Origin of the sequence: Curtobacterium flaccumfaciens (assembly GCF_018598405.1) — a bacterium.
GTDB classification, from domain to species: Bacteria; Actinomycetota; Actinomycetes; order Actinomycetales; family Microbacteriaceae; genus Curtobacterium; species Curtobacterium aurantiacum.
Genome location: NZ_JAHEWS010000025.1, coordinates 1 through 54,472, shown reverse-complemented (window position 1 = coordinate 54,472; position 54,472 = coordinate 1). Strand labels below are relative to the sequence as shown.

Genomic DNA, 54,472 nt, shown 5'->3' with positions numbered 1-54,472 from the left:
TTTCGCGGTGGCGCTGCTGGCCCTGGTGCTGCCGCTGTGGGCGGCGACCGGGATCACGTTCGTCGTGTTCGCGATCGTGACCGCGATCCTGTTCGTCGTCGGGCTGCGCGGGATCCGACGCGGTGTGCCGCCGGTGCCGAAAGACACGATCCAGGCGGCGAAGCAGCGGGTGTCGCACGCCGGGGACGCCTCGACGGACAGCGCGGCGCGCGACTGACGGGGCCGGCCGCTCCCGCTACATCGCGAGGGTCATGCCGACCACGGCGACCGTCATGGCGAAGACCTCGCCGCTGCGGACGGCCCGCCGGTCCTCGCGGCCCCACTCGTACCGGAGCAGCCAACCGCTGAACGCGCAGTAGCCGATCACGCCGGCGCCGAGCACCGCGGACAGCGCGATGCCGTGCCCGCCGTGGGCACCCGCGACCCCGGTGGCGTGTCCCATGAGCAGCATCCCCGCCATCACGACGGCGGAGAGCGCGCGGTGCACGTCCATCGGCTCGCCACGGCGACCGTCGGCACGGCGGCGACGCATCACGGGCAGCGGCGCGAGCAGCAGCAGCAGGGTCGCGGCGAACAGGGTCCACACCGCGCCGGCGTCGACGACGGGCATGAGCATCGCGACGAGCATCACGCCCGCCGGCACGATCACGCCCGGGCGCGGTCGGTAGCGGTCACCGACGATGCAGCACACCGACGCGAACTGCGGCACGACGAGCATGGCGTCGGCGACGGTCTCGTGCACGTGGGGCGTCCTCGGTGCGGCGGAGTGGTGCGGGGTAGGGTCAGTCCTCGGCGCGGGCAGCGGCCTTGGCGGCGCGCTCCTGCTTCACGCGGGCGTTCTCGGCGTGCACGGCGGCCTGCGTCGCACGCTCACGGACGAGCCACTCGGGCTTCTGCTCGAGCAGCGTCTTGATGTCCGCCGTCGTCAGTGCGTCGTCGATCCCCGCACGGCTCAGGCCGGAGATGGAGATCCCGAGCTTCTGCGCCACGACGGGTCGCGGGTGCGGGCCGTCGCGTCGGAGGTCCTCGAGCCAGGTCGGGGGTTCGGTCCGGAGCTCGTCGAAGGCGGTCCGCGTGAGGGGAGCGCTCTGGAAGGACTCCGGAGCGGCCGTCAGCAAGATGCCGAGCTTCTTCGCAGCCGTCTCGGGCTTCATGGTCTGTTCCTGCGCCATGAGGACAAGGGTACGGCCCCTATGCTCGTCTGCATGACCGCGGCTCTCACCATCGCCTTCGTGCCGGGGGTCTCCCCCGCAAAGTGGGCCCGTGTCTGGCGGGAACGCTTCCCCTCCATCGAGCTCCGGCTGCGGCCGATCGGTGCCGACGACGTCGACGACACGCTGGCGGGCGAGGCCGACATGGTCTTCGCTCGCATGCCAGTGTCCGAGCAGCACAACGCCATCCCGCTCTGGACAGAGACGGCCGTCGTCGCGATGCCCAAGGACTCCCCCCTCGCCGAACTCGCCGAGGTGGACCTCGCCGACGCCGAGGTCCACGTGATCGACGCCGGCCCGGTGCCCGCCGACATCGACGGATCGCTCGACCTGGTCGAGGCGAACGTCGGCGTCGTGGTTCTCCCCCAGTCACTGTTCCGCGCCGCCAGCCGCAAGGACCTGGTCGGTCGTCCGCTCATGGACGCCGAGGGCACGCGCATCGCGCTGGTCTGGCGGGACGAGGACGCCACCGAGACCACCGAGGAGTTCATCGGCGTGGTGCGCGGGCGGACCGCCAACAGTTCGCGGAGTCAGCCGGACCAGCCGGGAGGCACGGATCGCGACGACTCCGACGGGTCGCGTCCGGCTCGTGGTGGCACCAAGGCCGGATCAACCGGGTCCGGCGGGTCGGGTGCGTCGGGGTCCAAGGGCGGCGGCGGCGCTGGCGGCGGCGCCGGCGGCAAGGCCAAGGCGAAGTCACCCGGCAGCGGCAAGTCCGGCGCCGGCAAGAAGTCCAACACCGGCAAGGGGCCCACGCCCGGACGCGGCAAGATGCGCGGCAAGCCGAGCCGGGGTTCCAAGGGCAACCGATGACGGACACGCGGCTGGTCGTCATGCCGGCCACGCGCCTCCCGGCCTGGCTCGACCGCACGATGGCCGAGTACGTCGAGTCGCGGATGCAGGCGGGCGAGACCCGCGAGCAGGCCGAGGCGAACAAGCAGCAGTCGCTGGACCGGTGGTTCCCGGGCAGCTCGCCCGCTGACGGGCACCTCGTGTGGGACGTCACCGACCAGGACGACAGCGTGGTCGGGTACCTCTGGATCGGACCGTTCACCCCGGGCAGCGCCGAGTGGTGGGTGTTCAACGTCGAGATCGATGAGGCACACCGTCGCCGTGGCCATGCGCGTCGTGCCCTCGAACTCGGGCACCGTGCCGCCGCGGAACACGGTGCGACGAGCATCGGGCTGAACGTGTTCGGCTACAACGCGGGGGCGCAGGAGCTCTACGCGGCGCTCGGGTACCAGGTGACGTCGGCGCAGATGCGGAAGCCGCTGGTCTAGCGCAGGACGGCTGCGGCGGCGCGGGTGACGCGTTCGCCGCGTGTTTCCTCGGCTGCCGCACGGGCCCGGGCGACCACGACGGCGTCGGCGCGCTCGGCCGATCCGTGGTCGAACGGCGGTTGCGGGTCGTACTCGATCTGCAACTGGATCGCCTCGGCCGCGGGTTGTCCGGCGAGCTCGGCCGCGAGCCACAGCGCCATGTCGATGCCCGCGCTCACCCCGGCGGCGGTGACGACAGCGCCGTCCCGGGTGATTCGGGTGTCCACCGGCTGCGCGCCGAAGGCCTCGAGCATCGGCTTCGAGGCCCAGTGCGTCGTGGCCCGCTTGCCGGCGAGCAACCCGGCGGCACCGAGCACGAACGCGCCCGTGCACACCGAGGTGACCCACGTCGCCCCTTCGGCCTGGCGACGGACGAAGGCCACGACGTCCGGGTCGAGCATCGCGTCGAAGGCGCCGTCACCGCCGGGCACGACGAGCACGTCCGCGCGGGCGGCGCCGTCGGCCCCCGCCCGGGCGATCGTCTGGGTCGGGACGAGTGACAGGCCGCAGTCGCTCGGGACCGGGTCGAGGGTGGCCGCGACGTACTCGACGCGTGCGCCGGGCACGCGGCTGAGGACCTGCGCCGGACCGGTCAGGTCGAGCTGGGTCAGGTGCGGGAACAGCAGGAACACGATCCGGATGTCGTCGGCCATGTCGTGACCATAGTCCCGGCGTTCTCGTTCTCGTGCCTGCTCGTGTTCCTGGGCTGGGCTGGGCTTGGCTCGCCTGTCAGCTCCAGACGCCGGAGGTCCCGCGCCGGTGGCTGCCGATCAGGTGGGTGTCGACGATGCCGAGCGCTTCCATCAGGGCGTACATCGTCGTCGGCCCGACGAAGGCGAAGCCGCGCTTCCGCAGCGCCTTCGACAGGGCGAGGGACTCGTCGGACTTCGTCGGGACCTCGGCGTACGAGTGGGGCTCGGGCGTCGTCGTCGGCCGGAACGACCACACGAAGTCGGCGAGCCCGCCGTCCTGCCGCAGGGCGATCGTGGCGTTCGCGTTGGTGATCGTCGCGAGGATCTTCGCGCGGTTCCGGACGATCCCGGCATCCGCCATCAAGCGGGCGACGTCGTCCTCACCGAACGCCGCGACGGTGTCGGCGTCGAAGTCCGCGAAGGCTGCACGGAACGCCGGTCGTTTCGCGAGGATCGTGCGCCAGGACAGCCCGGACTGGAACGCCTCGAGCGAGAGCCGTTCGAACACCCCGCGTTCGTCGCGGACGGGCATGCCCCATTCGTTGTCGTAGTACTCGCGCAGGAGCTCGTCCGACGAGGCCCAGACCGGCCGCGCGAGGCCGTCGTCGCCGGTGACGAGGTCGGGCACGGGCGGGGCGTCGACGGGCTCGGTGCTCATGCGACCATCCTGGCGGGCGCCGCCGACAGCGCGTGGCTCACTCGGCGGGCGGGCCGTCCTGCGTCGCCTGCTCGTCCATCCACACGTACTCCCAGCGGTGTCCGTCCGGGTCGGTGAAGCTCCGCTGGTACATGAAGCCGAGGTCCATCTCCGGGCGGTCCTCGGTGCCGCCGGCAGCGACCGCGGCGTCGACGATGCGGTGGACGTCCTCCTTCGACGGTGCGCTGAGGGAGTTGATGACCTCGATCGTGTCGGCGTCGGCGATCGTCTTGTCGGTGAACTCGGCGAACTTCGCAGTCGTCAGGATCATCACGCAGATGGCGTCACTCACCACCACGCACGCCGCGGTGTCGTCGCTGAACGCCGGGTTGATCGAGTACCCGAGTGCCTCGTAGAACGCCTTCGAGCGCTCGAGGTCCGTGACGGGCAGGTTGATGAAGACCATCGTGTCCATGGCGGTTCCTTTCGTCACGCTCAACCTGGACCCACCTGGACCAGCGCGCAACCGTTTCGTGGGGGAACCAACCGGTACACAATATGCCGGTTGGATGCGGGCGTACGTGGACGAGTCAGAACCCGGTGGAGGACGGGACCACACTGCGTACGTCCTCGCTGCGGTGATCATGCGGATCAACGGCGAGGACGAAGCCCGCGAGGCGGTTCGACGGGCGACCCCTCGGCGGATGCGGAAGCTGCACTGGTACGAGGCACTACCGAGCCAGCGCATCTCGTGGCTCGATCTCCTGCGGCATGCGGTGGCCGTCATCGTGGTCCGGTACGACGGCGCCGTGGCACGGACCGAACGCCGGCGAAGACGGTGCATCGAACGCCTCGTGCACGAACTCGAGCTGCGAAAGGTCGGACACGTGGTCCTCGAGACGCGCGGAACCGCCCGTGACAAGGATGACCGGGCGATGTTCGATGCACTCCGGGATCGCGGAGTCGGGCATGGATTGCGGTTCGAGCACCTCAACCCGTCCGAGAAGCCGCTCCTCGCGTTGGCCGACATCGCCTGCGGGGCTCATGTTGCCGGCCTCGCCGGGGACCACCGACCGGCGAGCCCGATCCTGGTCTCCTGACGGACGCCCCCGGAAAGCGCAAATCCTCGGGCCCGCGCTGGCTGCAGGACATCCGAGGATCACTTTCAACCGAGCAGCACCCGATCGACATATCAATGCTACTTGCCATGCTCAGCCCCGGTCAAGGCATCCGCCGCCGAGGCCGGAAACGACGAAGTCGCTGTCGTGCGACAGCGACTTCGTCGTTCTGCGTCAGGCCGGGGACGCCCGACCGAGCGGCCTCAGGCCAGCTCGCGCCCCTCGCCCGCGGCACGCTGGTGCGCCTCGGCTTCGGCCTGGCCGATGATGTCCTCGGCGGGGACCGGGTTCAGGCGGTCCCAGAGGAAGAACAGCAGCCCGCCGACGAGCAGCGAGATGCCGACCCACAGGTTGATGTGGATGCCGCCGGTCTTCTCGGGGTCGGTGTTCCAGTGCACGATGCCGACGATCGTCGTGATGACGCCGTAGAGCACGAACAGGCCGCCGAGGATGCGGCGCAGGTCGAGCCGGCGGGTCGAGCAGACGAGGGCGGCCTTCTGCTCCTCGGTCATCGCGCCGGGGGTGGTGGTGTCACTCATGGGTGGTGATCTCCTTCGCGGATCAGAGGAACGGGAGGTACAGGACGACGCACAGCACGAGCGCGACGGTGCCGAGCAGGGCGGGCGAGCGGTACCAGGCGGTGTCGGTCGCGACGGAGTCACCGTGCAGGTCGATCTTGCCGATGCCGTAGACCAGCCCGCGCAGCTCCTTCTCGTCCTTCGGCTTGGTCAGCATCGAGACGACGAAACCGACGACCAGCACGGTGACGAACGAGATGATCGCGCCGTACAGGGTCTCCGCGGTCGCGGTGGCGAACAGGTCCGGGTTGACCAGGTACGCGATCCAGGTGATCGTCGGGGTGACGATGCCGAGGACGTACCCCCAGAGCGCGCCCTGTGTCGTCATGCGCTTCCACAGCAGGCCGAGGATGAACACGGCGAACAGCGGTGCGTTGAAGAACGAGAACAGCGTCTGCATGTACGTCATGATGTTCGACGCCTGGGCCGCGATGAACGCGGTCGCGATGCCGACCACGACGCCGACGACGGTCACCCATCGACCGGTCTTCAGGTAGTGCAGATCGGGCATGTTCGGGCGGATGTAGCGCTGCCAGATGTCGTACGTGAAGACGGTGTTGAACGACGAGACGTTCGCCGCCATGCCGGCCATGAAGGACGCCAGCAGACCGGTCACCGCGATGCCGAGCACGCCGGTCGGCAGGTACATCTGGATGAGCTTCGGGATCGCGTCGTTGTAGGTCAGCGTGCCGTCGGCGAACTGGTTGCCGACGACGGCCGCGGCGATCAGGCCGGGGATCACGACGATGGCGGGGATGAAGAGCTTCGGGATCGCTGCGATGAGCGGGGTGCGGCGGGCCGCGGACATGTTCTTCGCCGAGAACGCGCGCTGCACCTCGGTGAAGTTCGTGGTCCAGTAGCCGAAGCCGAGCACGAAGCCCAGGCCGAGCACGATCGCGAGCCAGTTGGCGCCGATCGGGTTCGTGACGTCGCCGAAGCCGGTGCCGGCCCACGCCTGCAGGTGCTGCACGCCTTGGGTCTCGGTGATGGCCTTCGACAGACCGTCCCAGCCGCCGACGCGGTGCAGGCCGACGATCGTGAGCGGGATGAGCCCGGCGATGATCACGAAGAACTGCATGACCTCGTTGTAGATCGCGCTGGAGAGGCCGCCGAGCGTGATGTAGACGAGCACGAAGCCGGCGGAGACGATGATCGCCAACCACTCAGGCCAGCCGAGCATGGCTTCGATCACGATGGCCATCGCGTAGAGGTTGATGCCCGCGATGAGCACGTTCGACACCGCGAACGCGATCGCGTTCACCAGGTGCGGGGCCTTGCCGAAGCGGCGCAGCATGAACTCCGGCACGGACCGGACCTTCGAGCCGTAGTAGAAGGGCATCATCACGAGGCCGAGGAACACCATCGCGGGCACGGCGCCGACGAGGTAGTAGTGCAGGGTCGCCATGCCGATCTGGGCACCGTTGGCCGCCATGCCGAGGATCTCGGTGGCACCGAGGTTCGCGGACACGAACGCCAGACCCGTGATCCACGCGGGCATCGACCGCCCGGACAGGAAGAAGTCCATGCTCGTCCGGACCTGTTTGCGGGCGGTGAACCCGATCCCGATGACGACCGCGAAGTACACGATGATCATCAGGTAGTCGACCCAGCCCAGGTCGAGCCGTATCCCTGTGTTCGCTGCAGCGAGAACCATTCAACATCTCCACGTCAGTGTGTTGCAGTCGACAACTCTGCCGACCCGGACGGAGACGTTACACCGGATTGTGACCGTTCACATAGCCAGGGCATGCATCATCCCGCCCGCGCTGTGCTCCTCGTCCTCGCTAGGCTCTCGCCATGACCGACGCGTCGCGCATCCTCGTCCTCAACGGCCCGAACCTCGACATCCTCGGGCGTCGCGACCCGGAGCAGTACGGCACCGTGACGCTCGCCGAGATCGAGGCGATCGTGCACACCGAGGCGGCCGTGCACGGGCTCGAGGCCGACTTCCGCCAGACGAACCGCGAGGGCGAGCTGGTCGAGTGGCTGCACGAGGCCCTCGACGACTTCGCCGCCGTCGTCATCAACCCCGCCGCGTACGCGCACACGTCGGTCGCGCTGCACGACGCCGTCGAGGCTCTGTCGGTCCCCGTCGTCGAGGTGCACCTGTCGAACACGTGGAAGCGCGAGCCGTTCCGCCACGTCGACCACGTCGCCACCGCCGCGACGGCGGTCATCGCCGGCGCGGGCGCCGACGGCTACCGCCTGGCGGTCGCGCACGTCGCCTCCCTGCTCGGCTGAGCCACAGACGGACGGGAGGCCCGTGGCGGCGTCGCCACGGGCCTCCCGTCCGTCTGCTGGTCACGTTGGGTCGCGCCCGTTCCTTCCCATTGCACGCGCGATGCAAGGTCGTTCCGGGCGTACCTGATGAGAAGTTCTGACCAGGTACGCCCGGAGACACCAGGTACGCCGGGACGAGCCAGGCGCGAGCGCGCCGGTCAGAAGTCGGCGGGGCGCCGCACGTCGTCGAGTCCGGCGGTGGCGAAGCCACCACGGATGAGCGGCACGGCCCGGCGCACGGCCTGGTCGATGCGGAGTTCGAGGTCGATGCTGGCGATGTCGTAGCCGCCCTCGCGCTTGGTGAAGTCCCGCTCGTTGCCGAAGACCCCGAGCGGCAGCGTCGTCGACTGGAAGAAGCCGAACAGGGGGCGCATCTGGTGTTCGACGAGCAGTGCGTGCCGGTCGCTGCCGCCGGTCGCGGTCAGGAGCACCGGGGTGTCGACGAGGTCGTACTGTCCGACCCAGTCGAAGAACAGCTTGAACGCGCCGGAGTAGGCGGCTCGGAAGGCCGGGCTGCCGACCACGAGCACGTCGGCGGCCTCGACCGTCTCGAGTGCCCGTCGGGTGCGGTCGGACATCGCCTCGCGACTCGTCGCCGCACCGAGGTCGGCGAGCAGCGGGCCGATCTCGATCGTCTCGGTCCGCGCACCGTCGATCTCCTCGGACAGGCGGGCCACCGTCGCCGCGACCAGGGTCGAGGTCCGCGAGGGGTCCGATGGGCTGCCGCTGACGCCGACGACCAGTTCTCCGCTCATGCGGTCGATGCTCACACGGTGCCGGGCAGGGCGGCACGTTCGTGACGACATGTGTCGGATGCCAGTCGTCCGGCGTAGCGTCCGCGCCATGCAGACGTTCCTGCCGTACGCGGACTTCCGGGCATCGGCCGAGGTCCTGGACGACCGGCGGCTCGGCAAGCAGCGGGTGGAGACCCTGCAGGTGATGCGGGCGCTCACGCTCCCCGACTACGGGTGGCAGCACCACCCGGTGACGGCGATGTGGCGCGGCTACCGGCCGGCACTGATGGCGTACCAGGAGGCGACCTGCCGGGTGTGGGCCGAGCGCGGGTACGCCGACACCTGCCTGGAGAAGACCCTGCTCGACCTGGGCCGTGTCCCGGAGGACCTGGCGGCGTACGAGCGCGGCGACGTGCCGATCCCGCCGTGGAACGACGACGAGGCCCTGCACGTGTCGCACCGGTCGAAGCTCGTGCAGAAGGCGCCGGAGCACTACCGGGAGCTGTTCCCCGACGTGCAGGACGACCTCGACTACGTCTGGCCGGGCACACCGGAACCGGCGACGCACACGGCCTGAACGTCAGGCCACGGGCACCCAGCGGCCACCCTCGCGGCGGGTGACGACGTCGGATCGGATCTCGACCACGTCCCGCAGGCCGTCGACGGTGGCGTCACGGACGGCCGCGGCGGCGCGGTCGTCCTCTGCCTCGAAGCGCACGACGGCACAGGGCACCCCGCGGAGCAGCCGGACGTCCTCGGCCTCGACGACGGCGTGCGCCCGCACCAGGCGTGCGGCAGCGGGCAGGACGGCGTCCGGTGCCGTGCCGGGAGCGAGGGCACCGATGGCCAGGGTCACGCGGTACGAGGGCATGCGACGACGCTACCGGTGGACCGGAACCCGCCGTGGGCTGCAGGGGAACCGACGCCGCTCAGGGGTGCGGACGTCGACCCACGGCGGGATCGCGGTGTACGGCGGGACACGACGACAGGGGGAACGTCGCGCCCCGCGCCGGACGCCGATCAGGGAATCGGCACCCGGTCTGGGTCCACCGCGCGGCTCGGTTCAGGGGAACCGCACGGTGGTGGACCTCAAGGGTGTTCGGTGTCCTCTCGGTACCGGTCCGTCTCGGTCGGTGCTGGCATCGACCGGTGGGCGGCTGCTGGCTGGACCATCGGGAGCAGGGCACTCCCGGCGGTCGCGAGCGCACCGACCACGGCGATGAGCCCGAGGGGGGCCGTGCCGAGGTCGTGCTGCGCTGCCAGGGCGAGCGCGACGAGGGTCGCCGGCGCCGGCAGGAGCTGCACCGCTCGGAAGCGGTCGTCCCGTCGTGTCCGGGTCATCATCGCGTTGGCCATGGCAACACTCTGGCGCAGATCGGTTGTCCACAGAAGAGGGGACACGTACCCAGAGATGGAGTAGAACGTCTAGTACACCTCAGCCGAGGGCCCGGACCGTCGCGACGGCCTGGGCCACGGCAGCGACGACGAGCGGGACGTCGTCGGCCGTGAGTGATGCGTCGAACGTCAGGCGGAGGGCGGTCCGGGCCACGTCCTCGGGGATGCCGAGCGCCGTGAGCACGTGCGACGCCTCGGTGCTGCCCGCCGCGCACGCACTGCCCGACGACGACACGACGTCGCGCTGCTCGAGCTCGAGCAGGACGGTCTCGCCGTTGACGCCCGGGAAGCAGAACGAGGCGTGCCCGGGCAGCCGGTGCTCCCGCGACCCGGTGACGAACGCGCCGGGGACGGCTGCGAGCACCCCGTCGAGCACGGCGTCACGCACGGTGGTCGCCGCGTCGGACGCTGCTGCTGCCGAGGCCGACCCGAGTGCCGTCGCGACCGCCACGGCACCGGCCACGTCCTCCGTGCCCGACCGCCGCCCGCGCTCCTGCCCGCCACCGTGCAGCAGCGGCTCGAGCGGGACGCCGGAGCGCACGGCGAGCACACCGGTGCCCTTCGGGGCGCCGAGCTTGTGCCCGGACAGCGACAGCGCGTCGACGCCGAGGACGTCGAGCCCGATCGGCAGCCACGGCGCGGACTGCACGGCGTCGGTGTGGAACCGCGCCCCGACCTCGTGCGCCGCCTCGGCGAGCGCCGGCACGTCCTGCACGGTGCCGATCTCGTTGTCGGCGTGCGCGATCGAGACGAGCGTGGTGTCCGGGCGGAGCGCTGCGCGCAGCACCGCCGGGTCGACGCGGCCGTCCGGCCCGACGGGCAGCACGGTGACGTCGAAGTCGTGGAAACGGGCGAGGTACGCGCAGCTCTCCAGCACCGCCTCGTGCTCGATGGCGCTCGTGACGACGTGCCGACCGCGGGGCGCGGCGAGGGCGATCCCCTTGATCGCGGTGTTCGCGCCCTCGGTGCCGCCGGTGGTGAAGACGACCTCGGCAGGCCGGCACCCGAGCACCCCGGCGACGGCGGCCCGTGCGGCGGTGAGTCCCCGCGCGGCCTCGTCCCCGACCCCGTGCGTCGACGAGGGGTTGCCGAACACCCCGGTCAGGTAGGGCCACATCGCCTCGAGCACCTCGCGGCGGACCGGGGTCGTGGCGGCGCGGTCCAGGTAGAACACGTCAGTCCCGCACGGGCACCGCGACGTGCTCCGTCGGCACCGCGACGTCGATGTCGAGCCCGAGGTCGAGCGCCCGCGCCGAGTGGGTCAGTGCGCCGACCGAGATGACGTCGACGCCGGTCGCCGCGATCGCCGCGACGGTGTCGAGTGACACGCCGCCCGAGGCCTCGACGAGCGCACGCCCGGCGACGATGCCGACCCCGGTCACGAGTTCGTCCGGCGTGAAGTTGTCGAGCATGATCGTGTCGACCCCGGCCGCGACGACGGGTTCGATCTGGTCGATCCGGTCCACCTCGACCTCCACGTGCACGGTGTGCCCGAGCCGCTGGCGGGCCTGGGCGATCGCGTCGCCGATGCCGATGCCGCCGGCCAGGAGCACCGCCAGGTGGTTGTCCTTGGCGAGCACGGCGTCGGACAGCGAGGTGCGGTGGTTGTGTCCGCCACCGCACCGGACGGCGTACCGCTCGAGTGCTCGGAGGCCCGGCGTCGTCTTCCGGGTGTCGACGATCCGCGCGGACGTGCCCGCGGTGGCCGCGACGTGGGCCGCGGTGGCCGTGGCGATGCCCGACATCCGCTGGACCAGGTTCAGGGCGACCCGTTCGGCCCGCAGCACGGCGCGCGCCGATCCGGTCACGGTCGCGAGGACGTCGCCCGCCACGAACCGGGTGCCGTCGGCGACGTGCACCACGGCCTGGATCGACGGGTCGACGGCGTGCATCACCGCGACGAAGACCCCACCGCCGCTCAGGACGCCGGGTTCGCGCGCGCCGAGGGTCGCGGTCGCGGTCGCCTCCACGGGGATCAGGGTCTCGCTGGTGACGTCGCCCCAGGGCGCGTCCTCCTCGAGCGCGGTCTCGATCACGCGACGGAGCGCGTGCGGCGGGATGGTGCCGGGGTCGGTGGTCATGCGGGTACCTCCTGCGGGACGACGGCGGAGCCGTCGGCGCGTTCGTCCGTGTGCTCGTCGGGATGTGCGTCGGTGTGGTCGGCGACCCAGCCGTACGAGGCCGGGGCGGTGGGGTCGGTGTCGGGGTGGTCGGTGCGGGCGTGCGCCCCACGCGACTCGGTGCGGGTCTCGGCGGCGAGCGCGACGAGTCGCGCCAGGTCGAGGAGCGCCAGGTCCTCGTGCTCACGCACGCCGCCGCCGGTCGGCGCGGTCAGCGCGTCGAGCTCGCGGCGCGCGCTGGCCAGCCCGACGGCGTCACGGAGCAGCCCGACGCGGTCCGTCATGACGGACTGGACCGCCTGTCGGACGGCACCGACGTCGTCGAGGCGGGTCGCGCCTCCAGGCAGGGTCGGACTGGGCCCACGCCTGCCGGTTCCGGCGCGCTGCGGAGCCTGCGGAGCGGCGTGACGGCCGAGCAGGTGGGGGGAGGCGCAGATCGCGTCAGCCGCTCGGGGCACGCTGGTGACGTGGAGACCGGCGTCCCCGCGCAGGCGGAGCAGGCCGGGTCGCGGTGCAGCGACCGCGTCCGCTGCGCGGACCGCGAAGACGAGTCCCTCGAGCAGGGAGTTCGAGGCGAGCCGGTTGGCGCCGTGGACCCCGGTGCAGGCGGCTTCACCGACGGCGAGGAGTCCGGGCAGGCTGGTCCGGCCCTCGGCGTCGGTGGCGATGCCGCCCATCGAGTAGTGCGCGGCCGGTGCGACGGGGACGCCCTCGCGAGTCCAGTCGAACCCGGCGGCGCGGGTGGCGCGGGTGAGTCCGGGGAACCGCGTGACCAGGAACCCGGCGTCGAGGCCGGTGGCGTCGAGGAGGACGGGTGCGCCGCCCTGGTCGCGCACCGCGGCGGCGATGCCACGGGCGACGACGTCGCGTGGGGCGAGCTCGGCGTCCGGGTGCACGTCGGTCATGAAGCGGTTCCCGGCGGCGTCGCGGAGGACGGCGCCCTCACCGCGGACGGCTTCGGACACCAGGCCGCCGCCGGGGACGGCCAGCCGGGTCGGGTGGAACTGGACGAACTCCAGGTCGGCGAGGACGGCACCGGCGCGCCAGGCGGCGGCGACCCCGTCGCCGGTCGCGACCAGGGGGTTCGTCGTCTCGCGGTACAGGTGTCCCGCTCCCCCGGACGCGATGACGACGGCGTCGGCGTCGAGCCGGCGGGGTTCCCCGAGCAGGTCGAGGACGTCGACGCCGACGACCGCCCCGTCGCGGACGACGAGGTCGGTCAGGCTCGTGCGCTCCAGGATCGTGACGTGTCGACGGTGCAGTGCCGCGATGAGGGTGCGTTCGATGGCGGCCCCGGTCGCGTCACCGTCGGCGTGCACGACGCGCCACCGGCCGTGCGCGGCTTCACGGCCGCGGGCGAGGTCGTCGCCGTACCGGTCGAGTGTCGCCGGGTCCGACGACCGGTCGAAGGGCACCCCGAGGGCGAGCAGGTCGCGGACGCGGGCCGGGCCGTCGGTGCACAGGACCTCGACGGCGCGGGCGTCGGCGCTGCCCGCCGCGGCGACGTGGGTGTCGGCCTGGTGCAGCGCCGCGGAGTCGTCGGCGCCGAGCGCCACCGCGATGCCGCCCTGGGCGTACGCGGTGGCGCTGTCGGCGAGCGCTCCCTTCGTCACCAGGGTGACGTCGTGCAGGGCACTGGCGCGGATCGCTGCGGTCAGCCCGGCGATGCCGGAGCCGACGATGACGACGTGCACGGTGGTCTCCCTCGTTCGTCGGGCTCGCGTGTCAGCCGCGGGGCTTGGCGGCGAGCATCCGCTCGAGCGCCACCTTGGCGTCCGCCTGCACGTCGGCGGGGACGACGATCTCGTTGAGGACCTCGCCGCGGACGAGCGCCTCGAGCACCCAGGCGAGGTAGCCCGGGTGGATCCGGTACATCGTCGAGCAGGGGCAGACGACCGGGTCGAGGCAGAAGATCGTGTGCTGCGGGTACTCGGCGGCGAGCCGGTTCACCATGTTGATCTCGGTGCCGATCGCGAACGTCGTCGGTTCGGTGGCCGCGGCGACGGTCTTCCGGATCAGGTCGGTGCTGCCGGCGTGGTCGGCGGCGTCGACGACGGCCATCGGGCACTCCGGGTGCACGATGACCTGCACGCCCGGGTGCTCGCGGCGGGCCTGGTCGATCTGGTCCACGGTGAAGCGGCGGTGCACCGAGCAGAAGCCGTGCCAGAGGATGACCTTGGCCTCGAGCAGCTCCGCGGCTGTGTTGCCCCCACCGGGCTTCCGGGGGTTCCACAGCGGCATCAGGTCGGTGCTGATGCCCATCGCCTTCGCGGTGTTGCGGCCGAGGTGCTGGTCGGGGAAGAACAGGACGCGCTGCCCGCGCTCGAACGCCCACTCGAGCACGGTCGCGGCGTTCGACGAGGTGCAGACGATGCCGCCGTTGCGACCGCAGAAGGCCTTGAGGTCGGCGGCGGAGTTCATGTAGGTGACCGGGATCACGGGGACGCGGCCGTCGGCGTCGGGCTCGGTGCCGTACACCGCGGTCAGCTCGGCCCACGCGGCCTCGACGCTGTCGATGTCTGCCATGTCCGCCATCGAGCAGCCGGCCGCCAGGTTCGGCAGGATCACGCGCTGGTCGTCGCGGGCCAGGATGTCGGCGGTCTCGGCCATGAAGTGCACGCCGCAGAACACGATCGCCTCGGCGTCGGGCTTCGTCAGGGCGGCGTTCGCGAGCTGGAACGAGTCACCGAGGAAGTCCGCGTGCCGGACGACCTCGTCGCGCTGGTAGAAGTGCCCGAGGACGACGACCCGGTCCCCGAGGGTGGCCTTCGCCCGCTCGATGCGCTCGTGGAGCTCGTCGGTCGCGGCCGTCTTGTACTCGTCGGGCAGGACACCCTGGCGCGGGGCACTCGTCGGGATGACGTCGGACATCGACGACCCCGGGCCGTACCCGGGGCGGGAGTCGAAGTCCCACGTCGGCACGGCGAGGTCGGGCGTGCAGGTGCTGCCACCGGCCTGGCCGTTGGAGATGAGTTCGATCGTCGTGGCGATGGACACGGGGTTTCCTATCGGTTCCGCTGCTGGTGCTGATCGGCTCCGGTCTGCAGCGGGCCGTTGTCCGCGTAGGCCAGGTCGGGGTTCGAGCGGTACAGCCGGGCCGGACGGTGCCGACCCCCGCTCGTGGTCTCGTCGGTCGGCAGGACCGCGTCGGTCTTCTCGACCTGCCGACGGAAGTTCGCGGGGTCGAGCGCTCGGCCGAGCACCGCCTCGTACACGCCCCGGAGTTCGGCGAGGGTGAAGCGGTCGCCGAGGAACGCCTGCGCGATCCGCGAGTACGACATCTTGTTGCGCAGCCGCCACAGGGCGTACTCGACGATGCGGTCGTGGTCGAAGGCGAGCGGCGGGTGCTCGTCGGCCAGGAACCACCGGACGTTCCAGTCGTCGGGCACGACGTTCGCCTCGTCCGGGTGCACGAGCGCCCAGTACACGATCGACACGACCCGGTTCGGGGAGCGTCCGACGTCGCCGAAGGCGTAGAGCTGCTCGAGGTACCGCGGCTGGACGTTCGTCGTCTCGCGGAGGCGGGCGGCTGCCGAGTCCTCGAGCCCCTCGTCGTCGCCGACCCAGCCGCCGGGGAGCGCCCAGGACCCCTCGAACGGCTCGGCGACGCGGCGGACGAGCGGCATCCACAGCGCCGGAGCCCCGGTGTCGGGGTGCGGGCGCAGGGCGACGATCACGGTGGAGACCGCGACGCGGATGCCTGCTTCGTCCATGGTGGAGATAGTGTCAATCTGACTCGAAGTGTTCGGGTTGGGATGACACTATCACTGCCGCAGCGGTCGGCTCGTCACGAGCCGGAAACAGATCGTCACGGGACCGAAAACTCCCGGGGCCACGCCGCGGATAGCGTGAGGACATGACGACGGTGACGAGGGTGCACGCCGTGGTGTCGGGGACGGTCCAGGGGGTCGGTTTCCGGTACTGGACCGCGCGGAAGGCCGACGGGCTCGACCTCGTCGGGTACGCCAGGAACCTGTTCGACGGCACGGTCGAGGTCGAGGCCGAGGGCCCGTCGGTCGCGGTCGACTCGCTCGTCGAGTGTCTCCGCACCGGTCCGCCCTCGGCGACCGTGACCGACGTCACGCTCCGGACGGTCGCGCCGCACGGCGACGCCGACGGGTTCGCCATCCTGCACTGAGCGAGCCCGACGGGAGGACGGATCGCGCGGCACCGATCGTTCACCTGCGGATGTCGGAGCGAAGCGGAATAATCGCATCCACTCAGGGGGTTGCCCTGTCTGCGCGTCCTGCGCCACACCCGTTCCACCCGTCGTGACCCACCAGGAGCACCCGCATGACCCAGGCCGTCGATTCCGCCCCGCGCACCGGGAGCGTCTCGCAGCCGTCCGCTGCCGAGACCCGACTCGTGATCGGGCTGCTGCTCGTCTCCGCGTTCGTCGTCATCCTCAACGAGACGATCATGGGTGTGGCGCTGCCCCGCCTCATGGACGACCTCCGGATCAGCGCCGCGACCGGTCAGTGGCTGACCACCGGCTTCCTGCTCACCATGGCGGTCGTCATCCCGATCACCGGGTTCCTGCTGCAGCGCTTCAACACCCGCCCGGTCTTCGTCTGGGCCATGGGGCTCTTCTCGCTCGGCACGCTGATCGCCCTGCTCGCGCCGGGCTTCACGGTCCTGCTCGTCGGCCGCATCGTGCAGGCCAGCGGCACCGCGATCATGATGCCGCTGCTCATGACGACGGTCCTGACCCTCGTCGACCCGGCCCACCGCGGCCGCATCATGGGCAACATCTCGATCGTCATCTCGGTCGCACCGGCGATCGGGCCGACCATCTCCGGGCTCATCCTCAACGCGTTCTCGTGGCGCTGGCTGTTCGGCTTCGTCCTGCCCATCGCGATCGCCGCGCTCATCCTCGGCATGGTCAAGGTGCAGAACGTCTCGACGCCGCGCAAGGCCCCGATCGACGTGCTCTCGGTGGTGCTGTCCGCCTTCGCCTTCGGCGGGATCGTCTACGGCCTCTCCAGCATCGGTGAAGCCGCCACGACCGGTCTCGCCGTCCCGGTGGGCGCGCTCGTCGTCGGCGCGGTCGCCCTCGCGGTGTTCATCGTCCGGCAGACCCGTCTGCAGCGCACCGACAGTGCCCTGCTCGACCTCCGCACCTTCCGCACGCGCGGCTTCACGGTGCCGATCGTCGCGATGGGCCTGAGCTTCATGGCGATGTTCGGCACGCTCATCCTGCTGCCGATCTACCTCGAGCGCGTCCTCGGGCTCGAGGTGCTGCAGGTCGGCCTGCTGCTGCTCCCCGGTGGGCTGCTGATGGGGCTCCTCTCCCCCATCGTCGGGCGCATCTACGACCGTCGTGGTCCGCGCGTGCTGCTCATCCCCGGTTCGATCATCGTCAGTGCCGTGCTCTGGGCACTCTCCACCGTGGACGTCGACACCAGCGTGTGGTTCGTCCTCGGCGCACACGTGGTGCTGAGCATCGGCCTGGCCCTGACCTTCACGCCGCTGTTCACCGCGGCGCTCGGCGGACTGCCCCCGAAGCTGTACTCGCACGGCAGCGCGGTGCTCGGCACGGCGCAGCAGCTCGCCGGGGCCGCCGGCACGGCACTCTTCGTCACACTGCTGACGATCGGTGCGGCGACCGCCGTCGAGGGCTCCGGAGCCGACGGCCTGGCCGTGGCCACCGCCTCGGGTGTCGGCACCGCCTTCCTGGTCGGCGCGGTCATCTCGCTGTTCGGCATCCTGGCCTCGGTGTTCGTCCGTCGGCCGGAACTGCCCGAGGGCGCGCCGACGCCCCCGCCCGTGCACTGACCGACGAGCCTCGCGCACTGACCGACGAGCAGGGCCGGACGCCGAACCCGTGACGGGACCGGCGCCCGGCCCACGCCCGTCTCCGGACCGCGTGGCAGGGTGGGCGCCATGCGGTCGACGACGAGCGAGCTCAACTGGTCCGGCACGGTCACCTACACGGCCGAACGGGTCGTCCGGCCGTCGTCGATCGACGAGGCCGCCGAGGTCATCGCCGGCACCGGACGGGTGCACGGACTCGGTACCCGGCACTCGTTCAACGACGTCGCCGACACCGCGGGCGTCCTCCTCGACCTGACCGGGATCCCGACCGACCTCGTCGTCGACGCCGAGCAGCGCACCGTGACGCTCGGCGCCGGCACCCGGTACGGCGACGTCGCGGCCGACATCGACCGCGCCGGGTTCGCCCTGCACAACACGGGTTCCCTGCCGCACATCTCGGTGGGCGGGGCCATCGCGACGGGCACCCACGGTTCCGGCACGACACTCGGTTCACTGTCCACCGCCGTGCGCTCGCTCGAGGTGCTCGGGCCGGACGGTACCGCGCGCACGATCGACCGGACCGACCCGGCGTTCGACGGCGCCGTGCTGCACCTCGGACTGCTCGGCATCGTGACCCGGGTGACCCTCGACGTCGAACCGGCCTACCGGATGCGTCAGGACGTCTACGGTGCGATCCCGTGGGACACCTTCACGGCGAACGTCGCCGAGGTGCACGCCGCCGGGTACTCGGTGTGCGCGTACACGGTGTTCGGCGACGCGATCAGTGAGGTCCTGGTGAAGTCGCGCGTGCCCGACGGAGCCGACGACGTGCCCGTCCCGGACGCACTCGTCGGCGCACCCCGGCTGCCCGGCACACCCGGTGACGACCGCCGCACCGCCCGCGACGGGTCGGTCGGCCCGTGGTGGGACCGACTGCCGCACTTCCCGTTCGGATCCGTCCCGAGCCACGGGTCCGAGGTGCAGAGCGAACACTTCGTCCCCCTCCGGCACGCGGCGGCCGCCCTGGACGCGCTCCGGGGGCTGGCGGACCGGATACAGCCGCACCTGCACGTCTGCGAACTCCGGACGATGGCCGCCGACGGGTTCTGGCTCAGCCCGACCCAGGGCGAGGACGTCCTCTGCATCGCCTTCACGTGGAAGAAGCACCCGGCCGAGGTCGCCGCGCTCCTGCCCGACCTCGAGGCCCGGCTCGCGGCATTCGACGGCCGTCCGCACTGGGGCAAGATGAGCTCACTCGACCACGCGGCCATCGCCGGGCTGTACCCGCGGCTAGCGGACTTCCGCGACCTCGTCGCCCGAGCCGACCCGGAGCGGACGTTCGCATCCGCGTTCGGCGAACGCGTGCTCGGGACCTGACCCGGGCCTCCAGGCAGTGCCCCGCTAGTCGGTCGTGAGCGCGAGCGGCGTGATCGTCCGCGTCTCACCGTCCCAGTGCCGGACGCCACCGACGTCGAGCGTCTCCGGCAGGGGCACGGCGCGCAGCGCAGCAACGGCGCTCGGCAGGTCCTCGTCACGCACGCGGCGGGCCAGCGTGACGTGCGGCGACCAGTGCCCGGGCAGCGACGTCTCGACGCCGCCGGGCGCGATCGCGTGCACCTCGCCGTGGAAGGTCGTGAGCGCCGCGTCGACGACCACCGCGCGCACGAGCACCGACCGACCGGCACCCGCGGGGAAGAGCAGGAGCCCGCCCAGCCGGATCGACGTCGGGACCGGCGTGCGGAACCCCGCCGGCACGGGCAGCGTCTCCCCGACGGCCAGGGTGACGTGCGGGGCGTTCGACGGGGACGGGTGCCGCCCGAGGCTCGGCAGGTCGGCGTCGATCAGGGCCTGCCACGCCGACCGCACGGCGGCGTCCGACTCCGGGCCGAGGACGAGTTCGATGCTGCGCACGGTGCGAGTCAACCAAGTCCTGCCGGGACGCGTCCCGCGACGGACGCGACACGGGTCGAGTGCCGCGTAACACAGCGGAACGGAACTCGCTCCGGGGGTGGGGCGCACGTCACACTCGTCTCCACACCGCGGACCACCGCGGCTCCCCCACACGCACGGCCCACGAGGAGCACCAGCATGTCCGCAGCCCCCGCACTGCCTGAGAAGCCGAAGGGCAAGCGCCCGATCGGCTGGATCGTCGCCGCCGCGATCGTCGTCGTGGCGATCGTCGTCGCCGTCATCGTCGGAGCCGTCCGCTCCGGGAGCAACGACGCCGGCGGCGCCGGTGCCGCCGGTGACGCCGCCCCGAAGACCGTCACGATCGGTGTCGCGGACAAGTCGCTCGGCTACTGGAGCACCTACACGAAGCTCGCGAAGGAGCAGCTCAACGTCACGGTGAAGCTGACGAACTTCTCCGATTACTCGCTGCCGAACCCGGCGCTCAAGGACGGCCAGCTGGACATCAACCAGTTCCAGCACATCCAGTACCTGGCGGACTACAACGTCACCTCGAACGACGACCTGCAGCCGATCGGTTCGACCGCCGTGTACCCGCTGCCGCTCTACGCGACGAAGTACGACGAGCCCTCCGAGCTGCCCGCGAACGCGAAGGTCGCGATCCCGAACGACTCGATCAACCAGGCGCGTGCGCTCCTGATCCTGCAGGCGGCGGACCTCATCACGCTCAAGGACGGCGGCTCGGCGTTCTCCACCGCGGACGACATCGAGACGAAGAAGGTCGACGTCCAGCCCCTCGACGCCTCGCAGACCGCGAACGCCCTGCAGCAGGGCTCGGTCGCCGCCGCCGTCGTGAACAACAACTTCGCCACCGCGGCTGGCCTGCCGATCTCGGACGCGATCTACCAGGACGACCCCTCCAGCGCGAGCGCTGCCCCGTACGTGAACGTCTTCGCCGTCCGCGACGAGGACAAGGGCAACAAGACCTACCTCGACCTGGCGGAGCTGTTCCAGGAGGACGCCGTGCAGAAGGCCTTCGCGAAGGACCTGCCCGAGGCCGTCGCCCGCGACGAGAGCGCCTCGAAGCTGCAGGACGAGCTCGCCCAGGTCGAGCAGGACGCGAAGGCGGCCAAGCAGTAGTGCCGGTCCTCGTCGAACTCCGCGGCGTCTCGAAGCACTACCGCCGCGCCGACACCGGCGAGACCGTGGTGGCCGTCGAGGACGTCTCCCTGGACGTGCACCAGGGCGAGGTCCTCGGCGTCATCGGGTACTCCGGTGCGGGCAAGTCCACCCTGGTCCGCCTGGTCAACGCGCTCGAGCTGCCGAGCTCCGGCACGGTGACCGTCGCCGGCCGTGAGCTGACGGCGATCCCCGAGCGGGACCGCCGTCTGGCGCGTCGCAACATCGGGATGATCTTCCAGCAGTTCAACCTGTTCCGCTCCCGCACGATCGCCGGCAACGTCGCGTACCCGCTCAAGGTCGCCGGTGTGCCGAAGGCGGAACGGAACCGCCGGGTCGCCGAGCTGCTCGACTTCGTCGGCCTGCTCGAGCGCGCGCACGCCTACCCGGAGCAGCTGTCCGGCGGGCAGAAGCAGCGTGTCGGCATCGCCCGTGCCCTCGCGGCGTCGCCCGACCTGTTGCTCGCCGACGAGGCGACCAGCGCCCTCGACCCGGACACCACGTCCGAGGTGCTCGCGCTGCTCCGCCGGGTCAACCGGGAGCTCGGCGTCACCATCATCGTCATCACCCACGAGATGGACGCCGTCCGCCAGATCGCCGACCGCGTCGCCGTGATGGAGCAGGGGCGGGTGGTCGAGGTCGGGGACGTCTACGACGTGTTCTCCGCGCCGAAGACCGGTGCCGCGCAGCGCTTCGTCCGCACCGCACTGCACGACCGGCCCTCCCCCGAGACGCTCCGGCGGCTGCGGGACCGCCACCCCGGTCGGCTCGTCACGGTGCAGATCACCGACGAAGCCGGGCTGCAGAACCGCATCGACGCCGCCTTCCGCGCCGCCGGGGCCACCGCCGAGCTGGTCTACGGCGGGGTCGGCGAAATCCGGGAGCGCCGGATCGGCTCGCTCACCTACGAGTTGAGCGCGCCCGCCGGCGGGTCCGGCGCGGCAGTCGCGTCCGGCTCGTCGGGCGCGGCCGGCGGTTCGGATGCGTCCGGCGCCATCGACGCCGCGATCGCCGCACTCCGCGCCGACGGCGTCACGACCGACGAGGAGGCCGCCGCGTGAACAACAACTCGTTCCAGAGCGTGATCGACACGTTCGACGTCTTCTTGGCGGCCATCCGCGACACCATCGTGATGTCGCTCGTCTCGCTCGTCATCGCCGGGGTCATCGGCCTCGCGCTCGGCCTGCTGCTCTACGCGACCCGGCCCGGCAACGTGCTCGGCAACCGCACCGCCTACACGGTCCTCAACGTGTTCGTGAACCTGATCCGCCCGATCCCGTTCGTGATCTTCCTCGCCGCGATCGCGCCGCTGTCGCGAGTGGTCGTGCAGACCACGATCGGCGTCCCGGCGGTGACGTTCGCGATCTCGCTGGCGGCGGCGTTCGCGGTGTCCCGGATCGTGGAGCAGAACCTGCTGTCGGTCGACCCGGGCGTGGTCGAGGCGGCTCGGGCCTCGGGCGCGCACCCCGTCTCGATCCTGCTGACCGTGCTCATCCCCGAGGGCCTCGGCCCGCTGATCCTCGGCTACACGTTCATCTACATCGGCATCGTCGACATGACGGCGCAGGGTGCGCTGATCGGTGGCGGCGGACTCGGCGAGTACGCGATCACCTACGGCTCGCAGCGGTACGACTGGTGGGTGGTCTACGTCTCGGTGGCGGCGATCGTCGTCATCGTGCAGCTCGGCCAGTTCATCGGCAACCGCTTGGCGCGGGCGACCCTGCGTCGCTGACGCGGGCGGCCCCACCACCCTGCGTGGTGCGTGGGCCCGTCGCGGGCACGTCGGGAGCCCTTCGGCTCGACCGCCTGGAGGCCCGGTGCCGGTTCCTGGAACCGGCACCGGGCCTCCAGTGCGTTGCCGGCGGTGCGGGCGCACCCCGCGTCGTCCGCCGAGCGGTCACCGGCGACTCGCCACTCATGTCCGCTCAAGTTCCACGACTCGCCGCTGTCGAGGCGCCGAGGTTTCACGAACGCACGCTGCGGTCGCCGAGGTTCCGAAATCTCGGGACCTCCAGAGCAGGAGGAGCGGGACGGGACCGCAACGAGAGGGGTCGTGTGCGGAACGGTCCCCGGCGCCGCTCGATCTCGTCCCTGCGCTGTCCGGTCGCTGAGGTTCCACGACTCGCCGCACCCGATACCCCGAGGTTCCGCGAACACCCGCGGCGAGCGCCGAGATGCCAACATTTCGGAATCTCGGGGCAGCGGGGCGGGCGGGGGTGGGGCGAGCGGGCGGCCGGCAGCGCCGGGTCAGGCGGCGGGGGCCTCGATGGTGGTGACCGCGCCGGTCTCGCCCGGGTGCTCGTAGTGGGCACGCACCAGGATCGGGCGGTGGTCGGAGATGCCCGCCGGCAGCGTCTCGACGCCCGCGATGTGCAGTCCGACGCTCGTCGCGAAGTCGAAGTGCCCCGTGAACTTGCGGTACCGCAGGTACGTCGGCTGGTCGGACAGCGAGAGCGCGAAGCCGTGCTGCTCGATCTTGCGGCGCAGGTTCGTCTGGAACCACGGGTAGTTGAAGTCGCCGACCATGATCGCGGGGGCGTCGTTCGACAGCTCGCGGAGGAACTGGTGCGCGGCCTCGATCTGCTTGCGGCGCAGGGAGTTGGTGGCCGTCAGCGGCGAGGCGTGGAACGAGGCGACGATGACCTCGGCGTCGGCCTCGGTGTCGCGCAGGTGCATCGCGATGAGCCGCTCGTGCGCCGGCGCGAGGACCCGGTCGTGCAGGGACTTCTGCAGCGAGTGGATGCTGAAGTCCTGCACCTCGAAGCGGTCGTCGCGCTTGTAGATCGCGAGCCCGAGGCGGTTGGTGCGGGTCGACGCGGCGAGCGAGAGCCCACCGATCGACGGAGCGAGGTCGTTGCTGTCGCACTCCTGCACGCAGAGGACGTCCGCTTCGGACGCCTCGGCCAGTGCGGCGAGCTCGCTGTTCGCGGTGTGCTCGCGGAGGTTGTAGCTGACGACACGGAGCTGCGTGGGCTGCACGGTCTGTTCTGATGCGATCGTGCTCTGCTGCTCTGGCGCGGCCATGCTGCCTTCCTGTCCGGGTGTTCCGGTCACCCTGCCGCGGTCACCGTACTCGGGGATCGCGGACGGTTGCTGAGACTGTAACGCGTGCCGGGTTTCGTCCGCGTGACCGTGACGCAAACGGACAGCGGCGGGATCAGGCGCGGACACGACGGACCGGGCGGACGGTGTCCCCCGCTGTGCGACTCATCAGGATGCCCTCGACGCAGGCGACCGCGAGCAGGGCGGCGATGACCCAGAACGCGACCGCGTAGGGGCCGTCGCCCCCGAGCCCGGAGGCGGCCCGGATCACCACGGCGGCGACGGCGACCCCGAAGCCGGCGGCGGTCTGCTGCAGGGTCGACGACAGGGTGTTGGCGGGGGTCATGTCCGCCTGTTCGACGTCGGCGAAGGCGATGGTGTTGTACGCCGTGAAGCCCACGGACCGGGCCGCACCACTGACGACGAGCAGCACGGCGAGCAGCCAGAACGGGGTGTCCTCGGTCATGAACGCCATCGCGACCACGGTCAGCGCGGCGATCGCCGACGACACGATGATGACCGGGCGGTAGCCGAACCAGCGCAGGAACGGGGTCGTCATCGGCTTGATGCCGAGGTTGCCCACGAACACCCAGAGCACGGCGGACCCGGCGAGCACGGCGCTCCAGCCCCAGGCGTCCTGGAACAGCAGCGGCAGGACGAACGGCACGGCGGACACCGCCAGGCGGAACAGGCCGCCGCCGGCGTGCGACACCCGGAAGGTCTCGAGCCGGAACGCGTCCAGCCCCATGATCGGGTGCGGGGCCCTGCGGAAGTGCCGGATCGCGAGCCAGCAGCACACCGCGCCGAGGATCCCGGAGACGACGACCGCGGTGACCGGCACGACGTCGAGCGCGAGCAGGGAGGCCATCACCACGAGCGAGCCGAGCCCGACGCACGCGAGCAGCGACCCGAACCAGTCGAACGGCACCCGCTGCGCCGCGCGCTCCTGTGGGACGAGCACCAGGGCGGCGACGAAGGCGACCACGCCGAGCGGGATGTTGATGAGGAAGATCCAGTGCCACGACAGCGTCTCGACGAGCACACCACCGATGAACGGCGCGATGATCGGGGCGGCGAGCGCCGGCCAGGTCAGGATGGCGATGGCGGTGACCAGCTGTTCCCGGCCGGCGCTCCGGAGCACGACGAGCCGACCGACGGGCACCATGAGCGCTCCGCCGAGGCCCTGCAGGATGCGCCACAGCGTCAACTCGACCAGGCCGGTGGACAGCGCGCACAGGGCGGACGCGATCGTGAACAGCGCGACGGCACCGGCGAAGACCGTCCGGGAGCCGATCCGGTCGGTGAGCCAACCGGACACCGGGATGAACACCGCGAGGGTCACGAGGTACGCGGTGATCGCGACGCCCACCGCAGCGGAGTCAACCCCGAGGTCCCGTCCCATCGCCGGGGCGGCGGTCGCCAGGATCGTGCCGTCCAGGAGTTCCATGAAGAAGGTCCCGGCCACCAGCACGGCGACCGCCGTGCTGCCCGTCCGCCGTCTGGGTGTCGTCGCCGTCGTCGTCATCGCCCACCGAGACTATGCCCGCCGACGTCAACGCGGTCACCGCCACCACCGTCGCACCGTCACCACCACCACCGCCACCACCGGACCGGACCCCCACCGGACGTGGCACCGGCCGCCCACCGGGGCGTGACGCAGCACGCGCGACGCGGGACGGGCCTCCCGGCGCAGTTCCGTGCGGCCCCCATGCTGTGTCCGACTACCCTGGCCGGGTGCACTCCCGTCGACCCGAACGCCGAGGAATCCGCGCGTGAGCCGTCTCGACAGCGCCGGTGTGGTCACCGGCGCGGTGTCCACCGGTCGTCGACGCGTCCTCGACACCGTCACGTCCCTGCCGGCGTGGGCGGCGGTCCTGCTCGTCTGGACCGGGGGCCGGATCCTTTCGACGCTGTGGCTCGCGCTGGCGTACCCGCTCCTAGGTCGGGCCCTGCCGAGCAATGCGATCTGGGGCAACGAACACGGGTTCGGAGCGTTCCTCGTCGCCTGGGACGGGCAGTACTACGAGCAGATCTCGCTGCACGGGTACCCCGACGCGCTGCCGCTCGACGCAGCCGGCAACGTCGCGCAGAACGCCTGGGCCTTCCTGCCGGCGTTCCCCTTCACCATCCGGGCGCTGACCGCGTCGACCGGGGTGCCGTTCGAGCTCGGCGCACCGCTCGTCGCCATCGTCGCCGGGCTGATCGCCACCTACCTCCTGCACCGGCTCGTGCGGGACCGGGCCGGGCACGCCGCCGCGATGTGGGCGGTCTTCTTCTTCAGCTGTGGTCCGCTGTCCTTCCTGTTGCAGGTCGGGTACGCGGAGAGCATGTTCCTCGCGCTGTCGTTCGGCGCGCTGCTCGCGCTGGAGCGTCGGCAGTACGGGCTCCTGACGGCACTCGGTGTCGCCGCGGCCTTCACCCGGCCGGGTGCCCTGGCGATCCCGCTCGTGCTCGGCGTGGACGCACTCGTGCGGTGGGTCCGGGCTCGCCGTGAGACCGGCCGCGTGTTCGAGGGCTTCCCGCTCCGCGAGCAGGTGCGGGTCGTCGCCGCCGGCCTGACCATGGTCGTCGCCGGGTTGGCATGGCCGGTGATCGCCTCGCACGTGACGGGGACGCCGAACGCCTACCTCGAGACCGAGATGTCCTGGTGGGTGAACTTCATCGGCCGCGTGGACTTCGTGCCGCTGACGCCGTGGTTCCTCATCGCGGGCCGCTGGCTCGGGGTGGGCGGGATCCTCATCGTGGCGTTCCTGCTCGTCACGTACCCGATCTGGCTGCTGCGCCGGTCGACGCTCCGGCTCGGGCCCACGACGGTGCTGTACTCGGCCGCGTACGCGCTGTACATCTTCGCGGTGTCGCTGCCGATGGCCTCGACCCCGCGGCTGCTCATGCCGCTCGCGCCGCTGTTCGGGTCGCCCGAGCTGGTCGCGAAGCCCTGGATGCGGTGGACGTTCGTGTCGGCCGCGCTCGCCGGGCAGCCGGTGCTCGTCGCGGTGCTCTGGTTGCTCGGCCCCCCGTGACCGGCTGACGCGCGGCCGGACCGGCTACGGCACCGCGCACGGCGCACGGCGCACTGCGCACGGCGCACCGGGCATCGCGCACCGCGCACCGCGCACCGACATGGCACGACGCCGTCGTCGGGACGGGACGACGGCGTCGTGCGTCGCGCGTCGCGCTTCAGAGCTCGATCGTGCCGTGGTCGCCGGTGTCCGGCTGGCTCTGCTTGCCGAGCGCCGCCTTGAACATCTGCACGAGGCTGCCGACCGGTCCGGTGTCCTGGGTCCAGTACTCGACCGAGACCCCCTCGACCGTGAGCAGCCGGATCGACGGGTCCTGGCGTCCCTCCGGGAACCATGCCTCGGCGAACGGGGACCACAGTTCGTCGACGACCGAGTCGTCCCGGGTCACGGTCGCTGTCCCGGCGATCGACAGGTACCCGCCCTGCGACTCGATCGAGACGTTGACGTGCGGGTTCCGCGCGATGTCCTCGACCTTCTCGCTGCCGTCCTGCACCAGGAACCGCAGGGTCCCGTGGAACGTCTTGTCCTGCACGGCGAGGGGCCTGGCGTGCAGGTTCCCGTCCGCGCTCACCGTGGTGAGCAGAGCCGTGTGGGCGCCGTGGACGATGTCCGAGATGGCGGCGCGCTGCTCCGTCTGTGTGTCGGTCATGGTGCTCCTTTGCGTCATGCGCCCCGCACCGTGCGACGTGCGACCGTCGGTGCACGGGGCCGTACCGTTCCGACCAGTGTGCCCCTCCGGCGCTGGATGCGTCAGCCCGGCGCGGCGCGTGGCCGGGTCACGGTCGGCCGGGAGGCCCGGCGCACGTCCGGCACTCGGCTCCCGTCCGCCGTGTCCCGGCTCTCGGGCCGTGGATACGTGTGCAGGGACACGACACGAGTCGTTCGACGCGTGGATGGTCGCAAGGTGCGCACGCACAGAACCGGCGCGCGGCACCGTGGTGGGCACCGGCGCGCGGCACCGTGGTGGGGCCAGGCGGGCTCAGGCGGGTTCGCGGATCGTGGTCTCGACGTCGACGACCTGCGGGATCTTCGGCATCGAGGCGAAGCCGAACGCCACGGGCGGGTCGAGCGGCGCCAGGTCCCCGAGGGGCTCCCCCGCCCAGGTCCCACGCACACCGGTGACGTCGTGCGCCCCGGTCACGCCGTAGTACTCGCGGCGGCCGTTGCCCGCCGAACCAGCGGTGCCGGACCCCGGAGCGAGCAACCGTGCCACGGGGTCGATCGCGGCGAGCCAGCGCGGGTCGCGGGCGATCGGCTTCGGGACGATGCGCAGGATCCGGCCGAGCGGTGAGATGCCGCCGACGTCGATCGAGGCCTGCAGCGCCCCGGCCGACAGCTCGAGGCCGTGCGCGGTGCGGCGGGCGCGGACGTCGACGACCGACACGGTGTCGAAGCGGTAGGTGCCGGAGACGTACGCGGCGACGATCTCGTCAGGGGCGAGCAGCACGCTGGTGCCGTCGGGGAGCTCGAGGAACACGTCGGTGAACGCCCCGAAGGGTGACCGGTCCCACATGCCGACGACGATCCGGACGCCCGAGGTGGTGCCGACGCCCATGATCCGACCGCGGAACCGTCGCTCGACGGCGGAGCCGGCGGCGGAGGGGGAACCGGAGGCGTGCTCGGGGCGTGACGACATGCCCTGGACCGTACCCGCGGCCCCCGTGAGCCGATCTCGGTGGGCCGCACCGGGCCTCCCGTCCGCCGCGCGAACACCGCGACCCCGACAGCAAAACGCCGGTGTCCACGCTCCGAACACCCGCGAAGGGTGGTGTGGAGTGCGAACACCGGTGTCTTGCGGACCCGGACCCGGACCCGGATCCGCGCTCGGACCCGGACCCGGACCCGCGACCTAGGCGACGGGGACGGGCTGCGCCAGCAACTCGCGCACGCGGGGTGCGACCTCGGTGCCGTAGAGCTCGATCGAGCGCATCATGTCGGCGTGCGGCAGGCGACCCGTGGCGTACCGCATGTCGAAGCGCGAGGCGCCGAGGATCCGCATGTTGCGCGCGACCTTCCGGGCTACGGTCTCCGGCGAGCCGACGTAGAGCGAACCGCCGGCCGACAGGCTCGCGCGGTACCCGGCGACGTCGAGGGGCGGCCAGCCGCGCTCCCGGCCGAGCTGGTCGGTGACGGCCTTGTGGTAGGGCCAGTAGCGCTCGGCCGCCTCTTCGTCGGTGGCGGCCACGAAGCCCGGCGAGTGCATCGCGATGGGCTGCTGCGGCAGGTCGAGCTGCGCGAGGGCCTGGCGGTACAGGCGCGAGAACGGGGCGAACTGGGCCGGCTGCCCGCCGATGATGGCGAGGAACAGGGGCAGGCCGTACGACGCGGCACGGATGACCGACTGTGGGGAGCCGCCGACGCCGATCCACGTCGGGATGGCACCGTGCTCGAGCTTCGGGAAGACGTCCTGGTCGACCAGGCCCGCGCGCTTCGTGCCGGACCAGGTCACGGCGTCGCCGCCGCGCAGGGCCGCCCAGAGCTGGAGCTTCTCCTCGAACAGGACCTCGTAGTCGCTCAGCTCGTAGCCGAACAGCGGGAACGACTCGGTGAAGGAACCACGACCCAGGATGACCTCGGCGCGACCGTTCGACAGCGCGTCGACGGTGGCGAAGCGCTCGTACACACGGACGGGGTCGTCGGAGGACAGCACGGTCACGGCCGAGCCCATGCGGATGCGCTCGGTGCGGGCGGCGATGGCGGCGAGGACGACCTCGGGGGCGCTCACGACGAAGTCGGCTCGGTGGTGCTCCCCGACGCCGATGAAGTCGACTCCGACCTGGTCGGCGAGGACGGCCTGGTCGACGACGTCGCGGATGCTCTGCGCGTCGGACTGCAGGCTGCCGTCGGCACGTTCGGTGACGTCGCCGAAGGTGTCGAGGCCGAGCTGCAGGGGCCCGACCCGGTCGGGGGCGGGCGGCGGGACGTCCGACGGACGGTCGGTGCCGAATGCGTTGCTCATGGTGTCCTCCTGGTCGCACTTCCATGCGTTTGCATAAACATAGCACGAGGCGCGCTCCCGCGCACGGGGTCGGGCCGGGGGCGGGCCGGGGTCGGCCAGCCCGCACGAGTACGGTCACCCCCATGCCGAACCTCCCCGACCAGACCGGACGCCGCATCGTCGTCACCGGGTCCAACAGCGGCACCGGCCAGGAGGCCGCCCTGCGCCTCGCCGGAGCCGGCGCGAGCGTCGTGCTCGCCGTCCGCAGCACCGAGAAGGGCGAGACCGCAGCCGCCGGCATCCGCGCCGCCCACCCCGGCGCCGAGGTGGAGGTCCGCGAACTCGACCTCGCCGACCTCGCCAGCGTCCGCCGGTTCGCGACCGGGATCGTCGACGAGGAGCGCCCGATCGACGTCCTCGTCAACAACGCCGGCGTGATGGCCCCGCCGGAGCGCTTCGAGACCGTCGACGGCTTCGAGCTGCAGTTCGGCACGAACTTCCTCGGCCCGTTCGCCCTGACGAACCTGCTGCTGCCGTCGCTGCTCCGTGCGCGAACACCCCTCGCCGTCGGCCCCCTGGCCCAGGCTCCACGGGTGGTCACGATGTCGAGCCTCGCCGCGATCCCCGGCCGGATCCGCTTCGCCGACCTGCAGTGGGAGCGCGGCTACAACGGCTGGCGTGCGTACGCGCAGTCGAAGCTCGCCGACCTGCTCCTCGCGCTGCACCTGCACCGCCTGACGGTGGAGGCCGACGTGCCCGTGGTCAGCACCGCCGCCCACCCCGGCTACACCCGGACGAACCTGCAGGCCGCTGGGCGCTCCCTCGGTCGCTCGAAGCCGGTGCGGCCGAGCAACCGCGCCCTGCCCTTCACGCAGGCCGTCGAGCAGGGCACCGAGCCGCTGCTCTACGCCGCGGTCGGGCCGAACGCCGTCGGTGGCGCCTACTACGGCCCCTCCGGGCCGTTCGGCATGACCGGCCCGACCACCACCGTGTCCATCCCCGGCTCCGCGCGGAGCGCCGACCTCGCCCGCTCCCTCTGGGCGGTCGCCGAGGACCTCACCGGGACGCGTCCGCCGCTCTGAGCAAGACGCCGGCGTCTCGCCAGGACGCCTCCAGCTCCACGAGACGCCGCCGAATCCGGAGGCGTCTCGCGGACGTGGCGGCGTCGAACGGGCACGCCGGCGTCTCGCGCGGTCGAGAACGCGGGGACAGGCGGACGGGAGGCCCGTGGTCACCCGACCACGGGCCTCCCGTCCGGTGGTGGGGAGCGCACGCTGCGCGCCGGCGTCACACCGGGACGCCCCGGAACGCACGAGACGCCGCCGGATCCGGAGGCGTCTCGGCGACGTAGCGGCGTCGAACGGGTACGCCGGCGTCTCGCGACAGCCCCGTGCGGGTCCGGCACGTCGCCAGCGTCAGGCGCGGTGCAGCTCCACCGACCGGTCCAGCCGGCCGGGTTCGGTCAGGCGCGCGTGCCGCAGGACGGTGCGGCCCGGTGCTATGGCCGCGGCGACGATCGACAGCGTCGTCATGTGCCCCTCGGCCTCGTGCACGTCGCGGAGGATCGCGTCGGGGTGGTCGCTCGGCAGCGCCGCGGACTCCGCCAGCACGCCGAACCAGCCGCCCCAGCCGTCCCCGGCGTCACCACCGGAGTCCACGGTGCGGAGTTCGTCGAACGGGCCGAGCACCGGTGGGCCGGCCGGGGCGTCGGCCGCACGGAAGGCCTCGAGCCACCGGCCGATGCGCGGCGCCGCGGGGTCGTCGGCCGCGCCGTGCGTGACCATGTGGACGCCGGGGCCGAGGTCGGTGGTGCGGACCTGTTCGCCGTCCCAGGTGAGCACCGATGCACCTTCGGCCGTCGCCCGCACCAGGTTGAAGGCCCGGGTGGTCGGGAGCGTGCCGTCCTGTCCGGGCAGCACGTCGTCGGCGACGGCGTCCACCGGCACGACGCCACGGGTCGTCCAGGTGCCGTCGGTGCTGGCGACGGGTTCGGCGCGGTTGAGCACCACGGCCAGGCCGGCTCGGTCGGACGCGGCGAGCCATGCACCACCGGCCGATCGGTCTCGGACCCCGCGCACATCGGGATCGCGGTCGGGCCACCACGCGGCTGGCGGGTCCCACGGACGCTCGGGTGACTCGTCCCGCAGGGCGAGCACGGTCACGGGCCACTCGGACCCGGGGTCGACGCGGACGACGACGGTGCACATGCCGTCGATCCTCGCACGTGGCCCCGGTAGCGTGAGCCAGGTGAACGCAGCAGCAGAGCGCGCCCTGACCGTCATCGTGGGGATCACCGGGGGCATCGCCGCCTACAAGGCCGTCGGGGTCGTCCGCGACCTCGTCAAGCGAGGCCACGACGTGCACGTCGTCCCGACCGAGGGCGCCCTGCGCTTCGTCGGACTGCCCACGCTCGAGGCCCTGAGCCGCAACCCCGTCACCACGAGCGTCTGGGACGACGTCGCCGAGGTGCGCCACGTCGCGCTCGGACGCCGGGCCGACCTGGTCGTCATCGCCCCGGCCACCGCCGACTCGCTGGCCCGGATGGCGCACGGCCTGGCGAGCGACCTGCTCGGCACCACCCTGCTCGCGACCGAGGCGCCCGTGGTGGTCGCCCCCGCGATGCACCCGCAGATGTGGGAGCACCCCGCCACCCGCGCGAACGTCGCCACGCTGCGTGACCGCGGCGTCCACCTGGTCGGCCCGGTCGTCGGGGCGCTCACGGGCGACGACGCCGGCATCGGTCGGATGGTGGAACCCGAGGACATCGTCGCCGCGGCACTCGCCGTGCTCGACCAGCACCCCGCACCCGCAGGCCGACGTGACGCGGAGACCGGCAGCGGCGCCGGCACCGGAGCGCGTGGCGAGCAGGGGGACCTGGCCGGTGTGCGCGTCGTCGTCAGCGCGGGCGGCACCCGGGAGCCCTTCGACCCGGTGCGGTTCGTCGGAAACCGATCCAGCGGCCGGCAGGGCATCGCGATCGCCGCCGACGCGGTCCGTCGCGGCGCGTCCGTGACCCTCGTCGCGGCGAACGTGGACGGCTCGCTGACCACCGGGCTGGACGCGACCGTGGTGCCCGTCGGGTCCGCGCTCGAGCTCGCCGAGGCCGTGCACGCCGCCGCCGCTGAAGCCGACGTCGTCGTGATGACCGCCGCCGTCGCCGACTACCGGCCGGCCGAGGTGCTCACCGAGAAGCTCAAGAAGGACGCGCAGGGCGAGCGCATGACGCTGGAGCTGGTGCGGAACCCGGACGTGCTGGCCGACCTCGTCGCCGCACGGCGGACCGGGCAGATCATCGTCGGGTTCGCCGCCGAGACCGAGCCCGACCGTGACGCGCGGGTCGAGCTCGGACGCGCCAAGATCAGCCGGAAGCCCGCGGACCTGCTCGTCGTGAACCACGTCGGCTGGTCGGCCGGGTTCGAGCGTGAGGAGAACGCGATCGAGGTCCTGGTGCCCGGCGGGGAGGTCGTCCGCGAGACCTCCGGCACCAAGGCCGAGGTGGCGTCGGCGGTCCTCGACCTCGTCGCGACGGCGCTGACGTGAACAGCACTGACCTGACAGCACACCCGGCCGCTTCCGAGCGCGGGCGAGCACGATGGGCGCATGCGACGACGTGAGCGGATCCGACGTGCCAACCGCACGGCCACCATCCTGGCGGTGGCCCTCGGCGCGGCGGGCACCATGCACTTCCTGCGCCCGACCCACTTCGACCGGATCGTGCCGGAGGCCCTGCCCCCGCGGCTGACCACGCTGGCCTCCGGGGTGGCCGAGCTGGGCATCGCCGCCGGGCTCGCGTTCCCCGCCACCCGCCGTGCCTCGGGCTGGGCGGCGGCGGCGCTGTTCGCGGCGGTGTTCCCGGCGAACCTCAAGATGGCGAACGACCTGCTCGACCATCCCCGCTCGAGCCGGGCGATGCGGCTGATCGGGATCCTGCGGCTCCCCCTGCAGCTGCCGTTGGTCCTCTGGAGCATGCGCGTCGGTCGGCACGCACCGAAGCCGTGACCCAGCCGTCGTGGACCCGCGCGGCGGTGCCGCTCCTGCACCGCCCCGTCACCCAGCACGCCTGGGAGGACATCGTGTTCGCGCACTGGCGCCACGAGCCCGCGTCGCTGCAGCGGCTCGTTCCCCGAGGGACCCGTCCGGACGTCGTCGACGGCAGCGCCTGGGTGGGGCTGTCGGCCTACGTGTTCCGGGAGACCCGGGTACCGCCGTTCCCCTCTGCCGGGCGACTCGGCACCATGACCGAGGTCACGATCGAGGTCCTCACGGTGGACGACCAGGGGCGGCGCGGGGTGACCTACCGCACGGTCGACACCGCGAACGTGCCCGCGATCGTCGCCGCGCACGCCCTGCTCGGCGTGCCGTACACGTTCTCGCACGCACGGTCCCGCCGCCGCGGTGAGGCGATCGCACACCGCTCCGTCCGGCACCCGACCCGCGCACTGCACCCGGTGCGGTGGGCCCGGTCGCTCCGGCAGGAACGACCGACCGGCACGGCTAGCCCGAAGCACGCGGCCTCGGTCCGGGTCACCGCCGGCGAGGTCGTCGACACCCCGCTGGCCGCCGAGCTGACCACACGGGCCGGCATTCACGCGCGGTACCTGGCGCAGACCCTGTTCTGGCAGCGGCAGCACCCGGTGCTCACCACCCGCGCGGCCACCCTCGACCGGCTCGAGGGCGATCTGCCCGACGCCGTCGGCATGCCCGGGCTGTTCGACCGTGCACCGGACTCCCTGCTCGTGGTGGACGGGACCACCGTGCGGTACGGCTGGGGCGGGGTGGTCCGGTGACGGACGCGCAGCCGCCCACCCCGGACGAAGCACGCACCGACGACCCGTTCGACCTCGCGCGCTTCGCCCGGGCACAGCAGGGTGTGCACGACGTCGCGCTCGACGAACTCCGTCGGGGCCGGAAGTCGTCGCACTGGATGTGGTTCGTGTTCCCGCAGCTGGCGGGGCTCGGGCGGAGCGCCACGGCCGCGCGCTACGCGATCACCGGCGCGGACGAGGCCCGCGCCTACCTGGCCCACCGGGTGCTCGGGCCCCGCCTGCTCGCGGCCACCGAGGTCGCAGCAGCAGCCCCCGCCCGCTCCGCCGACGCCCTGCTCGGGGGCATCGACGCGGTGAAGCTCCGGTCGTCGATGACGCTCTTCGGCCGCGTCGCCACCGACCCGCAGCCCTTCGCCGCCGTGCTGGGCCGATGGTACGGCGGCGTCGAGGACCCGGCCACGATCCGGCTGCTCGAAGCGCACCAGCGACCCTCGGGACCGGCACCTGACGAGCCGACACCTGACACGCGCTGAGCCGATCGGAACGCCGTTGTCATATCAGGTACGGTGATGCGAGCACGTGCGATGACGACCGTGCCCGTTCGCCCGGCGCCCCGACGCCACAGCCCCAGAAGGAGAACGCATGCCGGTCCCCCGCAGCGCCCCGACCGAGCACCAGCTGCTCCGTGACACCGTCCGCCACAAGATCCACGACGCGATCATGGACGGCACCCTCCTGCCCGGGGAACGGCTGAACGACGACGAGCTCATCTCCTGGCTCGGTGTCTCGCGCACGCCGATCCGCGAGGCCCTCAGCCAGCTGTCCCGCGCCGGCCTCATCGAGATGGCCCCGAACCGGTACACCCGCGTCACCACCCCCGACCCGACCGAGGTCGTCGAGGCCATGCAGACCCTCGGCGTCCTGTTCGGCGGCGTCGTCCGGCTCGCGGTCCCGCGTCTCGGCTCCGCCGCCCGGAAGAAGATCCTCGCGCAGCTCGACAAGACGATCGCCGAGCTCGAGGCCCACGAAGTCGCCGCCGTCAACCACGACGCCCTCGACGTCTTCGCCCTCTACGTCGCCGAGTGCGGCAACGAGAACCTGCAGCGCGTCTGCCGCGACACGATGGACGGCCTGGCGTTCCGTCTGCGTCTGCCGAACCTCGACGAGCTGGTCGACTGGGACCGGATGACCGAGGACTTCCGACGTCTGCGCGCCGCGACCGAGTCGGGCGACAACGTCGAAGCCGAACTCGCGACCGAAGCGATCCACCAGCTCCCGGGCGAGAAGCAGTAGCGCATCCTGTACCCGCGTACAGGAACCGCCCGTCTCGTGCACGCGAGGCGGGCGGCGGACGTTGCACGGGCCTCCCGTCCGAGCAGCCGAGCACGCGCGCGACGCTCCCAGTCCCAGGGCCGCACGGACCGATAGCATCACTGGCGACCACCTGAACCAGGCACCCGGAGCAGCACATGAACCCCCGCCCGACGGACCGTACCGAGGTCGCCGCACGCCTGGCCGCCGCGGTCGGTCGGATCAACCGACGGGCCCGCACCGACTCGGCCTCGCTCGGGTACGGCATCGTGTCGGCGCTGGCGTCGATCCAGCGACACGGACCCCTGCGCCCCGGCGACCTGTCGCGGATCGAGGTGGTCACGAAGCCCACGATGACCCGCATCCTGACCGAGCTCGAACAGCGCGGGTTCATCCAGCGCGAAGCCGACCCGCGCGACGGCCGGGCGTTCATGGTCACGGCGACGCCGGAGGGCATCGAGGCGGTCGAACAGGCCCGCGCGAACCGCACCGGCATCGTCGCCGAGCTCATCGCCGAACTCGACGAGTCGGACGTCGAGGCGATCGCCGGCGCGCTGACGGCACTCGAGCGGGTCGCCCAGGGTGAGCACGCTCAGGAACCTCACACCTTCTAGCCCGCGATCCGCCGTTACCGAACCGTTACCAAGCGGTGGACGGACCGTTCTGCCAGCGATCCTGGACGCCCTGCCCAGTCTGACCGGTCATGGTGTCGGCTCCGCCTGACCGCGGCCACCCCACGGCCGCTCCCGGCGGACGGACGGGCCCCACACCACCGTCCGGTCCTCACCGGCTCGAGGACTCCTCCGTCGTCGCCGACGGTGTCACCGACACCGCCAGCCTCGGGCACGCCCGCACGACCTCGGTCGCGCGAGCAGGAGTCCCTCCCCACCGAGCCGCCGACCTGCGGAACCGATGCGACACTCCCCTGAGCTCCCCACCACCACCGCCTCGACCCGACGTGAGGCCCTGAATACCCCCACCCGCCGGATGCGCCGGGCCCTGCGGCACCGGGCGACCCTGCTCGCCGGTGGCGCCGCGGTCCTGGCCGTCGCCGGTGGCGCCCTGACCGTCGGCACGCAGCCCGCCATCGGCGAGGCCCTCGGCATGCCGACCAGCTCCGCGAGCGCCTCGGCGACCCCGCAGCCCGCGCTGCACGGCACCGCGCTCGACCGTGCCCAGGCCGCCGCGACCATCACCACGGCGAAGACCGTCATGCAGACCGCGAACGACAAGGTCGACACCTCGGCACTCGAACAGCGGGTGGACGCCCTCAGCGACTACTCGGAGCTGTCCGGAGCCGCGCTGACGAACCGCATCTCGACGACGGTCGCGTCGACCACGCACGTCGCCCAGGCGAGTGCGACCCAGGACAAGCGGGACGTCGACGCGAAGGCCGCAGCCGCAGCGAAGGCCGCTGCCGAGCAGCGGGCAGCAGCCGAGGCCGCGGAGGCAGCGCGGAAGCTCGCCGCCGGCAACACCGTCGCCGGAGCCAAGGCCACCGCGACCTCGCTCGCGTCGTCCGACTACGGCTGGGGCGCCGACCAGTTCCAATGCCTCGACAACCTGTGGACCAAGGAGTCCGGCTGGAACTACCAGGCGGTCAACGCGAACGGTGGCGCGACCGGCATCCCGCAGGCCCTCCCCGGCTCGAAGATGGGGACGGTCGCCGCGGACTGGCGGACCAACGCCACGACCCAGATCACCTGGGGTCTGCAGTACATCAGCTCGGCGTACGGCACCCCGTGCGCCGCGTGGGCACACTCGCAGGCGAACAACTTCTACTGATCGGCGCGGGTCGCGAACGCGACCAACCGACGGACGGGAGGCCCATGGCGGATCCGCCACGGGCCTCCCGTCCGTCCACCGGTCGTGGTCAGCCCACCCGCGCGACGCGCACGTCGACCCGGCTGAGCGCCAAGCCGCGGGCCGCCGCGGTCGCGAGTGCGGCGTCGTGCACGGCTCGGGCGACCTCGGGGGCGGGGCGGAAGCCGTCGGTGCCGATGACGACGCGCAGGGCGCCGTCGTCGTCCACCACGATCCGGAGCGGGCCGGTGTTCGTGGCGATGCTGCGGACCGCCTGGAACGCGCTCGCGACGGTCGGGCGGGAGCGGTACAGGTCGGTGACGCCGGGGACGTCGGTGACGGCGGCCTCGATCGCGGCGAGGGTGTCGTCGGTGGTGTTCATCGGGACCCCTCCGGATCAGTGCCGGTCTCGACGGTGCCGGTCTCAGGGTCCGGCAGCAGGTCGCGGACGACCACGTCGATCGCCTCGACGAGCAGGTCGGTCTGCTCCGTCAGGGCGCCGGCCACCGCCGTGCGGACGAGCTCGGCGGTCGCGGGGATCGACGGACCGGCCGCGATCGCGATCTCGACCACCACCCGGATCGGGGATGCCAGCTCCGTGACGTCGCCGTCCAGCTGGCACCGGGCGACGAGCACGCCGGGGACCTCGTCACCGGTCCGGCGGATGAGGGAGCGGATGGCCCCCTCGGTCATCACCGGGCGCTCCGTCTCGGAGAGCGGGCGGAGCGGCACGTCGCGACCGGAGCGGGACTCGATCGAGATGTTCGCCAGCACCCCGCTGATCCAGGACTCGTCGGCGGGGGCCTCGTCGCGGGCCGCCGCCTCGAGGGACCGGAGCGACGCGTGCCGGACGCGGATGATCGCCGCGAGGGCGTTCTGGCAGGCGGGCGAGTCGTCGATGCTGGGGTCGGCCGGCTGCATGCCGGCGTCGAGGTAGTCGGCGAGCTCGTCGATCGAGTGACCGTCCAGGTCACCGGGCTCGAGGGCGTCGAGCGCTTCCGGGCTGTCGGGCAGGTCCGGTCGGAGGCCGTCGTGGTCGGTCATCGCCATCCCTCCATGAGTCGGATCATGTTCTTCCTCGCTCGGGACAGCAGTCCGCGGACCGTCGACGGCGGCAGGTCGAGTTCGGCGGCGATCTCCTCGTACCGGTACTCGAGCACCTCCTTCATGATCCAGCACCGTCGTTGGGCTTCGGGCAGTTCGGCCAGCGCACGTTCCACCGCGTCCTCACGGGAGCGCGCCTCGGCGACCCGGTCGGGTGCGTCGTCGGCGGGCGCGGCGACCTCGAGCTCGGTGACGTCGTCGTGGACACGGCGGGCTCGGATCCGGTCGAGGCACTTCCGGCTGAGGATGCGCATCAACCACGACTTCACCCGCGCGAGGTCCTCGAGGGAGTCCAAGCGGTCCCAGGCGGTGATGAAGGTCTCCTGCACGACGTCGTCGAGTTCGTCGGTGGAACCGAGGGTCCGACGGGCGTAGGCGCGGAGCAGCGGGGTGTGGCGACGGATCAGGACCTCGAAGGCCCGGACGTCACCGTCGGACGACCGGCCGGCGAGGACCGCGTCGTCGAGCTCGGCGAGGGACTGGTGGTGCACGCGTTCCTTCTACTGGTGGTGCATGGTGAACGCCTGGGTGCGCTCGTGTCCCGGGCTTGGCCGACGGCCCCGGGTGCGCCAGAGTGGCTCCATGTCGCTCGTCACCGCCGTCTGCCGCGTCGACCGCCTGCTGCCGGACTCCGGCATCATCGGCGTCACCGCCATCGACAAACGGCCGGTCGCGGGCAGCGTCCGGGTCCGGCCGCTCGGTCTGCGCGCCGACGTGCAGGCGAACCGGAAGTACCACGGGGGCGAGGACCAGGCCGTGTACGCCTACGCCGACGAGGACGCCGCGTACTTCGCCGAACTGCTCGACCGCGAGGTCACGCCCGGGTTGTTCGGTGAGAACCTCCGCACCAGCGGCATCGACGTCACCGGGGCCGTGACCGGGGAACGCTGGCGGATCGGCGACACCCTGGAGCTCGAGGTCACGGTCCCCCGCACGCCCTGCGGCACCTTCGCCCGGCGGATGGGGATCGACGGGTGGGTGAAGCGGTTCGCCGACGAGGGGCGACCGGGGGCGTACTTCCGCGTGGTCAAGTCCGGATCGGTCACGGCGGGCGATCCCGTCGAGGTGACGTACCGGCCGGAACACGGGGTCACCATCGGCGAGATCTTCGGCGACCTGGCACCCGAGCGGGCACGGGCCGTGCTCGAGTCGGGGGAACGGCTGGCGCCGAAGGTCGTGCGGGACCTGTCGAAGGTCGCTGCGCGCGCCTGAGCCCGGTCAACCCGGCAGCGCGCCGCGCGAGGGGTCCATCGGCCGCTTCGCCACGGGCAGCCCGGCGACCACCAGGTCGTACGCGTTGGCCACGAGGTCCTCGACCAGGGTCTCGTCGAGACCGTCGCCCGGCGCGAGCGTGATCCAGTGCCGCTTGTTCATGTGCCACCCGGGCGTGATCTCGTCGTGGTCGCGCACCAGTGCTGCCCCGTGCGGCGGCGCGCACTTGAGGTTGACGATCGGGGTCCCGCGCACTTCCGTGACCATCACGAACATCTTGCCGACGACCTTGTAGACCACCGAGCCCTCGCCGAACGGCTGGGTCTCGAGGGCCGCCGGCAACCCCAGTGCCGTGCGGCTCGCGATCTCGTGCAACTGCTCGCCGTCCATGCGACCAGGATGCCGCAGGCCGCCGACAGCGCACCCCGTTCGGGGGCAGGTCATGAGCCTCGATCACGTCGTAGGATCACCACGCCGCGCACCCGACGCGGCGGTCGCTCGCGCGATCACCACCAGTTCCAGGGGGAACCCGTGCGCATCATCCGTACCCTCGGCATCGCCGCCGCCACCGCCGTCCTCGCGACCACCGTCGTCGTCGGCGGGGCCTCGACCGCCGAAGCAGCGCCGAAGTCCTACGCCAACTGCACCGCGGTGCACAAGGTGTACTCCGGCGGCATCGCCAAGAAGTCCGTCAAGAAGAACAAGGTCGTCTCCGGTGGCAAGGCCACCTACCGGGCCCTCAAGGGCACGGTGAAGAAGGACGACGCCCTGTACAAGGCGAACGCGAAGCTCGACCGCGACAAGGACGGCATCGCCTGCGAGAAGAGCTGACGCTCGCCCGCTCGCCCGCTTGCCCGCTCGCCCGCTCGCCCGCTCCCCCGCTCGCCCGCTCGCGGTGACCGGCAAGACACCGGTGTTCGCGTCCTGAACACCCGCAAACCGCGGCGCAATGCGCGAACACCGGTGTCTTGCGGGCCTGGCGTGCCGCTCAGAGCGTCGGGACGCCCTCGTGCCCGGACCGCGGACGAGGCGTCCCGGCGATCCCGGTGACGACCGACCCCGCCGACACGTCCTTCGTGACGACGGTGTTCGCCCCGACGACGGAGTCCGGACCGATCGTGATCGCCCCGATCAGCGACGATCCCGCCCCGAGCACCACCCGGTCCCCCACGACCGGGTGCCGTCGGACTCCCGGGCCGTGGTCACCGCCGCGTCCGCCGAGGGTCACCCCGTGGAACACGAGCACGTCGTCGCCGATGACCGCGGTCTCCCCGATGACGACGCCCATGCCGTGGTCGATGAAGAACCGGCGACCGATGCGCGCCCCCGGGTGGATCTCGATGCCGGTGACCGACCGTGCGACCTGCCCGAGCAGGCGGGCCGCGAACCGGGACCCGGGCAGCCCCTGCGCGTTCCAGAGACGGTGGGTCACGCGGTACGTCCAGATGGCGTGCAGCCCCGAGTAGACGATCGCGTTCTCCAGGTCCCCCCGGGCAGCGGGGTCACCGCGGCGTGCTGCGGCCAGGTCCTCGCGGATGGTCCGCAGCACGCCTCGTCGGAGGGGACGACTCACGCAGTGAGCCCCTCGAAGAGCACCGTCGACAGGTAGCGCTCTCCGGTGTCGCACACGATGGCGACGATCCGCTTGCCGGCGTTCTCGGGGCGTGCGGCGATCTCGAGGGCCGCGTGGATGATCGCGCCGGACGAGATGCCCGACAGGATGCCCTCCTGGGTGGCGAGTGCGCGGGCGACCCGGAGCGCGTCGTCGAGCTCGACGTCGAACACCTCGTCGATGACGCTCCGGTCGAGGACCTCGGGGATGAAGTTCGCGCCGATGCCCTGGATCTTGTGCGGCCCGGCCTTGCCCTCGGTGAGCAGGGGCGAGTCCTTCGGCTCGACGGCGACGATCTGCACGCCGGGCACGCGCTCCTTGAGCACCTGCCCGACGCCGGTGATCGTGCCGCCGGTGCCGACACCCGCGACGAACACGTCGACGTGCTCCTCGGTGTCGCGCAGGATCTCCTCGGCCGTGGTCTTCCGGTGGATCTCGGCGTTCGCGGCCGTCTCGAACTGGTGGGCGAGGATCGCACCGGGGGTCTCCGCGACGATCGACTCGGCCTTGGCGACCGCGCCCTTCATGCCCTCGGGTCCGGGGGTCAGGACGATCTCGGCCCCGTACGCACGGATGACCGCACGGCGCTCGACGCTCATCGTCTCGGGCATCGTGATGACGACCCGGTACCCGCGAGCGGCGCCGACCAGCGCGAGGGCGATGCCGGTGTTGCCGGACGAGCCCTCGACGATGGTGCCACCGGGCTGCAGCGCGCCGGAGGCCTCGGCGGCGTCGATGATCGCGACGCCCAGACGGTCCTTGACACTGGCGCCCGGGTTGTAGAACTCGAGCTTCGCGAGCACCTCGGCCCCGCCCGCCTTCGGCAGCCGGTTCAGCTTGACGAGGGGGGTGTTGCCGAACGCCTGGGAGATGTTCTCGTAGATGGTGCCGCTCATCCGGTCCGTCCTTCGCAGCTCAGGTCGCGCATCGCTCTTCCTGGAGGCGCGGTGTGCGCCCGATCCTAGCGACCGGACCCCAGGTGGTCCTGTCCGTGACGGCGCGTGCGCGCCGGACGCGAGTCGCGCCTCCAGGCCGGGGTCCCGGCGTGCGAAAGCGACAGGTGTCCGAGGAAAGTCCGCGGACATCTGTCGCTTTCGCGGGAGTGAGCACGACCAGCGCCGAGGAAAGTCGCTTTCGCAGCGCGAACCCACCGCGTCAGCGCACGAACGCCGTCCGTGCGAACCGCTCGTCGGTTGTCTCGAGCACCCGCAGCACGTTGCCGCCGGCCAGCGCACGAAGGTCCGACTCGCCCCACCCGCGCCGGGCGAGCTCCGCCGCGAGCACCGGGTACCGCGACACGTCCCGCAGGTCCGGCGGCAGCACCGGGGTGCCGTCGTAGTCGCCGCCGAGACCCAGGTGCGCCACGCCCGCGACGTCGCGGGCGTGCTCGACGTGGTCGGCGACGTCCGACACCGTGACCAGGGGCGGTTCGCCGGGCATGCCCGACTCCTCCCAGTCCGCCCACGCCCGCGACACGAACTTCGGCACGAAGGTGATCATCACGACGCCGCCGTTGTCGGCCAGACGTCCGAGCACGTCGTCGGGCACGTTCCGCGGGTGGTCGTCGATCGCGACGGTCGACGAGTGGCTGAACACGACGGGTCGGGTCGCCACGTCGAGGGTGTCCCGCATGGTGGCCGGTGCGGTGTGGGACAGGTCGACGAGCATGCCGATCCGCTCCATCTCCGCGACGACCTGCCGCCCGCGGTCGGTCAGGCCGCCGTGCGCCCGCTCCCCGGTCGCGGAGTCGGCCCAGGCGGTGTCGTCGTTGTGGGTGAGCGTCATGTAGCGGACGCCGAGCCGCGCGAGGGTGCGGAGGACCGCGAGGTCGTCGCCGATCGAGTGCCCACCCTCGGCGCCGAGCAGCGACGCGATCCGGCCGGCGTCGACGGCGGCACGGACCTCGGCGGCGGTGCGGGCGAGCGCGAGGTCGTCGGGGTAGCGCTCGATGATCCGGTGCGCGAGGTCGACCTGCTGCAGGGTCGTCGTCACGGGGTCCGGGTCGTCCGCGGGCACGAACACCGACCAGAACTGCCCGACGACGCCGCCGGCGCGGAGCTTCGGGATGTCGGTGTGCAACGAGCCGTCCTCGGTGTCGATGCCCTCGACGCCGGAGTCGTGGCTGTCACGACGCTCCCAGGGCAGGTCGTTGTGGCCGTCGATGACCGGGAACGGGAGCGCGTCGAACGTCATCCCCCGACGCTACCGCCCGCACCGACGTGGCTAGGCTCGACCCGTGCAGCCCGTCACCCTCCGCACCGAGCGACTGGTGCTCGCGGTCCCCGAGCCCGGCGACGCCGACGACGACCGGTCCGCCCCGACGGGCTGGCCGGCGTCGTGACCGTCTCGTTCCGGGTCGTGACGGACCTGCCGGTGCCGCCGGAGCGCGCCTTCGCGCTGTCGCTCGACATCGGCGCGCACGAGCGCTCGATGGCCGCGACCGACGAACGCGCCGTCGCCGGCACGACGACGGGCACGATCGGCCTGGGCGAGACCGTCACCTGGCGTGCGCGGCACTTCGGGATCGTCTGGCGGATGACGAGCGGGATCACCGCCCTGGAGGCCCCCCACCGGTTCGTCGACGAACAGGTGCGTGGGCCGTTCGCCCGGTTCCACCACGAGCACCGGTTCGAGCCGTCGGCCGGCGGCACACGCATGGTCGACACGATCACGTTCCGCGCCCCGCTCGGCCCGCTGGGGCGGGCGGCCGAGGTGCTCGCGTTGGCCTGGTACATGCCTCGGCTCATCGCCGACCGCAATGCCTCGCTCGCCGCAGAACTGCGCGCCGAGCTGCGTGCCGGGTCGGGCGGCGATCAGGGCGCGGCGAGCTCCCCCAGCGCGTCGTAGGCGTTCGCGACGGCGTCGACCCGCACCCGCCCGCCGGGTCCGGAGGCGTCGTAGACGTCGTTGGCGATCGCGGCGACGACGGCGAACAGCGCCGCCATCGAGTCGAACGCCGACGGTGAATCGACCGGGCAGAGGATCGCGGTGGCCGCGGGGGCGGCGATGACCGCGGCGGTCGGGTCCCCGAGCACGATGACGTCCGCCCCCGAGTCGACGCAGTGCCGGACGATCCGCTCGACCCCGGCGGTGTGCCGGCGCACGGTCACCAGGACGACGAGGTCGTGCCGGTCGAGGTCGGCGACCTCTTCACCGAGCCGCTGCCCGGGCGACGGACCGACCCGGACGTCGGACCGCACCTGCGCCAGCTGCGACCGCAGTTGCAGCGCGATCGGGTAGGCCCCGCGTTCGCCGAGGACGAGCACCCGGCGAGCGCGGACGATCCGACGGGCAAGCCGCGGACGGTCCGCACGGCCGAGGGACGCGAACGCCGCGTCGAGGTTCCGCGCCTCGACCGCACGCTGGTCGACGTGGGCGGCGTCCTCGGCGACCCAGGGCAGGCCGGAGCCCCGTGCGGACATCAGGTTCTGCCGGACCTCGGCGGCGTCCTGGAACCCCAGCGACCGCACGAGTCGCGAGACCGTGGCCTTCGAGGTGCCGGACTCGGCCGCGAGCTCGGCGGAGGTGCCGACGAGCAGGAGTTCCGGGTCGTGCCGGACCATGGCGGCGACCCGTCGTTCGGCGGGCGAGAGCTGTTCCCACACCGAGTCGATGCGGGCGCGGACGTCGGGGCTGGCGGTGCTCATGCGCGTGCCACCTGTTCGACTGCGACGGCCAGGGCATCGAGCCCGAGGGCGATGTCCGGCGTCGAGACGTACTCGTCCGGGTGGTGGCTGATGCCGTCGGGGTTGCGGAGGAACAGCATCGCCACGTCGGTCACGAGCCCGAGCGACATCGCGTCGTGGCCGGCCCGCGAGAACAGCTCCATCGGTGCGGTCTCACCGGTCGACGCGATCCCGGCGCGGACGGCGTCCATCAGCCGGGGCGCACAGAACACGGCGGGAGCACGGTGCACCTCGGTGGGGGTGACGCTCACCCCACGGCGTTCGCCGATGAGCGTGAAGGCCTTCGTGAGTTCGTCCCAGACCTCGTCCCGCTCGTCGTCGAACTCGCCGCGCAGGTCGACGGAGAACCGTGCGAGCCCGGGCACGACGTTGACGGCTCCGGGTTCGACCGTCATCGTGCCGACGGTGCCCACCTGGTGCGAGGCCCGACAGATCCGCTCCACCGCGAGCGCGGCCTCGGCGGCGGCGAGCAGGGCGTCGTGCCGACGCTCGTAGGGGGTGCCTCCGGCGTGCCGGGCTTCCCCGACGGCCTCGACGGAGAACCGTCGGGCGCTCGCGATGCTCGTGACGACCCCGAGGGCCTGCCCGGCCTGTTCGAGGTGCGGCCCCTGCTCGATGTGCGCCTCGAGGTAGCCGACCACCGAGGCCGGGTCGACCGCGGCCTCGCCGACGCGGTCCGGGTCGAGTCCGAAGTCGGTGAAGGCCTGCCGGAGCGTGACACCGTCGCCGTCCTCGAGGTCCCACCACGCGCCGTCCCACACCCCGGCCACGGCGGACGACCCGAGCAGGGCCTTGCCGAAGCGCGTGCCTTCTTCGTCGGAGAACGCGATGACCTCGAGCGCGACGGGCAGCGGACCGTCGGCGGTGAGCCGGGCGGCGGTGCGGATGGCCATGAGCACCCCGACGACGCCGTCGTACCGGCCGGCGTCCACCACGGTGTCCAGGTGCGAGCCGAGCAGCAGCACGGGCGCGTCGGGCGTCGCGCCCGCGGCCCGGCCGTGCAGGTTGCCGGCGGCGTCCTGCCAGGTGGACAGCCCGGCGTCCTGCATCCAGCCCGCGACGAGGGCGTTCGCCCGGGCGTGCTCGGGTGACAGGTAGACGCGGGTGATGCGGCCCGGTTCGGCGCTGAGGGCGGCGAGCTCGTCGCACCAGCGGGCGACGAGTTCGGCGTCGGCGGCGCCCACGGCGGTGGCGTTCAGGACGGGCACGGCGCTCACGCGAGCACCTCGGCCCCGGCGGGAGCGACCGTGGCGGTGTCGTCGCGGAAGACGTCGAGGGCAGCGTCGACACCGCCGCCGTGCGGGACCGCGTGCCCGGCACGGCGCAGGGTCTGCTCGAGCGCGGCCAGGGTCGTCACCACGGTGTCCTTCCGGGCGTTGTAGCCCATGGTGCCGATGCGCCAGACCCGCCCGTGCAGCGGCCCGAACGAGGTACCGATCTCGATCCCGTGGTCGTCGAGCATCGCGCCCCGGACCTGGTCGCCGACGACGTCGGAGGGGATCTCGACGGCGACGACGTTGTGCATCTTGTGGGCGACGTCGCCGAAGACCCGGAGCCCGAGGCCCTGCACCCCGGCGAGCATCGCGCGCCCGGCGGTCTCGTGGCGGGCGACGACGGCGTCGCGGCCTTCCTCGAGCAGGATGCGGGCGCACTCGTGGGCCGCGTAGAGCATCGAAGCGGCCTCGGTGTGGTGGTTGAGGCGGCGGGGGCCCCAGTAGTCGAGGATCATCGCGAGGTCGAGGTAGTTCGAGCGGATCGGTTCGTCGGCGACGTCGTCACCGGGTTCGCGGATGCCGGCCTCGACGCTCCGCCGCTCGTCGAGCACGGCCACGGCCTTCGGCGACAGCGTGACCGGTGCGCTGCCGGACGGGCCGCCGAGGCACTTCTGCAGCCCGGCGCTCACGGCGTCGATGCCCCAGGCGTCGACCTCGAGCGGGTTGCCACCGACCGTCGCGGTCGCGTCCGTGTAGAGGAGGACGCCGTACCGCTCGCAGATCGCACCGAGCTCGTCGAGCGGCTGGTTCATCGTGGTCGAGGTGTCGCCCTGCACGACCGCCAGCACCTTCGGCCGGACGCGCGCGATGGCCGACTCGATCGCGGACGGTGTGAAGACCTGGCCCCACTCGGTCTCGATGGTGTGGACCTCGGCACCCGCACGGCCGGCGATCTCGGCGAGCAGGTGCCCGAACCGGCCGAACACCGGCACGAGCACGCGGTCGCCCGGGGCGAGCAGCGACACCAGCACCGCCTCGATCCCCGCGCGCGAGGTGCCGTCCACGAGCAGCGTCGCGTCGTTGCGGGTACCGAACACGCGGCGGTAGAGCGCCTGCGTCTCGTTCATCGTGGACGTCATCCACGGGTCGTACTGCCCGACGAGCGGGGTCGACAGCGCACGGAGCACACGCGGGTCGGCGTCGATCGGACCCGGGCCCATGAGGAGACGGGCGGGTGGGTTCACTGGGAGCATGGTGGTTCCTTCCGTTCCTGATCCGACGATACCGGAACGATCGTTACAGGGGTGTTTCCGTCACGAGCACGGGACGCCCGACGAGCGAGCCCTCGACGCGCCCCACGCCGCCGTCGGCCGTGGCGATGCGGCGGCCGTTGAGCCAGGTCTCGGTGACGCTGCCGAACACGCGCATGCCGTCGAACGCCGAGACCGCGTTGCGGTGTTCGAGCCCGGCGACGTCGACGACGGACTCGGCGGACGGGTCGAACACGGCGAAGTGCGCCAGGGCACCGGGAGCGATCACCCCGCGGTCGTGCAGCCCGACGAGGTTGGCCGGACCGGTCGTGAACAGCGGCAGCAGTGCCTCGAGCGGGATCCCTCGGCGCTCGGCCTCGGTCCACACCGCCCGGAACCCGACCTGCAGGCCGGCAACCCCGCCCCAGGCGAGCCCCCAGTCGTCGGTCTTCAGGTCGGCGGTGGAGGGCGAGTGGTCCGAGACGACGAGGTCGATCGTGCCGTCGAGCACACCCGCCCACAGCGCGTCCCGGTTGGCGTCGTCGCGGATCGGTGGGCAGCACTTGTAGGCGGTCGCACCGTCCGGGATCGCGCCCGCTTCGAACGCCAGGTAGTGCGGACACGTCTCGACCGTGATCCGCACACCGTCGTCCTTCGCGGCGCGCAGCATCGGCAGAGCACCGGCGTCGGACAGGTGGAGGACGTGCACGCGCGCCCCGGTCACCCGGGCTCCGTCGATGATCTGCGCGATCGCGGACCGCTCCGCGGTGACGGGTCGGGTGGCCAGGAAGTCCGCGTACCGGCCGCCGAGGGCCTGGTGCGGCACCAGGTGCTCCGGGTCCTCGGCGTGCACGATCAGCAGCGCGTCGAGCCGGGCGACCTCGGCGATCGCGGCACGGAGTTGCTCAGGGTCGAGGTGCGGGAACTCGTCGACACCACTCGGTGCGGTGAAGCACTTGAAGCCGAAGACGCCGGCGTCGTGCAGGGCGTCGAGGGCCCCGAGACTCGCCGGCACGGCTCCGCCCCAGAACCCCACGTCGACAGCCACCCTGCCCTCGGCACTCGCGCGTTTGACGGCGAGCGCCTCGACCGTGGTGGTCGCGGGGATCGAGTTGAGCGGCATGTCCACGATCGTGGTGACCCCGCCCATCGCAGCGGCCCGGGTCGCGGACGCGAAGCCCTCCCATTCGGTGCGGCCGGGCTCGTTGACGTGCACGTGCGTGTCGACCAATCCGGGGAGCAGCACCTGCCCGTCCGGCACGGTGTGGTCCTGCACGGCGTCGACGACCGCGTCGACGGGCAGGACGCCGGCGATGCGACCGTCGCGGACGACGACCGCGGCCGGGCGGAACGTGCCGTCGACCCAGGCTCGCTGCGCGCGGACGACCAGGTCTGCCGTGTCGCCCGCCGCAATCCCCGTCACGCGCCCGCCCCGACCGTCGCGACCTGTGCCGGGTGACGTTCGAAGCCCGCCAGCAGCCCCGACATCGCCTTCACCGGCGGCAGGGCGTACTCCCCGCGCTTGCCCGTGGCGAGCCCGAGCCGGACGAGCGACTCCGCGAGGACCGTGGCCGCCGCGACGCCGTCGACGACCGGTGCCCCGATCGCCAGCGAGACCTCGGCGCAGAAGTCGGCCATGCCCGCGCACCCGAGCACCACGGCGTCGGCTCCCCCGTCGACCACCGCGCGGCACTCCTCGATCACGAGCGCCCGTGCACCGGACTCGGGGTCGTCGAGTTCGAGGACGGGGACCTCGCACGCCCGGATCTCCGTGACGAGCGGGGCGAAGCCGTAGCGCTGGGCGAGCTCGTGGGCGCGGCCGGTTGTCCGCGCCAGGGTGGTGACGACACCGAACCGTCGGCCGAGCATCGCCGCGGCGTGGAAGCCGGCCTCCGCGATGCCGATCACCGGCACCGTCGCGAGTTCCCGCGCGGCGTCGAGGCCCGGGTCCCCGAAGCAGGCCACGACGAACGCGTCCACCCCGTCCTGTTCCCCGAGCGCGATCTGCTCGAGCAGCCCGGGAACGGCCAGCGCCTCTTCGTAGTGGCTCTCGATCGAGGCGGGCCCCATCGTGGGCTCGACCGCCTCGATCACCGTGCCGGGGGCGGCGACCGCGCTGGCGGCGATGCCGATCGACCGCGTCATCGACGCGGTGGTGTTGGGGTTGACGACGCGGATGCGCATCGGGGTCCTTCCGGTGGAGCGAGTGGAGCGGTGGAACCGGTGGTGCTGGGTGGTGACCATCGTGGCGGGGGCGGGGCGGGCCTCCCGGCCACTTCTGGGTTCTGTGGACGACCGAGCGTCGCGACCCGTCCTGTGGAGGACAGGCCGCGACGCCGGTGGTCAGGCCCGACCGACGGCCGCGCCGTCGTCGACCGTCGGGTCGTCCGCGTCGAGCGCCGGCATGCCCGGCCGGACGCGCTCGAGCGCCCAGAAGACGACGAGTCCGAGGCCGCAGCCGATGAACCAGCTGTAGTTCGCCAGCCACGGCAGGACGTCGAGTGCCGGCGGCAGGACCGCACTCGCGACCGAGATCGCGCCGGTGACCACGAGGGTCCAGATGGCGTTCGGGTTGAAGCCGCCGCGGTACCAGTAGCGGGCCGTGCGGCTCGTGGAGTACATGTCGTCGACGGCGATGCGCTGCTTGCCGACGATGTAGTAGCCCGCGATGAGGATGCCGAACAGCGGGCCGATCAGCGCGCCGAGCACCCCCAGCGTGTACAGGATCGCCTGGTCGTTGCCGTACCAGTTCCACGGGGTGAGGAGCACCGAACCGACCGCGGCGATCATGCCGCCGGCACGCCACGAGATCTTCCGGGGTGCCACGTTCGAGAAGTCGAATGCGGGGCTGATGAAGTTCGCGACGATGTTGATGCCGACGGTCGCGGTGACGAACGTCAGGCCGCCGAGCAGGATCGCGAAGGGTGCTCCGATGGCCTGCACGGTCTCGATCGGGTCAGTGATGAGCTTGCCGAACACCGGAACCGTCGCGCTGGCGCAGAGCACCGTGAGGACCGAGAAGAACAGGAAGTTGATCGGCAGCCCCCAGAAGTTGCCGCGCTTGACCGCACGGAACGACCGGCCGTAGCGCGAGAAGTCACCGAAGTTCAGCATCGGCCCGGAGAAGTAGCTGACCACCAGGGCGACCGCGGACAGCATCACCGGGATCGACGCTCCGAACGACAGCGGTTCACCGGCCGACAGCGTGAACGAGATGTTGCCGATGCCCGCCTCGCTGACCAGGTAGATCGCGAGCACGATCATCACCACGTACACCGCCGGGCCGGCCCAGTCGATGAACTTCTTGATGGCCTCCATCCCCATCCAGAACAGCGCGCCCTGCGCCACCCAGAGGATCGCGTACGAGATCCACCCGAGTGCCGACAACCCGAGGAACGCGTGGTCGAGCAGCCCAGCGGACGCCGGGATGAACTTGAGGAAGATGATGTTCAGCGACTGCGCGGCGAGGAAGGTCTGCACGCCGTACCAGGCCATCGCGATCAGGCCGCGGATGATGGCGGGGACGTTCGCGCCGAGCACCCCGAAGACCGCTCGGTTGATCACCGGGTACGGCACACCGGTGCGCTGCGACGGCTTGGCGACCAGGTTCGCGAAGACCTGCACGATCAGGATGCCGACCACGAGCGCGATGAGCACCTGCCAGCTCGCGATGCCGAGCGCGAAGAGCGACCCGGCCGTCACGTACCCGCCGACCGAGTGCACGTCGGACATCCAGAAGGCGAAGAAGTTGTAGCTCGTCCAGCGCTGCTCGCGCAGCGGGGCGAGGTCCTCGTTCGTGAGCGCGGGGTCGTACCCGGGCTTGACGACACCGGCACCCGCTGGGGCGGGGGCGGCGGTCGTGGTGGGGGCGTGGGGCGCGGCGACTGGTGTCGCGATGTCGGTAGCCATGGCGTCCTCCGAGGGAGTGGGAAGCGGGGCGGTGCGTGCTTGAGCACGAAGCTACGGAGCGACTTCGCCCCCGCCGTTTCCCTCGTGTAACGGTCGTGTGTCCCACACCCCGTCCTGGAACGACCGTTCCGAAAGCCGTGCTGGAGACCCGTGCCGACCGCGCCCGGAGCCGCGCTGCGGCTTGCCGCATCGATGGGCACGGACCCCGCACGGACCCCGCACGGACCCGAGCGGCGATGACCGCCGGTGGTACGAATCGACCATGAGCAGGGGAATCAGGATCGACCACGTGGGCGTCACGGTGCCGGACATCGACGCAGCCACGCAGTTCTTCGAGGCGGCGTTCGACGCCGTCGTCTTGTACGACATGCGGCGTCGTGACGAGACGCCGAACAGCAGTTCCGAGGCGCACGGCTACCTCGGCATCCCGAGCACCATGGCGCAGGGGGCCATGCGGATGCTCGCGCTGCCGGAGGGTCCGGGGCTCGAGCTGTTCGAGTACCTGGGGCCCGAGCAGCGGAACGCCGCACACCCGTCCGACCTCGGGTGGCAGCACCTGGCGATGTACGCCGACGACCTGGACGAGACGCTCGCCCGGGTCGAGGCGGCCGGCGGAACCCGGAACTCGGACCCGCGCGACCTGCGCGGGGACGAGGCGGGGGCCGGCAACCGGTTCGTCTACACCCGCACGCCGTGGGGGTCGACGCTCGAGCTCGTCAGCTACCCGACGCCGCAGCCGTACCTGGTGTACGCGCCGCGGCCGAAGTGGGCGCCGTGGCCGATGCCGGACGACGTCTACCCGGTGCCGGCACCCGCCGTGCACTGACGACCGACCAAGCGGACCCGGCACCGACCGGCAGCCAGACCGACAGTCCGCCCGCTCAGTGTCGGGGCACCTGCCCCGTCCGCCGCACGGCCCGTTCGAGCAGTTCGACGTCGATCCCGACGTGCTGCCGGGCAATCGTGCCGGCCTCGGGCGCCCGCCCGGAACACACCGCGTCCACCAGCAACTCGTGTTCGTGGAGCGCGCGGGTCTCCATCTCTGCCATGCCCTCGGCCGTGCCCCACAGGTGCGCCGGAGCGGCGATCGAGATCTGCGCCTCCAACCCGGCGAGCGCGGTCCGCAAGGCGTCGTTCCGCGCGGCGTCGATGATCGTGCGGTGCAGCACCGCGTCGGCCTGCTGCTTCTCGAGGCCCGAGGCAGCGTCGCGGAAGACCTCGAGCCGTGCGCGGATCTGCGCGGCGTCGTCCGGGGTGACCCGTTCCGCCGCGGCGGTCGCCAGCGCCCCGTGCAGCAGCGCGATCGCGTCGGCGGTGTCCTGGATCGCCTCCCACCGGGCGAGCAGCACCCGCCCGACCGCGTCCGATGAACTGTCCGGCCACTCGGTGCGGACGAACGTGCCACCGCCACGGCCTCGACGGGTCTCGAGCAGCCCCCGTTCGACGAGCCGGGCGATCGCACCGCGCACGGTGACCCGGGCGACGCCGAGCAGGCCCGCGAGTTCGCGCTCCGGCGGCAGCCCGGCACCGGGCAGGTACTCGCCCACGGCGACGGCGGTCACGAGGCGGTCCTCGACCTCGTCGACGCGCGTCTCGGTCGCACGATCCGACACACGGACCCCCTTCGCGGTGTTACGACCACGTTAAGGCAGCAGAAAAGGTATTGCGTGGGACCTTTTTCCGCTCCATGCTGACCCCCATGTCCAGCATCACCGAATCCACGATGCCGTTCCGCGACGGCGAGACCTGGTACCGGGTCACCACGCCCGACACCCCGGTCGCCGGCGCGCTGCCCCTCGTCGTCCTGCACGGCGGGCCCGGCATGGCCCACGACTACCTCCGGAACCTCGCGGCCCTCGCAGACGAAACCGGGCGCACCGTGGTCCACCACGACCAGTTCGGCTGCGGCCGGAGCAGCCACCGCCCGGACGCACCGGTCGACATGTGGCAGCCGCAGCTGTTCGTCGACGAGTACGCGGCGCTCGTGGAGCACCTCGGCCTCGGCGACCACCACGTGCTCGGGCAGTCGTGGGGCGGCATGCTCGGCGCCGAGATCGCCGTGCGGCAGCCCGCGGGGCTCCGGTCGCTCGCGATCTGCAACTCCCCCGCGTCGATGGAGCTCTGGGTCGAGGGTGCCGCCGAGCTCCGTGCGCAGCTGCCCGCCGACGTGCAGGACGCCCTGACCCGACACGAGGCCGCCGGCACCGTCGAGGACCCCGAGTACCTGGCGGCGACGCAGGTCTTCTACGAGCGGCACGTCTGCCGCGTGGTCCCGAGCCATCCGGACTTCGTCGACTCCGAGGAGCAGATGGAGCGGGAGCCGACGGTCTACCACACGATGAACGGCCCGAACGAGTTCCACGTCATCGGCACCATGCGCGACTGGACCGTCGTCGACCGGCTCGACCGCGTGACCGTGCCGACGCTCGTGGTCGCCGGCGAGCACGACGAGGCCACCCCCGCCACGTGGGCCCCGTTCGTCGAGCGGATCGCCGACGTCCGGCAGCACGTCTTCCCCGGTGCGAGCCACTGCTCGCACCTGGAGCAGCCGGCGGAGTTCCGCCGCGTGGTCGCGGCCTTCCTGGCCGCGCACGACGGGGCCTGACCCGGCCACGACCTTCCCTGGAGGCACGGTGCGGGCCCGCCCCGCGCCTCCCGGCCGCAGTTCCCACCCCCACAG

Annotated in this window: 62 protein-coding genes (1 of these 62 cut by a window edge); 26 read left to right on the top strand and 36 right to left on the bottom strand. The window is 72.0% G+C overall.

The window, feature by feature from the left end; genetic code table 11:
* Positions 1-217, top strand: partial view of a phage holin family protein gene (locus KK097_RS14690; RefSeq protein WP_214545291.1) — the 3' end only. The gene continues 233 nt to the left of window position 1, outside the view; 217 of the gene's 450 nt are visible here — the last part of the coding sequence; the start codon falls outside the window, past its left edge; its stop codon occupies positions 215-217.
* A gap of 18 nt (positions 218-235) precedes the next feature.
* Here the strand turns inward: KK097_RS14690 and KK097_RS14685 are convergent, their stop codons facing one another.
* Together KK097_RS14685 and KK097_RS14680 are read right to left on the bottom strand one after the other, a co-directional pair.
* Positions 236-742, bottom strand: a complete 507-nt coding sequence (locus KK097_RS14685; protein ID WP_214545290.1) for a hypothetical protein — start codon at positions 740-742, stop codon at positions 236-238.
* 40 nt (positions 743-782) lie between these two features.
* Positions 783-1,172 carry a DUF5997 family protein gene (locus KK097_RS14680; RefSeq protein WP_017888549.1) on the bottom strand — a complete coding sequence of 130 codons (390 nt, stop codon included), beginning with the start codon at positions 1,170-1,172 and terminating at the stop codon, positions 783-785.
* 33 nt (positions 1,173-1,205) lie between these two features.
* Here KK097_RS14680 and KK097_RS14675 point away from each other — a divergent pair, with 33 nt between their 5' ends.
* A complete protein-coding gene (locus KK097_RS14675; RefSeq protein ID WP_214545289.1) occupies positions 1,206-2,024 on the top strand; it encodes a LysR family transcriptional regulator substrate-binding protein in 819 nt (272 codons plus the stop codon).
* On the top strand, positions 2,021-2,491 hold the full coding sequence (locus tag KK097_RS14670) for a GNAT family N-acetyltransferase (RefSeq protein WP_214545288.1): 471 nt from the start codon (positions 2,021-2,023) through the stop codon (positions 2,489-2,491). The genes KK097_RS14675 and KK097_RS14670 overlap by 4 nt, the downstream gene beginning before the upstream one ends.
* Here the strand turns inward: KK097_RS14670 and KK097_RS14665 are convergent.
* From KK097_RS14665 to KK097_RS14655, 3 genes are all read right to left on the bottom strand, one after another.
* Positions 2,488-3,183 carry a DJ-1/PfpI family protein gene (locus tag KK097_RS14665; protein ID WP_214545287.1) on the bottom strand — a complete coding sequence of 232 codons (696 nt, stop codon included), beginning with the start codon at positions 3,181-3,183 and terminating at the stop codon, positions 2,488-2,490. The genes KK097_RS14670 and KK097_RS14665 overlap by 4 nt on opposite strands.
* A 76-nt stretch (positions 3,184-3,259) precedes the next feature.
* Positions 3,260-3,880, bottom strand: a complete 621-nt coding sequence (locus tag KK097_RS14660; protein ID WP_214545286.1) for a DNA-3-methyladenine glycosylase I — start codon at positions 3,878-3,880, stop codon at positions 3,260-3,262.
* A 37-nt stretch (positions 3,881-3,917) separates the two neighbouring features.
* Complete coding sequence (locus KK097_RS14655) at positions 3,918-4,334, bottom strand: VOC family protein (RefSeq protein ID WP_214529648.1); 417 nt, start codon at positions 4,332-4,334, stop codon at positions 3,918-3,920.
* A gap of 106 nt (positions 4,335-4,440) precedes the next feature.
* On the opposite strand from KK097_RS14655, the gene KK097_RS14650 reads away from it, so the two are divergent.
* On the top strand, positions 4,441-4,959 hold the full coding sequence (locus KK097_RS14650) for a hypothetical protein (protein WP_214545285.1): 519 nt from the start codon (positions 4,441-4,443) through the stop codon (positions 4,957-4,959).
* A 221-nt stretch (positions 4,960-5,180) separates the two neighbouring features.
* Here KK097_RS14650 and KK097_RS14645 read toward each other — a convergent pair whose 3' ends face one another.
* Together KK097_RS14645 and KK097_RS14640 are read right to left on the bottom strand one after the other, a co-directional pair.
* Positions 5,181-5,516 (bottom strand): hypothetical protein, encoded by a 336-nt coding sequence (locus KK097_RS14645; RefSeq protein ID WP_214545284.1) that lies wholly within the window; start codon positions 5,514-5,516, stop codon positions 5,181-5,183.
* A 22-nt stretch (positions 5,517-5,538) separates the two neighbouring features.
* Positions 5,539-7,209 carry a sodium:solute symporter family protein gene (locus KK097_RS14640; RefSeq protein ID WP_214529653.1) on the bottom strand — a complete coding sequence of 557 codons (1,671 nt, stop codon included), beginning with the start codon at positions 7,207-7,209 and terminating at the stop codon, positions 5,539-5,541.
* 143 nt (positions 7,210-7,352) lie between these two features.
* Between KK097_RS14640 and aroQ the strand changes: the two genes are divergently transcribed.
* Positions 7,353-7,796 (top strand): type II 3-dehydroquinate dehydratase, encoded by a 444-nt coding sequence (gene aroQ / locus KK097_RS14635; protein ID WP_214529654.1) that lies wholly within the window; start codon positions 7,353-7,355, stop codon positions 7,794-7,796.
* A 197-nt stretch (positions 7,797-7,993) separates the two neighbouring features.
* On the opposite strand, the gene KK097_RS14630 is transcribed toward aroQ, so the two are convergent.
* On the bottom strand, positions 7,994-8,590 hold the full coding sequence (locus KK097_RS14630) for an NAD(P)H-dependent oxidoreductase (protein ID WP_214529655.1): 597 nt from the start codon (positions 8,588-8,590) through the stop codon (positions 7,994-7,996).
* A gap of 88 nt (positions 8,591-8,678) precedes the next feature.
* On the opposite strand from KK097_RS14630, the gene KK097_RS14625 reads away from it, so the two are divergent.
* Positions 8,679-9,146, top strand: coding sequence for an MSMEG_6728 family protein (locus KK097_RS14625; RefSeq protein ID WP_214545283.1), 468 nt, complete (start codon positions 8,679-8,681; stop codon positions 9,144-9,146).
* A 3-nt stretch (positions 9,147-9,149) separates the two neighbouring features.
* Here the strand turns inward: KK097_RS14625 and KK097_RS14620 are convergent, their stop codons facing one another.
* The 7 genes from KK097_RS14620 to KK097_RS14590 all read right to left on the bottom strand — a co-directional run bounded on the left by KK097_RS14620 (position 9,150) and on the right by KK097_RS14590 (position 15,797).
* Positions 9,150-9,440 (bottom strand): hypothetical protein, encoded by a 291-nt coding sequence (locus tag KK097_RS14620; protein ID WP_214529657.1) that lies wholly within the window; start codon positions 9,438-9,440, stop codon positions 9,150-9,152.
* 218 nt (positions 9,441-9,658) lie between these two features.
* Positions 9,659-9,925: a hypothetical protein gene (locus KK097_RS14615; protein ID WP_214545282.1), complete on the bottom strand. Its 267-nt coding sequence runs from the start codon at positions 9,923-9,925 to the stop codon at positions 9,659-9,661.
* Between the two features lie 79 nt (positions 9,926-10,004).
* On the bottom strand, positions 10,005-11,138 hold the full coding sequence (locus KK097_RS14610; RefSeq protein ID WP_214545281.1) for a cysteine desulfurase family protein: 1,134 nt from the start codon (positions 11,136-11,138) through the stop codon (positions 10,005-10,007).
* A gap of 1 nt (position 11,139) precedes the next feature.
* Positions 11,140-12,045: a carboxylating nicotinate-nucleotide diphosphorylase gene (nadC, locus tag KK097_RS14605; RefSeq protein WP_214545280.1), complete on the bottom strand. Its 906-nt coding sequence runs from the start codon at positions 12,043-12,045 to the stop codon at positions 11,140-11,142.
* Entirely contained in the window at positions 12,042-13,778 is a 1,737-nt protein-coding gene (locus KK097_RS14600) for an L-aspartate oxidase (RefSeq protein ID WP_214545279.1), read from the bottom strand. Before KK097_RS14600 ends, nadC begins: the two co-directional genes overlap by 4 nt.
* Before the next feature lie 31 nt (positions 13,779-13,809).
* A complete protein-coding gene (gene nadA / locus KK097_RS14595; protein WP_214545278.1) occupies positions 13,810-15,081 on the bottom strand; it encodes a quinolinate synthase NadA in 1,272 nt (423 codons plus the stop codon).
* Positions 15,082-15,089: 8 nt separating this feature from the next.
* Positions 15,090-15,797 carry an NUDIX hydrolase gene (locus tag KK097_RS14590; RefSeq protein ID WP_214529663.1) on the bottom strand — a complete coding sequence of 236 codons (708 nt, stop codon included), beginning with the start codon at positions 15,795-15,797 and terminating at the stop codon, positions 15,090-15,092.
* A gap of 143 nt (positions 15,798-15,940) precedes the next feature.
* Between KK097_RS14590 and KK097_RS14585 the strand changes: the two genes are divergently transcribed.
* From KK097_RS14585 to KK097_RS14575, 3 genes are all read left to right on the top strand, one after another.
* Complete coding sequence (locus tag KK097_RS14585; RefSeq protein WP_214529664.1) at positions 15,941-16,222, top strand: acylphosphatase; 282 nt, start codon at positions 15,941-15,943, stop codon at positions 16,220-16,222.
* Between the two features lie 155 nt (positions 16,223-16,377).
* A complete protein-coding gene (locus KK097_RS14580) occupies positions 16,378-17,859 on the top strand; it encodes an MDR family MFS transporter (RefSeq protein ID WP_214529665.1) in 1,482 nt (493 codons plus the stop codon).
* A 108-nt stretch (positions 17,860-17,967) separates the two neighbouring features.
* Positions 17,968-19,215 carry a D-arabinono-1,4-lactone oxidase gene (locus KK097_RS14575; RefSeq protein WP_214545277.1) on the top strand — a complete coding sequence of 416 codons (1,248 nt, stop codon included), beginning with the start codon at positions 17,968-17,970 and terminating at the stop codon, positions 19,213-19,215.
* 24 nt (positions 19,216-19,239) lie between these two features.
* Here KK097_RS14575 and KK097_RS14570 read toward each other — a convergent pair whose 3' ends face one another.
* Positions 19,240-19,749 (bottom strand): 2'-5' RNA ligase family protein, encoded by a 510-nt coding sequence (locus KK097_RS14570; RefSeq protein ID WP_214545276.1) that lies wholly within the window; start codon positions 19,747-19,749, stop codon positions 19,240-19,242.
* A gap of 177 nt (positions 19,750-19,926) precedes the next feature.
* On the opposite strand from KK097_RS14570, the gene KK097_RS14565 reads away from it, so the two are divergent.
* The 3 genes from KK097_RS14565 to KK097_RS14555 are packed head-to-tail and all read left to right on the top strand — an operon-like array spanning position 19,927 to position 22,657.
* Positions 19,927-20,886, top strand: coding sequence for a MetQ/NlpA family ABC transporter substrate-binding protein (locus KK097_RS14565; RefSeq protein ID WP_214545275.1), 960 nt, complete (start codon positions 19,927-19,929; stop codon positions 20,884-20,886).
* Positions 20,886-21,986, top strand: coding sequence for a methionine ABC transporter ATP-binding protein (locus KK097_RS14560; protein WP_214545274.1), 1,101 nt, complete (start codon positions 20,886-20,888; stop codon positions 21,984-21,986). The genes KK097_RS14565 and KK097_RS14560 overlap by 1 nt, the downstream gene beginning before the upstream one ends.
* Positions 21,983-22,657: a methionine ABC transporter permease gene (locus KK097_RS14555; RefSeq protein WP_214529670.1), complete on the top strand. Its 675-nt coding sequence runs from the start codon at positions 21,983-21,985 to the stop codon at positions 22,655-22,657. The genes KK097_RS14560 and KK097_RS14555 overlap by 4 nt, the downstream gene beginning before the upstream one ends.
* Before the next feature lie 515 nt (positions 22,658-23,172).
* On the opposite strand, the gene KK097_RS14550 is transcribed toward KK097_RS14555, so the two are convergent.
* Positions 23,173-23,949: an endonuclease/exonuclease/phosphatase family protein gene (locus tag KK097_RS14550; RefSeq protein ID WP_214531466.1), complete on the bottom strand. Its 777-nt coding sequence runs from the start codon at positions 23,947-23,949 to the stop codon at positions 23,173-23,175.
* Positions 23,950-24,082: 133 nt separating this feature from the next.
* Positions 24,083-25,492 (bottom strand): MFS transporter, encoded by a 1,410-nt coding sequence (locus KK097_RS14545; protein WP_214531467.1) that lies wholly within the window; start codon positions 25,490-25,492, stop codon positions 24,083-24,085.
* Between the two features lie 247 nt (positions 25,493-25,739).
* Here KK097_RS14545 and KK097_RS14540 point away from each other — a divergent pair, with 247 nt between their 5' ends.
* A complete protein-coding gene (locus KK097_RS14540) occupies positions 25,740-26,987 on the top strand; it encodes a putative hexosyltransferase (protein WP_214545273.1) in 1,248 nt (415 codons plus the stop codon).
* A gap of 157 nt (positions 26,988-27,144) precedes the next feature.
* Here KK097_RS14540 and KK097_RS14535 read toward each other — a convergent pair whose 3' ends face one another.
* The 3 genes from KK097_RS14535 to KK097_RS14525 all read right to left on the bottom strand — a co-directional run bounded on the left by KK097_RS14535 (position 27,145) and on the right by KK097_RS14525 (position 29,946).
* Entirely contained in the window at positions 27,145-27,636 is a 492-nt protein-coding gene (locus KK097_RS14535) for a pyridoxamine 5'-phosphate oxidase family protein (RefSeq protein WP_214531469.1), read from the bottom strand.
* A gap of 330 nt (positions 27,637-27,966) precedes the next feature.
* Positions 27,967-28,623 (bottom strand): hypothetical protein, encoded by a 657-nt coding sequence (locus tag KK097_RS14530; protein WP_214545272.1) that lies wholly within the window; start codon positions 28,621-28,623, stop codon positions 27,967-27,969.
* A 213-nt stretch (positions 28,624-28,836) separates the two neighbouring features.
* Entirely contained in the window at positions 28,837-29,946 is a 1,110-nt protein-coding gene (locus KK097_RS14525; RefSeq protein ID WP_214531471.1) for an LLM class flavin-dependent oxidoreductase, read from the bottom strand.
* A 122-nt stretch (positions 29,947-30,068) separates the two neighbouring features.
* Here KK097_RS14525 and KK097_RS14520 point away from each other — a divergent pair, with 122 nt between their 5' ends.
* A complete protein-coding gene (locus KK097_RS14520; protein ID WP_214545271.1) occupies positions 30,069-31,007 on the top strand; it encodes an SDR family oxidoreductase in 939 nt (312 codons plus the stop codon).
* A 333-nt stretch (positions 31,008-31,340) separates the two neighbouring features.
* On the opposite strand, the gene KK097_RS14515 is transcribed toward KK097_RS14520, so the two are convergent.
* Positions 31,341-32,132, bottom strand: a complete 792-nt coding sequence (locus KK097_RS14515; RefSeq protein WP_214545270.1) for an NRDE family protein — start codon at positions 32,130-32,132, stop codon at positions 31,341-31,343.
* A gap of 64 nt (positions 32,133-32,196) precedes the next feature.
* Here KK097_RS14515 and KK097_RS14510 point away from each other — a divergent pair, with 64 nt between their 5' ends.
* From KK097_RS14510 to KK097_RS14480, 7 genes are all read left to right on the top strand, one after another.
* On the top strand, positions 32,197-33,465 hold the full coding sequence (locus KK097_RS14510) for a bifunctional phosphopantothenoylcysteine decarboxylase/phosphopantothenate synthase (protein WP_214545295.1): 1,269 nt from the start codon (positions 32,197-32,199) through the stop codon (positions 33,463-33,465).
* 60 nt (positions 33,466-33,525) lie between these two features.
* Complete coding sequence (locus tag KK097_RS14505; protein WP_214545269.1) at positions 33,526-33,924, top strand: DoxX family protein; 399 nt, start codon at positions 33,526-33,528, stop codon at positions 33,922-33,924.
* Entirely contained in the window at positions 33,921-34,712 is a 792-nt protein-coding gene (locus KK097_RS14500; protein WP_214545268.1) for a YqjF family protein, read from the top strand. The genes KK097_RS14505 and KK097_RS14500 overlap by 4 nt, the downstream gene beginning before the upstream one ends.
* A complete protein-coding gene (locus KK097_RS14495; protein ID WP_214545267.1) occupies positions 34,709-35,224 on the top strand; it encodes a DUF1810 domain-containing protein in 516 nt (171 codons plus the stop codon). The genes KK097_RS14500 and KK097_RS14495 overlap by 4 nt, the downstream gene beginning before the upstream one ends.
* A gap of 109 nt (positions 35,225-35,333) precedes the next feature.
* Positions 35,334-35,984 carry a GntR family transcriptional regulator gene (locus KK097_RS14490; RefSeq protein WP_214545266.1) on the top strand — a complete coding sequence of 217 codons (651 nt, stop codon included), beginning with the start codon at positions 35,334-35,336 and terminating at the stop codon, positions 35,982-35,984.
* Between the two features lie 176 nt (positions 35,985-36,160).
* Positions 36,161-36,616 carry a MarR family winged helix-turn-helix transcriptional regulator gene (locus tag KK097_RS14485; RefSeq protein WP_214545265.1) on the top strand — a complete coding sequence of 152 codons (456 nt, stop codon included), beginning with the start codon at positions 36,161-36,163 and terminating at the stop codon, positions 36,614-36,616.
* 298 nt (positions 36,617-36,914) lie between these two features.
* Positions 36,915-37,787 (top strand): aggregation-promoting factor C-terminal-like domain-containing protein, encoded by an 873-nt coding sequence (locus KK097_RS14480; RefSeq protein WP_214545264.1) that lies wholly within the window; start codon positions 36,915-36,917, stop codon positions 37,785-37,787.
* Between the two features lie 88 nt (positions 37,788-37,875).
* On the opposite strand, the gene KK097_RS14475 is transcribed toward KK097_RS14480, so the two are convergent.
* Genes KK097_RS14475 through KK097_RS14465 form a run of 3 tightly spaced genes read right to left on the bottom strand, consistent with a single transcriptional unit; the run spans position 37,876 to position 39,400 of the window.
* Positions 37,876-38,187: a hypothetical protein gene (locus tag KK097_RS14475; protein ID WP_214545263.1), complete on the bottom strand. Its 312-nt coding sequence runs from the start codon at positions 38,185-38,187 to the stop codon at positions 37,876-37,878.
* Positions 38,184-38,849, bottom strand: coding sequence for an Asp23/Gls24 family envelope stress response protein (locus tag KK097_RS14470; protein ID WP_214545262.1), 666 nt, complete (start codon positions 38,847-38,849; stop codon positions 38,184-38,186). The genes KK097_RS14475 and KK097_RS14470 overlap by 4 nt, the downstream gene beginning before the upstream one ends.
* Positions 38,846-39,400, bottom strand: coding sequence for an RNA polymerase sigma factor (locus tag KK097_RS14465; RefSeq protein WP_214545261.1), 555 nt, complete (start codon positions 39,398-39,400; stop codon positions 38,846-38,848). Before KK097_RS14465 ends, KK097_RS14470 begins: the two co-directional genes overlap by 4 nt.
* 91 nt (positions 39,401-39,491) lie before the next feature.
* Between KK097_RS14465 and KK097_RS14460 the strand changes: the two genes are divergently transcribed.
* Positions 39,492-40,121, top strand: coding sequence for an MOSC domain-containing protein (locus tag KK097_RS14460; protein ID WP_250896778.1), 630 nt, complete (start codon positions 39,492-39,494; stop codon positions 40,119-40,121).
* Positions 40,122-40,127: 6 nt separating this feature from the next.
* On the opposite strand, the gene KK097_RS14455 is transcribed toward KK097_RS14460, so the two are convergent.
* Complete coding sequence (locus KK097_RS14455) at positions 40,128-40,511, bottom strand: MmcQ/YjbR family DNA-binding protein (RefSeq protein WP_214545259.1); 384 nt, start codon at positions 40,509-40,511, stop codon at positions 40,128-40,130.
* 141 nt (positions 40,512-40,652) lie between these two features.
* Here KK097_RS14455 and KK097_RS14450 point away from each other — a divergent pair, with 141 nt between their 5' ends.
* A complete protein-coding gene (locus tag KK097_RS14450; protein ID WP_214545258.1) occupies positions 40,653-40,952 on the top strand; it encodes an excalibur calcium-binding domain-containing protein in 300 nt (99 codons plus the stop codon).
* A 157-nt stretch (positions 40,953-41,109) separates the two neighbouring features.
* Here KK097_RS14450 and epsC read toward each other — a convergent pair whose 3' ends face one another.
* The 3 genes from epsC to KK097_RS14435 form a co-directional block, all read right to left on the bottom strand.
* Positions 41,110-41,694 carry a serine O-acetyltransferase EpsC gene (epsC, locus tag KK097_RS14445; protein ID WP_439647656.1) on the bottom strand — a complete coding sequence of 195 codons (585 nt, stop codon included), beginning with the start codon at positions 41,692-41,694 and terminating at the stop codon, positions 41,110-41,112.
* Positions 41,691-42,629: a cysteine synthase A gene (cysK, locus tag KK097_RS14440; RefSeq protein WP_214531486.1), complete on the bottom strand. Its 939-nt coding sequence runs from the start codon at positions 42,627-42,629 to the stop codon at positions 41,691-41,693. The genes epsC and cysK overlap by 4 nt, the downstream gene beginning before the upstream one ends.
* A 259-nt stretch (positions 42,630-42,888) precedes the next feature.
* Positions 42,889-43,926 (bottom strand): dipeptidase, encoded by a 1,038-nt coding sequence (locus KK097_RS14435; protein WP_214545257.1) that lies wholly within the window; start codon positions 43,924-43,926, stop codon positions 42,889-42,891.
* 144 nt (positions 43,927-44,070) lie between these two features.
* On the opposite strand from KK097_RS14435, the gene KK097_RS14430 reads away from it, so the two are divergent.
* Entirely contained in the window at positions 44,071-44,580 is a 510-nt protein-coding gene (locus KK097_RS14430; protein ID WP_214545256.1) for an SRPBCC family protein, read from the top strand.
* Here KK097_RS14430 and KK097_RS14425 read toward each other — a convergent pair.
* From KK097_RS14425 to KK097_RS14400, 6 genes are all read right to left on the bottom strand, one after another.
* The gene (locus KK097_RS14425) at positions 44,547-45,380 is read right to left on the bottom strand and encodes a MurR/RpiR family transcriptional regulator (protein ID WP_214531490.1); all 834 of its coding nucleotides are present in this window, start codon (positions 45,378-45,380) and stop codon (positions 44,547-44,549) included. The genes KK097_RS14430 and KK097_RS14425 overlap by 34 nt on opposite strands.
* Positions 45,377-46,636: an allantoate amidohydrolase gene (locus tag KK097_RS14420; protein ID WP_214545255.1), complete on the bottom strand. Its 1,260-nt coding sequence runs from the start codon at positions 46,634-46,636 to the stop codon at positions 45,377-45,379. The genes KK097_RS14425 and KK097_RS14420 overlap by 4 nt, the downstream gene beginning before the upstream one ends.
* Positions 46,633-47,886 (bottom strand): (S)-ureidoglycine--glyoxylate transaminase, encoded by a 1,254-nt coding sequence (locus tag KK097_RS14415; protein WP_214545254.1) that lies wholly within the window; start codon positions 47,884-47,886, stop codon positions 46,633-46,635. The genes KK097_RS14420 and KK097_RS14415 overlap by 4 nt, the downstream gene beginning before the upstream one ends.
* A gap of 43 nt (positions 47,887-47,929) precedes the next feature.
* Positions 47,930-49,306, bottom strand: a complete 1,377-nt coding sequence (allB, locus tag KK097_RS14410; RefSeq protein ID WP_214545253.1) for an allantoinase AllB — start codon at positions 49,304-49,306, stop codon at positions 47,930-47,932.
* Positions 49,303-50,067 (bottom strand): aspartate/glutamate racemase family protein, encoded by a 765-nt coding sequence (locus KK097_RS14405; protein ID WP_214545252.1) that lies wholly within the window; start codon positions 50,065-50,067, stop codon positions 49,303-49,305. Before KK097_RS14405 ends, allB begins: the two co-directional genes overlap by 4 nt.
* 159 nt (positions 50,068-50,226) lie before the next feature.
* Positions 50,227-51,792, bottom strand: a complete 1,566-nt coding sequence (locus KK097_RS14400; protein ID WP_214545251.1) for an NCS1 family nucleobase:cation symporter-1 — start codon at positions 51,790-51,792, stop codon at positions 50,227-50,229.
* 262 nt (positions 51,793-52,054) lie between these two features.
* On the opposite strand from KK097_RS14400, the gene KK097_RS14395 reads away from it, so the two are divergent.
* Positions 52,055-52,618: a VOC family protein gene (locus tag KK097_RS14395; RefSeq protein ID WP_035808811.1), complete on the top strand. Its 564-nt coding sequence runs from the start codon at positions 52,055-52,057 to the stop codon at positions 52,616-52,618.
* A gap of 55 nt (positions 52,619-52,673) precedes the next feature.
* Here the strand turns inward: KK097_RS14395 and KK097_RS18760 are convergent, their stop codons facing one another.
* Positions 52,674-53,405, bottom strand: coding sequence for a FadR/GntR family transcriptional regulator (locus tag KK097_RS18760; RefSeq protein WP_214531496.1), 732 nt, complete (start codon positions 53,403-53,405; stop codon positions 52,674-52,676).
* Positions 53,406-53,491: 86 nt separating this feature from the next.
* On the opposite strand from KK097_RS18760, the gene KK097_RS14385 reads away from it, so the two are divergent.
* Complete coding sequence (locus tag KK097_RS14385; RefSeq protein ID WP_250896776.1) at positions 53,492-54,397, top strand: proline iminopeptidase-family hydrolase; 906 nt, start codon at positions 53,492-53,494, stop codon at positions 54,395-54,397.
* Positions 54,398-54,472: the final 75 nt, after the last annotated feature.

Bases quoted from the DNA above. Each gene is read 5' to 3' on its own strand.
- KK097_RS14470 (WP_214545262.1), bottom strand. From the start codon at position 38,849: ATGACCGACCACGACGGCCTCCGACCGGACCTGCCCGACAGCCCGGAA.
- aroQ (WP_214529654.1), top strand. From the start codon at position 7,353: ATGACCGACGCGTCGCGCATCCTCGTCCTCAACGGCCCGAACCTCGAC.
- KK097_RS14625 (WP_214545283.1), top strand. From the start codon at position 8,679: ATGCAGACGTTCCTGCCGTACGCGGACTTCCGGGCATCGGCCGAGGTC.
- KK097_RS14520 (WP_214545271.1), top strand. From the start codon at position 30,069: ATGCCGAACCTCCCCGACCAGACCGGACGCCGCATCGTCGTCACCGGG.
- KK097_RS14590 (WP_214529663.1), bottom strand. From the start codon at position 15,797: ATGGACGAAGCAGGCATCCGCGTCGCGGTCTCCACCGTGATCGTCGCC.
- KK097_RS14525 (WP_214531471.1), bottom strand. From the start codon at position 29,946: ATGAGCAACGCATTCGGCACCGACCGTCCGTCGGACGTCCCGCCGCCC.
- KK097_RS14405 (WP_214545252.1), bottom strand. From the start codon at position 50,067: ATGCGCATCCGCGTCGTCAACCCCAACACCACCGCGTCGATGACGCGG.
- KK097_RS14485 (WP_214545265.1), top strand. From the start codon at position 36,161: ATGAACCCCCGCCCGACGGACCGTACCGAGGTCGCCGCACGCCTGGCC.
- KK097_RS14655 (WP_214529648.1), bottom strand. From the start codon at position 4,334: ATGGACACGATGGTCTTCATCAACCTGCCCGTCACGGACCTCGAGCGC.
- cysK (WP_214531486.1), bottom strand. From the start codon at position 42,629: ATGAGCGGCACCATCTACGAGAACATCTCCCAGGCGTTCGGCAACACC.
- KK097_RS14550 (WP_214531466.1), bottom strand. From the start codon at position 23,949: ATGGCCGCGCCAGAGCAGCAGAGCACGATCGCATCAGAACAGACCGTG.
- KK097_RS14455 (WP_214545259.1), bottom strand. From the start codon at position 40,511: ATGGACGGCGAGCAGTTGCACGAGATCGCGAGCCGCACGGCACTGGGG.
- KK097_RS14395 (WP_035808811.1), top strand. From the start codon at position 52,055: ATGAGCAGGGGAATCAGGATCGACCACGTGGGCGTCACGGTGCCGGAC.
- nadC (WP_214545280.1), bottom strand. From the start codon at position 12,045: ATGACCACCGACCCCGGCACCATCCCGCCGCACGCGCTCCGTCGCGTG.
- KK097_RS14670 (WP_214545288.1), top strand. From the start codon at position 2,021: ATGACGGACACGCGGCTGGTCGTCATGCCGGCCACGCGCCTCCCGGCC.
- KK097_RS14665 (WP_214545287.1), bottom strand. From the start codon at position 3,183: ATGGCCGACGACATCCGGATCGTGTTCCTGCTGTTCCCGCACCTGACC.
- KK097_RS14640 (WP_214529653.1), bottom strand. From the start codon at position 7,209: ATGGTTCTCGCTGCAGCGAACACAGGGATACGGCTCGACCTGGGCTGG.
- KK097_RS14415 (WP_214545254.1), bottom strand. From the start codon at position 47,886: ATGCTCCCAGTGAACCCACCCGCCCGTCTCCTCATGGGCCCGGGTCCG.
- KK097_RS14480 (WP_214545264.1), top strand. From the start codon at position 36,915: ATGCGACACTCCCCTGAGCTCCCCACCACCACCGCCTCGACCCGACGT.
- KK097_RS14575 (WP_214545277.1), top strand. From the start codon at position 17,968: ATGCGGTCGACGACGAGCGAGCTCAACTGGTCCGGCACGGTCACCTAC.
- KK097_RS14660 (WP_214545286.1), bottom strand. From the start codon at position 3,880: ATGAGCACCGAGCCCGTCGACGCCCCGCCCGTGCCCGACCTCGTCACC.
- KK097_RS14490 (WP_214545266.1), top strand. From the start codon at position 35,334: ATGCCGGTCCCCCGCAGCGCCCCGACCGAGCACCAGCTGCTCCGTGAC.
- KK097_RS14630 (WP_214529655.1), bottom strand. From the start codon at position 8,590: ATGAGCGGAGAACTGGTCGTCGGCGTCAGCGGCAGCCCATCGGACCCC.
- KK097_RS14425 (WP_214531490.1), bottom strand. From the start codon at position 45,380: ATGAGCACCGCCAGCCCCGACGTCCGCGCCCGCATCGACTCGGTGTGG.
- KK097_RS14645 (WP_214545284.1), bottom strand. From the start codon at position 5,516: ATGAGTGACACCACCACCCCCGGCGCGATGACCGAGGAGCAGAAGGCC.
- KK097_RS14385 (WP_250896776.1), top strand. From the start codon at position 53,492: ATGTCCAGCATCACCGAATCCACGATGCCGTTCCGCGACGGCGAGACC.
- KK097_RS14585 (WP_214529664.1), top strand. From the start codon at position 15,941: ATGACGACGGTGACGAGGGTGCACGCCGTGGTGTCGGGGACGGTCCAG.
- KK097_RS14565 (WP_214545275.1), top strand. From the start codon at position 19,927: ATGTCCGCAGCCCCCGCACTGCCTGAGAAGCCGAAGGGCAAGCGCCCG.
- KK097_RS14675 (WP_214545289.1), top strand. From the start codon at position 1,206: ATGACCGCGGCTCTCACCATCGCCTTCGTGCCGGGGGTCTCCCCCGCA.
- KK097_RS14530 (WP_214545272.1), bottom strand. From the start codon at position 28,623: ATGTCGTCACGCCCCGAGCACGCCTCCGGTTCCCCCTCCGCCGCCGGC.
- KK097_RS14615 (WP_214545282.1), bottom strand. From the start codon at position 9,925: ATGGCCAACGCGATGATGACCCGGACACGACGGGACGACCGCTTCCGA.
- KK097_RS14475 (WP_214545263.1), bottom strand. From the start codon at position 38,187: ATGAACACCACCGACGACACCCTCGCCGCGATCGAGGCCGCCGTCACC.
- KK097_RS14545 (WP_214531467.1), bottom strand. From the start codon at position 25,492: ATGACGACGACGGCGACGACACCCAGACGGCGGACGGGCAGCACGGCG.
- KK097_RS14535 (WP_214531469.1), bottom strand. From the start codon at position 27,636: ATGACCGACACACAGACGGAGCAGCGCGCCGCCATCTCGGACATCGTC.
- KK097_RS14460 (WP_250896778.1), top strand. From the start codon at position 39,492: ATGTCGCTCGTCACCGCCGTCTGCCGCGTCGACCGCCTGCTGCCGGAC.
- KK097_RS14620 (WP_214529657.1), bottom strand. From the start codon at position 9,440: ATGCCCTCGTACCGCGTGACCCTGGCCATCGGTGCCCTCGCTCCCGGC.
- KK097_RS14680 (WP_017888549.1), bottom strand. From the start codon at position 1,172: ATGGCGCAGGAACAGACCATGAAGCCCGAGACGGCTGCGAAGAAGCTC.
- KK097_RS14580 (WP_214529665.1), top strand. From the start codon at position 16,378: ATGACCCAGGCCGTCGATTCCGCCCCGCGCACCGGGAGCGTCTCGCAG.
- KK097_RS14400 (WP_214545251.1), bottom strand. From the start codon at position 51,792: ATGGCTACCGACATCGCGACACCAGTCGCCGCGCCCCACGCCCCCACC.
- KK097_RS14435 (WP_214545257.1), bottom strand. From the start codon at position 43,926: ATGACGTTCGACGCGCTCCCGTTCCCGGTCATCGACGGCCACAACGAC.
- KK097_RS14505 (WP_214545269.1), top strand. From the start codon at position 33,526: ATGCGACGACGTGAGCGGATCCGACGTGCCAACCGCACGGCCACCATC.
- KK097_RS14515 (WP_214545270.1), bottom strand. From the start codon at position 32,132: ATGTGCACCGTCGTCGTCCGCGTCGACCCCGGGTCCGAGTGGCCCGTG.